This is a genomic window from Streptomyces cinereoruber (assembly GCF_009299385.1).
In the GTDB taxonomy this organism is placed as follows: Bacteria; Actinomycetota; Actinomycetes; order Streptomycetales; family Streptomycetaceae; genus Streptomyces; species Streptomyces bikiniensis.
The window spans coordinates 1,765,690-1,822,127 of record NZ_CP023693.1; the positions used below are offsets into that span (position 1 = coordinate 1,765,690).

A 56,438-nucleotide genomic window follows, 5' to 3' on the forward strand; every position below is an offset into this window, starting at 1 on the left:
TCAGGAAGTAGGAGGTGCCCGCGCTGTCGCGGACGTTGAAGCCGAGCGAGCAGCGCCAGCCGGCGTCGGCGTAGATGGGGTCTCCGCCGGAGATCAGCTTGGTGAAGCGGCCCGGGGTCCGTTCGACCTCGATGGCGGCGGCGTTGGCCCCGGCCCGCTGCTTGATCTTCGCTATCTCCGCCGCGCTGACGGTGGAGTCGGCGGTGACGACGAGCCGGCCGGTGGCGGTGTCGACGTGCCAGGCCGTGCCGGCCACGTCGGCGGCGCGGACGGCGTCGCCGGTCGCCGCGAGGGCGGCGGCGCTGTAGGTGCCCGCGGTTCCGGTGGAGTCGGCGTTCGCGGTGGGGACGGCGAGCGCCGCGGCGGCGGCGAGGCCCGCGGTGACGGCGAGCAGCCGGATCGTTCTCGTGGGGGTGGTGCGCATGGTCCTCACTTCTCGTTCCTCCCGAGGGGAATCGGGGGCCCGCAGTGGGGTGTCGGGCCCGTGAGGCGCGGCCCGGAGGCCGGCGCTGTGGGGGAGTCTCCGGCCGTACGACTTCACGCCGCAAGGGCGCCTTTCGGCCGTACAGCCCTCAACTACCCCGCACTGCCCAGCGGTTGGGGTTCAGTTCCGTACGAGCCGCCGCTCCCCCGCCGGGACGGCGACGTCGAGGGTGTTCCCCGGCGGCGGGAACGGGCAGAGGAAGTGGTCCGCGAAGGCGCACGGCGGCAGCAGCGCCCGGTTGAAGTCCACCGTCACCGTGCCGTCCGCCGCCGGGGCCGGGGGCTTCAGGAAGCGGAAGCGGTGACTGTCGTCGCCGCTGGTGGCGTCCGCGAAGACCGCCCACAGGGAGCCGCCCTCCCCGACCGCCACCTGGAGCGTGCGCTCGTCGCCGTCCAGCGCGAAGACCAGCTCACCGGCGAGGCCGAGGTCCCGCTCCCGGCCGTCGGCGTTCCCGACCCGCACGTCGCGCGTCTCCCCGTACGGGCGGAAGACGCCGGGCACCACCCAGCGCTCGTCGTACGGGGTGACCTCGACGCCCCGGAAGGCGCGGCGCGTCCCCGCGCCGGGGTCGAAGTCCCTTACGGCCCACTCCCCCTCGCGCCGCAGCAGCACGAACCGGCGCTCGCCCGCCGCGACCCGGGACTCCCCGGCCGGGCCCTGGTCGGCGGCGAGCCGGACGGTGCCGGTGAACGGCTTCCCGTCGACGGCGAGTCCGTCCCCGCCGGCCGCCGTCAGGACCACCTCGTCGCCGTCCGCCCGCCACTCCCCCGGAACGGCCGGAATTCGCCCCTCCGGGCGGTCGGAGAGCCAGTGGTGGCCCGCGAGGGAGAGCGGTCCGTACGGGGCGGAGACCGCGGCCTCGCGCGCCTCGCGCCACTCCCGCCAGTCCTGCCGTGGATCCGCGTTCATGCTTTTCAACCCTTTCGTACGGTCTCGGTGGTTCCGGGCGGGTCAGAGGACCTTGGAGAGGAAGGCACGGGTGCGTTCGTGGCGCGGGCTGTCCAGCACCTCGTCGGGCGGCCCCTGCTCGACGATCCGGCCCTCGTCCATGAAGACCACGGTGTCGGCGACCTCGCGGGCGAAGCCGATCTCGTGGGTGACGACGATCATGGTGGTGCCGGTGGCGGCCAGGTCCTTGATGACGTCGAGGACCTCGCCGACCAGTTCGGGGTCGAGCGCGGAGGTCGGCTCGTCGAAGAGGAGCAGGCTCGGTTCGAGGGCGAGCGCGCGGGCGATGGCGACCCGCTGCTGCTGTCCGCCGGAGAGCCGCCCGGGGTACGAGTCCGCCTTGTCGGCGAGCCCGACGCGTTCGAGGAGCTTCCGGGCCGCGGCCTCGGCCGCCTCGCGGGGGCGCTTGAGGGCCGAGACGGGGGCCTCGACGACGTTCTCCAGGACGGTCAGGTGCGGGAAGAGGTGGAAGTTCTGGAAGACGAAGCCGATCCTGGTGCGCTGCTTGAGGATCTCGCGCTCGCGCAACTCGTAGAGCTTGTTCCCGGAGCGCCGGTAGCCGACGAGGACGCCGTCCACGCTGACCGTGCCGCCGTCCACCTTCTCCAGGTGGTTGATGGTCCGCAGCAGGGTGGACTTGCCGGAGCCGGAGGGGCCGAGGACGACGGTGACCTCGCCGGCCCGCACGTCGAGGTCGATGCCGCGCAGGACGTGCAGGGGGCCGAAGTTCTTGTGCACGGCCCGGATCTCGACCTTGGCCGTGGCGGCGGGGGTCGGTTCGGCGGTGGTGGCAGGTTCCTTCGTGAGCGGTGCGGCCGGTGGGCCACTGGTGAGAGCCATGGCGGTTCCTCGGGAGAGAAGCGGGCGGGGTACGGGAGGGGAGCGGCCGGTCAGGCGCCCGACGGAGTGCCGGTCAGGCGCTCAGCGGGGCCGGGAGACGACACTCCAGGTCGCGCAGGAGGGCGAGCGCGGCGCGCGCGGTGACGTCGTTCTGCCCGAAGGCGACCCCGCCGGTACGGGGCCGGGTGAAGGCCCCGCCGGCGCGGGCGGTGGTGTGCGGGCCGAGCGCGAAGCGGCGCGGGTGCGGGCGTCCGTCGCGCTCCAGGACCCGGCCGTCGGCGGGGTCGACGACGAGGAGGCCACTGGCGGTGGCGCGGGCCCCCTCCTCGTACAGGGCGCGCAGCAGCGGGCTGCCGGTCAGTTCCCGGGTGGGGTCGGGCAGTCGGGCCTCGACCAGGGCGCGGGCCTCGGTCCGCTCCCCCGGTACGGCCTCGGAGGAGGCCCGGAAGAGGCCGCGTTCCTCGTCGGTTCCGACGGTGACGCGGGGGCCGAGGAAGCGGACGACGCCGGCGCGGGAGAGCGCGAGGAGTTGCCGGAGCCGGGGTCCGGGCGGGCCGGAGGCGAGGTAGCTGAAGAAGCCGTGCCACCAGCCGCCGGGGTCCAGGCGGTCGCCGAGCCGCAGGAGCTGCGCGTAGACGGAGAGCAGTCCGGCGAAGACGGCGGCGTCGGCGCTGTGGGCGGGGTCGTGGCGGCGGGCGAGGTCGGCGGCGATGTGGGCGCGCAGGCCGTCCTGGAGGGCTTCGGCGGAGGCGAAGCGGGCGCCGTCCAGGGGGTGGTCGAGGGCGTCGAGGTCGAGCCGGTCGGCGGGGTCGGGGACGGCGGCGGCGACGAGCGCGGCGAGTGCGGCCCCGCGCGGCTCGGCCGCCCCGTAGGCCTTCTCGAAGTCGTCCCAGGGGAGCGCGGTCCGCTCGGGGTGGGTGGAGAAGAGGCGGTGGTAGTGGGCCCAGCCGAGTTCCTTGTCGACCAGCGGCCACACGTCGCGCCGGAAGTCGAGCGGGCGGCCGAGGGCGAGCAGGGCGTCGGTCTGCCCGGTGCCGAAGAAGCGGGGCAGCGGGGGCCGTTCGCCGTCGAGGGCGTAGCCGATCTTCGAGCGGTACGGGACGCCCCGGCGCGACCCGACGTGCAGGACGGGCTCGCGGCCGGAGGGCACGTACACGAGGTCGTCGCCCTCGCCCTCGTACCGGCCGCCGCGGCCCTCGGTGAGGAGGACCATCAGGTCGACGAAGGCGAGGCCGAAGCCGCGGACGAGGACGGGCTCGCCGGCGGGGAGCGCGCTCAGGTCGGTGTCGGCGGTGAAGTCGGGCGGCAGGTGGACGAGGCCGTGGCGGGCGGCGAAGTCGGCGAGCGCCCGCTGTTCCCGGTCGGGTTCGGCGTCGAGGTGGCCGACGGTGAGGACGACCAGGTCGGCGGGGAGGGGCGCGGCGGCGCCCTCCAGCCAGACCCGCTGGCGCCCCTCGCGGGGGCCGGCGACCCGCAGCGCGCTGGTGCGGTGCTCGTGGACGGTGACGGAGGCGGGCAGGGCGGCGCGGGCCCGCTCGTACACCCAGCGCAGGTAGGAGCCCTGGAGGGGGCGGGTGGGGAAGGTGCGGCCGTCGATGCCGGCCCATTCGGCGAGGGTGGGTCCGGGCCGGACGGGCCCTTCGAGGCGCACGGTCTCGTCGGTGAACATCGTGACGTCCTCGGCCTGGGAGTTCATCCAGAGCAGCGGGGACTGTCCGGTGCGCCATATCCGGCCGGGGCCGGGCGGGTGCGGGTCGACGAGGTGCACGTCGAGGGGCCGGTCGCCGTACAGCTCGGGCAGGTTGGCGGCGAGCCGTTCGAGGAAGCCGGTCCCCCGCGGCCCGGCGCCCACGACGACGAGGGAGGGGCGGGTGCTCATCGGGCACCGGCCGTTCCGCGGGCGTAGTGCCGCTCGACGTAGTACTGGCCGACGCTCAGCACCGAGGTGACGGCGACGTACCAGAGGGTGGCGACGAGGAGGAGCGGGACGACCTCGTAGGTGCGGTGGTAGACGAGCTGGGTGGAGTAGAGCAGGTCCTGGACGGCGATCACGGAGACGATCGAGGTGCCCTTGAGGGTGCCGATCAGCATGTTCCCGGCGGGCGGGACGATGGCGCGCATGGCCTGCGAGAGGACGATCCGGGAGAGCCGGCGCCACCGGCCGAGGCCGAGGGACTCGGCGGCCTCGATCTGGCCCCGGTCGACGGAGAGGATGCCGCCGCGGACGACCTCGGCGGCGTAGGCGGCCTCGTGCAGGGTGAGGCCGATGACGGCGACGGCGACGGGTCCGAGGAGGTTGACCGTGCTCACGCCGAGGATCCGCGGGTAGAGCATGCCGATGTTGAACCAGAAGAGCAGCTGTACCAGGATCGGCGTGGACCGGAAGAACCAGACGTAGCCCCAACTGACCGCTCGTAGAACGGGGTTGGCGGAGAGCCTGAAAACGGCGAGCAGGGTGCCGAGGGCGAAGCCGAGGACCATGACGAGGGCGGTCAGCCACAGGGTGAGGCCGAGGCCGCGCAGGACGGACGCGGAGGTGAAGTACCGGGCGACGACGTCCCACTGGAAGGCCTCGTTGCGGACGACCGAGACGAGGCCGAGCGCGAGCAGGACGATCATGGCGCCGGCGGCGGCCCGCTGCCCGGTGCGGCGGGCGGGGACGATCCGGAGGGGCGGTCCGGCCGGCGGCGGGGCCGCGGCCTCCTTGGCGAGCGGGGCGAGGGGGGCGAGGGGGGTCGGCATGCGAAGGCTCCGTGGATGCCAGGGGGCGGATCGAACACGGGAGTGCGCACGGGAACGCCTGGGCGTTCGTGCGGGGAACGCGGGGTCGTTCGCATGGGAACGGGCCGGCGTTCACGCGGGGAACGCGCGGGGGCGTTCCCACGGGGTGCGCCTTCACACGCACGGCGAGCGGTGAGCGCGGGACCGGGCCCCTCAGCCCGGTGTCCGCCCTGTGAGGCTACGGTCGTCGGGCGGAGGCCTGTCAAGTCCGTCCGGAATACGGGCCGTTCGTCTCACGGCGGTTGACGGGGAAACGGATGCCTGTTCCACTGGGCCCATGCATTCGCGGCAGCTGGTCACGCGCTCCCACATCGACTTCGGTCGCGTGTGGTCCTCTTCCTGTTGAGCCGACCCCCGCGTCTCCTGCTCTCCCCTCCCCGCCCGTGGTGTCCCTTCTGACACCGTCGGCGGTGGTTCCTTCACCCGTGCGGCACTGAACTCCCCTCCCCTCGCCCTGCCCCTTCTCGGTTCTCTTCGCCCGAAAGAGACACATGCCTCTCACGCCCAGTCGTGAGTCCGCGCCGTCCGTGCGCCGGACCACGGCCGACGACCCCTTGGCGCGCCCGCTCCTCGACGGACTGGCGCACGAGTACACGACCCGGTACGGCTCCGCGCACGAGCTGAGCCGCTGTCCGGCGGAGGAGTTCGCCCCTCCCCACGGCGCCTTCCTGCTCCTCCTGGAGCAGGACGTGCCCGTGGCGGGCGGCGCCTACCGCCGCCACGACGAGCACACCGCCGAATTGAAGAGGATCTGGACCCACTCGGCGCACCGCAGGCGCGGGCTCGCCCGCCGCGTCCTGGCCGTGCTCGAACGGGAGGCCGCCGCCCGCGGCTACTCCCGCGTCTACCTGACGACCGGGCCGCGCCAGCCCGAGGCCAGGGGCCTCTACCTGGCGAGCGGCTACCGCCCGCTCTTCGACGTGTCCGCCGATCCCGAGACGATCGGCCCGCTGCCGTTCGAGAAGTTCCTGGAGAACCCGAAGCCATGAGTACGCCCACGAGTTCCGGCCCCGCCCGCACCACCGCCGTCTTCGCGCTGATCACCGCCGCCGCGCTCGGCCTCACCGCCTGCGCGGGCGGTGATCCCGCGACCGCACCGGCAGGGGCCCCGGGCGCGGCGAAGGGCGCCCTTCCCACCGAGGACGTGGTGGCGGGGGTGAGGAAGAACGAGGCGGCGGCGAAGCTGCTCCCCGCCGACGTGCGGCAGCGGGGCAGCTTCACGGTCGCCGCCTCCGTGGCCACCCCGCCCGGCTCGGCCTATCTGCCCGACGGCAGGACCGTGGTGGGGGTGGACGCCGACTTCACCGCGGCGGTGGCGAAGGCGCTCGGTCTGGAGCCGAAGCGCGAGGTCGTCGGCTTCGAGGCGATCCTGCCGGCGCTCGGCAGCGGCAAGTACGACGTGGGCACCGGGAACTTCGGCGTGACCGAGGAGCGGCGCAGGACGATCGACTTCGTCACGTACGTCAACGACGGGCAGGGCTTCGCGACCCGGGCCGACAGTCCGCTGAAGGAGATCACCGACCTCACCCAGCTGTGCGGCCTGAAGGTGGCGGTGGGCGCCGGCACCACCTTCGAGCGGACCCTGGAGCAGAACCGGGGGCGGTGCGCGGAGGGCGGAAAGAAGCCGTACGAGATCAACGTCTACAACGAGGCCGGAGCCTTCTGGATGGCGCTCCAGCAGGGGCGCAGCGACGTCGTGATGAACACGATCAACGGCGTGCGGTACGCGGTGACGCAGCAGAAGAACGTGAAGTTCCTCAACGAGTACCGGCGGCTCGACGTCGGCTTCGCCTTCAAGAAGGGCACCCCGCTCGCGCCGGCCTTCCAGGCCGCGGTGAACGGCCTGAAGGCCGACGGGACGTACGACCGGATCCTGCGGAAGTGGGGGGTGACGGGCTCGGGCATCGAGCGCTCGCGGATCTCCCCGCCGGAGATCCCCGCACCGAAGAAGTAGCGGTACGGGCCCGGTGGAGGACGTTTTCGTCGTAAGGGCCCCGCCGGGGCCCTTACGACGAGCCGTCAGCAGTCGCAGCCGCAGTTGCAGTCGCAGCAGCCGCCGTCCCCCTCGCCGCAGGAGCAGCAGTTGCTGCAGCAGTCACAGCAGTCGCAGCAGTTCCCGGGGTCGCACTGGCTGCAGAGGCCGTCGCGCCGCTGCCGGGTCCAGGGGTCCTCGTACGTCCCGCAGCACATCTGGCAGGTGCAGGCGAGGCCGACCCAGAGGGTGCAGCCGGCGATCAGCCCGCGCCGGCCGGGCGGTCCGGGCGGGAACGGCCCGCCGGGACCCCCGGGGCCGCCGGGTCCGGGGGCGTAGGGCCCGCCCGGTCCGCCGGGGCCGCCGGGACCGGGTGCGAACGGGTTGCCGGGCCCGGGCCCCTGGGGGGCGTACGGGTTCCCCGGCACCGGCCCGTGCCCCTGCGCCTGCCCGGCGCCGTGCGCCCCGTGCGAGCAGGTCGTGGTGCCGAAGGCGCGGTCCACCGAGGTGCGCAGTTCGTGGGCGAGGAGGACGTGGACCAGCTTGCCGTCGGCGAACCGGGCGTCCTTCAGGGCGAGGCGTATGCCGTGCAGGGCGTCGTCGGCGAGCCGGCGGGCCTCCTCGCGGGAGGTGCCGGTCGCGGTGAGCGGGTTCCAGGCGCCGCTCGCCGCGTCGGCGGCCTGGTCCTCGACGGCGTCGAGGAGGTGGGCGAGCCGGCCGAAGAGGCGTCCGGCCTCGGCGAGCGGCGCGGCGTTCTCCGGGCGGCCCGCGAGGACGGCGGTGTGGGCGAAGGCGGCGGCGGTCGCGGTCTCGGTCGGCTCGGTGACGGCGAGCAGGGGCGTGCCGGTCCCGGCGAGGGCCTCGATGCCGGTCTGGCGGTCGACGGCGTCGACGAGGACGGCGGTGTCGAAGCCGAGGGCGCGCCCGGTCCTGGCCCCGGCCCGGTCCCAGGAGCGGGCGACCCGGCGGGCCGCGGCGGCGACGGGCCGGCGCGCCAACAGGCCGTCCCGGTCGGCGACGTGGTCCCGCACCTTCGCCGAGGCGAGGACGAGCGAGACGGCGGCGGCGAGCCTGGCCCCCTCGCCCCGGGCCACGGGCGCGGTCCGCATGCCGCGCAGCGGGCAGGGCCCGGCGGTGCGGCGGCCGCTCGCCACGGCGCCGGTCTGAGCCTCCGTCAGGACCGAGACGATGAGCCCGTCGTAGTTGGTGACGACCCGGGCGAACTGGCCGTGGTCGGCGCGGAGCGCGAGGCAGAGGCCGCAGAGGTGGGCCATCCACTCGACCTTGAGGTTGTCGGTGAGCCGGTGCGTGCAGGGTCTGACGATTCCGAACAAGGACTCCCCCGTGAGTCGTGGGCCGGGCCGCCCGGGGGCCGCCCGCGAACCGGTGCGCAAGGTCGTACGGAGGCCCGTACGGAGGACCGTCGAGCGGCCTCGCGGCATCGTAGCGAGCGGTCCCGTTCACCCGTACGCGCCCGTCGTCACTCTTCCGGCACGACTTTCATATTTTCATCTGCATGGCCCCTCACCAGGGACCGCATACCGCACGTTTCCTGACGAATCGCCAGGAAACGGCCCTCACGTTCTGCACCAGTACCGTCACGAATCTCCTGCGCGGTGCTTATCCGCTTGGCGCGCGATCCGCATCATGGACGACGATGGGGACATGCGGAACCACAAGTGACCGCGTTGAAAGGAGGCGTCGATGGGATCGGTGCGCAAGGCAAGTGCCTGGCTGGGACTCGTCGAGGACAACGACGAGCGTTACTACGACGACGAGTACGCCGACGGTGCCGAGAGCGGCGACGCCTGGGTGACGGACCCCCGGGTCCGGGTGGCCACGGACACCGCGGAGGAGCGGGGCCGCCGGATCGCCACCGTCTCCCCCGACGGCTTCCGGGACGCGCGGGGCATCGGCGAACTCTTCCGGGCCGGCGTCCCGGTCATCGTGAACCTGACGGCGATGGAGCCGGACGACGCCAAGCGCGTCGTCGACTTCGCCGCCGGTCTCGCCTTCGGTCTGCGCGGTTCGATCGAGCGCGTGGCGACGCGGGTCTTCCTGCTGACCCCCGCCGACACCCAGGTCGTCAGCGAGAACGGCCGGCGCCCGCAGGACGGTTTCTTCAACCAGAGCTGAGCGGGTCCGCCGGCCCGCCCGGGGCACTCCCCACGGATCGGGTCAGTGCGCCGGCCGTCGCCCCGAGCCGGCGGGCTCGATCGCCTCCCGGGTCGCGGGCACCCGCGGCTCGGCCGCCTCGGACGGCCCCGCCTTCCCGGCGCGCTCCGCGCCCGGCACCGGACCGTCCGGGACCGTCCGCGCGCCCCCGGCCTCCACGGCCGCCTCCGGGCGCTCCGCCTCCTCCGGCCCCTCCGGATCCACCGGACACTCCATGACGCGGGGCAGCCGCAGGGCCATCAGCGCGCCGGCGAGCAGCAGCGCGGCGCTCACGCAGAGCGTGACGTGCAGACCGTTCACGAAGGACTGCCGGGCGGCCTGGTGCAGGGCCCCGCCGGCCGCGCCGCCGAGCTGGTCGGCCACCTTGTAGGCCTCGCCGAGCGAGTTCGCGGCGGCCCGGCTCGCCTCCTCGGGCACCCCGGGAATCCCGCCGAGACCGGGGGCGTACGCCGCGTTCATCACGCTGCCGAGCAGGGCGATGCCCATCCCGGCGCCGAGCTGGTACGAGGTCTCCCCGATCGCCGCCGCGCCGCCCGCACTCCGCGGCGGCGCCTCGCTGAGCATCGACTCGTACGCCGAGAAGAGCGTGGTCTGCAGGCCGAAGCCGAGCAGCACGAAGCCCACCGTGAGCAGCAGCGGCCGGTCGTGCTCCCCCATGAGGACGAGCAGCAGCACCGCGCCGGCCGTGAGCACGAAGCCCCAGCCGACCATCCGGCGCGGCCCGATCCGGCGCAGGGTGTACGAGCCGGTGGCGCCGGCCGCCATGGCGGCGAAGGTCAGCGGCAGGAGCCGCAGACCGGTCTCCAGGGGGCTGAGGCCGAGGACCAGCTGGAGGTACTGGACGGCGATCAGCTCCAGGCCGACCAGGGCCAGCATGGCGAGGACGATGCAGCCGACCGAGGTGGTGAAGGCGGGACGGGCGAAGAGGCCCGTGTCGATCAGCGGGTGCGGGCGCCGCTTCTGGCGCCGCACGAAGAGGACGAGGAGCGCCGCGCCGAGCAGCAGCGGCCCGGCGGTGGGCAGGGCGAGCAGCGGGTCGCCGGCCCCGGCGCGCTTGACGCCGAGGACGCAGCCGAGCACGCCGGCCGCGGCCATGAGGGCGCCGAGGACGTCCCAGGGGCCGTCGGCGGCGCCCCGGGACTCCGGCAGCAGGCGGCGGCCGAGCGGCAGGATCAGCGCCATCAGCGGGATGTTGATGAGGAAGACGGAGCCCCACCAGTAGTGCTCGACGAGGAAGCCGCCGAGGACCGGACCGGTGGCGGCGCCGATCGCGGCGACCGCCGTCCAGATCCCGATGGCGGTGGCGCGCTCCCGCCGGTCGGGGAAGACCGCCCGGAGGATGGAGAGCGTGGCGGGCATGATCATGGCGCCGCCGACGCCGAGCAGCGCGCGGGCCGCGATGAGGACGGAGGGCTCGGTGGCGAGGGCGGCGACCGCGGAGGCGGCGCCGAACAGCGCGTAGCCGAGCAGCAGGACCCTGCGCCGTCCGACCCGGTCCCCGAGGGTGCCGAAGAGGATCAGGAGCGAGGCGCAGATCAGGGGGTAGGCGTCGACGATCCAGAGCAGCTCGGTGGAGCCGGGCCGCAGGTCCTCGGTGAGCGAGGGGACGGCGACGTGGAGGATGGTCGCGTCCAGGGCGACCAGGAGGAGGCTGACGCAGAGGACGACGAGGACGACCCAGCGGTTGGCACCACCGCCCGCGGCGGCACGGGGTCGTGCTGGGGCCGTGTTCGTCCGCGACATGTACGTACCTCCCGGTGGAACTCTCGCGCTCGGTGGGCCCCCGACCAGGGGTTGCCTCCCCGGAGCGGCCCGGCATCGACGGGCGAGCGAGCCGCCAGCGTACGCGAGTTCAAGCGTCGAGCGCGTGGTGCACCTCTCACGCCGTCGGGGCTCCGGGTGTGGCGTACGCCACTCGGGGCGGTGCACGGATCGTACGGAATTCCGCGCGGGCGCCCGTTCGGAACAATTCCCGGGCGTTCAAACATTTTTCCGGAACGCCCCTTCGGGAATGGATTCGCAGGTCATCCGATTTCCGGACGGACGCCGGTAATGAGCGACCGGCGAGACGCACTCCACATCACATCGTCATCACGAAGGGAGCGGTTTGACGGGGTCGGCTTCTCACTCCCTGTAACGTCGATTGGGTGCGTACCGACATCTTTGCCCGGCTGGACCGGGAGCCGGAACCGCCGAAGATAGAGGTCCCGGGGATGACCCGCACGCGTCTCGCCCTCTTCGGCGGGACGTCGGCGTTCTATCTCGCCATCGTCGTGGCCGTGCTGCTCTCGACCCGGCTGGTGACCCTCGACTGGAAGATCATGCTGTTCCGGCCCTACCAGCAGTGGCCGGAGCTGCACGCCTTCCTCGACTACTACGTCGTCCTCGGTCAGCGCGGCCCCACGGCCGTCATGGTGGCCGCCTGGCTGGGCTGGCGCTCCTGGCGCCAGCACACCCTGCGCCCCCTGCTGTGTCTCGGCGCCGCCCTCCTGCTGCTCAACGTCTCGGTCGGCTCGGTCAAGCTCGGACTCGGCCGGCTCGGACCCCACTACGCGACGCAGGTCGGCTCGGCCGAGCTCTTCGCCGGCGGCGATATATTCCCCTCCGGCCACACCGCCAACGCGGTCGTGACCTGGGGAATCCTGGCCTACCTGGCGACCACCCCGCGGGCCCGGCGCTATCTGTCGGCGCTCTCCGCCGTGGTCGCGCTCGGCGTCGGCCTCACCACCGTCTACCTGGGCACGCACTGGCTGAGCGACGTGCTGCTCGGCTGGGCGGCCGGCCTCCTGGTCCTGCTCGCGCTGCCCTGGTGCGAGCCGGTCCTGGCCGTGGCGGAGTCGTGGATCCTCGCCGCGCGCGACCGGGTGCGGGAGCGGCTGCGGGACCGGCGGCGGCTCGTGCCCTCGCTGCCGGTGGCGTCCGGCGGGCCCCGGCCGGGGTTCTTCCCGACGCGCCCGCCCGGGCCCGAGGAGCCGGCCCGGGAGCCCGTGGGGGTGGCCGGCGGCCGGCGCACCCCGGCGACCGGGGGCTGAGCCCCCGCACCTCCCCGTACACGAAGGTCCGCGAGCAGAGGAAGGGCCCCGGCCGGGTCGGCCGGGGCCCTTCGCGTGTCCGGGGCCGGGCGTCAGCCGAGCCAGCAGCGGGTGACGGCGCCGTCCTGGACCTCGAAGTTGATGCGCCCGGCGAGGTACTCCATGGTGATGATCGAGCCGGGCGGCAGGGCGCGGACGACGCTCCAGCCCCGGGTCCTGGCGAGCTGCTCGGCGCCTTCCGCGTCGAGGCCCACATAGGACTCGGGGGCGTCGCGGGGCGGTTCGGGAGTGCGCGATGTGGGTGCCATGAGCCTCACGTTAGTACCTTGCCGGTCACGCTTGTGTCACAGGTTCTCGACATATGTCTGCCGCGCCCCGCGCCCCCGCGAGGGCGGTTAACCGCCGCTTCCCCGGTGCTTCTCCGGGGATTTCCGGGGAAGGTCCGGTCCTTCCCGCGCGGCGCCGGGAAGGGTCGATAGGACGCGGGGAATTCCCGCCCGTCGCGCGCGCCCCGCGAATTGTTCCGGCGGCGCCCCCGCGCGGTGCTCACGCTTTCCTTACACAATGCTTACGCCGTCCGCCCGGTCGAGGGCGCGGGAGAGGCGGTCCCTGAGCTCGCGGACCTGTCCGGTGAGTTCCGGCGGCTCGACCACCTCGAAGTCGAAGCCGAGCATGGCCACGTGGATCAGCAGGACGTCGAGGCCGTGCGCCCCCGACCGCAGCAGGCAGGTGCCGTCCCCCTCGGCCTCCAGGACGCCGTGCAGCGGGCCGACGACCCCGGCGGCCTCGGCCAGCGGCACCAGCAGCCGGACCGTCCCCTCCGTCGTGTAGGCACGGCTCGACACGCCCTTCGCCACATAGGCGGCCAGGTCCGCGGCGGGCGGTTCGCGGGGCGGGAAGCGGGGGCCGTGCGGCGGGGTGGGCTCGATCCGGTCGACCCGGAACGTACGCCAGTCGGCCCGGTCCAGGTCCCAGGCGACCAGGTACCAGCGCCGCTCGGTGCAGACCAGGCGGTGCGGCTCCACGCTCCTGCGGGTGGTGGAGCCGCCGTGGTCCCGGTAGGCGAAGCGGAACCGCTCGCCGTCCCGGCAGGCGTGGGCGAGCTCGGTGAGGACCTCCGGGTCGACCCGCTCGTCCGGGGTGCGCAGCAGGGGCACCGTGAAGGCGTTCAGGGCCCCGACGCGCCGTCGCAGCCGGCCCGGCAGGACCTGCTCCAGCTTGGCCAGGGCGCGTACGGAGCTCTCGCCGATGCCCTCGACGCCCTGTCCGGCGGCGGCGCGCAGCCCGACCGCGACCGCCACGGCCTCCTCGTCGTCGAGGAGGAGCGGCGGCAGCTCGGCCCCGGCGCCGAGCCGGTAGCCGCCGCCGGTGCCGGGGGTGGCGTGCACGGGATAGCCGAGCTCCCGCAGCCGGTCGACGTCCCGCCGCACGGTGCGCGGGGTGACGTCGAGCCGGTCGGCGAGGTCGGCGCCGGACCATTCGCGGTGGGCCTGGAGCAGTGAGAGCAGACGCAGCAGCCGTGCGGAGGTCTCCAACATGCGCCCGAGTCTGGCACCCCTCGCGGACAGCTGCGGTCCTCGATGCGGACCGGGCGCCCCGACGACCGGCGGAGGGAGCTCCGGTGAGCGGCGGAGGGCGCTCCGGCCCGGTCAGCGGAAGCGGCGGACCAGGCGGCCCGCCCGCGCCTTCTGGGCGTAGACGGCGTCGACGGCCCGGCCCACGCCCCGGTGGAGCGCCGTCCGCGCCGGGGGGTGCGTGCGGCGGCCCGCGCCCCGGTCGAGGAGGTCCGTCCAGAGCGCCTCGTGCCGGGCCGCGATCCGGGCCGGGTCGAAGCGCTCGGAGGCGGCGAGGGCCGCCCGCGCCGTCTTCGCCCGCAGTTCGTCGTCCTCGATCAGCTCGCGCAGCGCCCCCGCGACCGCCGCCACGTCGTCGACCGGCACGAGCCGCCCGTCGACCCCGTCCTCGATGATCTCGCGCGGCCCGTTCGGGCAGTCGGTGGAGACCACCGGGAGGCCGCAGCGCATCGCCTCCACGATCGTCATGCCGAAGGACTCGCGCTGGGAGGTCACGGCGGCGATCGAGCCCTTGACCCACTCCGGCTCCAGCGGGGTGACCGACCCCATGAGGAAGGCCCGCTCCTCGAGGCCCCGCTCCTCGATCAGCCGGGCGAGCGGGGCCCTGAGGTTCTGGACGGCGTCCCCGGAGCCGTAGATCCGCAGCTTCCAGTCGGGGTGGTCCCCGGCCACCCGCGCGAAGGCCTCGATCAGCACGTCGTACCGCTTGACCCGGGTCAGCCGGCCCGCCGCGACGACCGTCTTCGCCGCCGGGTCGGCCGGCGGCAGCGAGGGCGCGGGCACGCTGTTGGGCACGGCCTCGATCCGTACGCCCGGGAGCCCCAGCTTCCGGTAGGCGCGCGCGTCGGCCTCGGTGACCGTGGTGACGGCGTCGAGGAGCGCGTACTCGTGGGCGATGTCCCGGCGCAGCCGGTAGGTGTGGCCGTCCAGGGTCAGGTGCTCCTGGCCGATCAGGACGGGCCCCCGCCGGGCCTGCCGGGCGAGGTGGACGTTCAGCCCGGGGCGGGTGGCGACCAGGACGTCCGCCTCCACCCCGCGCAGGTGCTCCCCGATCCGGGCGTCGGTGAGCGCGCTGTACTGCTTCCAGCGTCCGTCGCCGCGCGGGAAGACCCGGGCGGGGCGGTGGAAGTCGGGGTGCTCCCCGTCGTACCCGGGGCCGTCCTTCCGCAGGTCGACGAGGTGACGCAGGGTCACCCCCGCGGGCAGGTCGAGCAGGGGGCGGTCGCGGTGGCGGAACACCGACACGATCTCGACCTCGTGACGCTCCGCCAGTTCCTCGGCGAGCGTGTAGGTGGTGCGGATCGTGCCGCCGTAGTGGTAGCCGTTGTGGAGCAGAAAGGAGATACGCATCGCGCTGCCGGTTCCCCCCGGTCAGTTGGTCGGTCGCCCGACTGTACTTGCCGGACGGCGCCGGTGCTCGCGGGCGGTCGTGCGGACGGACACCGGCGGTCCCGGCGCCCGTCCGGGCGGGAGCGGCGGAGCGGGACCGTCAGAGAGGGGCGATGCGCAGCATCATGCCGACGGCGATCCGGTTCGGATCGGCCCCGATCAGGCTCCGGTTCGCCGTGTGGAGCGCCTGCCAGCCGCCCTTGATCCCGAAGCGGCGGGCGATCGAGCTGAGGGTGTCGCCGGGCTGGACGGTGTGGACGCGCCCGCTCAGGCCGTACCGCTTGGAGCAGACGGGCCAGGCGCCCCAGCCCTGGGTGCGCAGCACCTCCTCGGCGACCTTGATCTGCTGCGCGCGGGTCGCCAGGTCGGCGCGCGGGGCGTAGGCGAGGCCGCCGTGCTCGACCCAGGTGGGCTGCCAGAACTGGAGCCCGCCGTAGAAGCCGTTGCCGGTGTTGGCGTGCCAGCGCCCGCTGCTCTCGCACTCGGCGACGCAGCCCCACGGCCACTGGTCCTTCGCGCAGGGATACGCGGGCACGGAGGCGGCGGTCGTACGGGGTGCGGTGGCGGTCTGCGTCCGTGTCTGCACCTGTGCCTGGGCGGGGGTCGGGGCCAGGGTGAGGAGCGCGGCCGCGGAGGCCGCCGCGAGGGAACCGGCCGTCCAAAATCTGATCTTCGACATCGCCGCAGGCTAGGCAGCCTCCCGGCGCCCCCGGCCCGTGCCGCGCGGGACTCCGCCGACACCCCACCCGGTCGGCGGCACCCTCCCGCCCCGGTGTCCGGCGGCAACTTGCCCCGCATCCGCGCGTGACCCCGGCCGAGCCTGGCCCGTTGAACTCGGCATGAGACGACCGGGAACGGCCCGGCGTCCGCCCGTACCGAGTCCAGGGAGCCCCCCGTGCCGCGCATGCTCGACGTCAGCGAGGACGTACGCGCCGAGATCGGCGACGAAGAAGCCGACCGGCTGCTCGACGGCGACAACGCCCCGGGCAACTACGACTGCACCTCCTGCCGCACGCCGGGGGACTCCGAGCAGGAGCGCACCAGCACGGTGCTGTTCGTCGGCGAGGAGACGGCGGTCCTCGCGTTCGCCCACGCCAGCTGCATCCCGTCGCAGGTCGTACGGGTCGCCGAGGAGCAGCTCCAGGGGGCCGTCGCCTCCATCACGGCCTCGGACGCCGCCGACGCGCTCTCCGTCTCCCATCCCGAGCAGGCCGTGCTCGGGGTCACCAGCGGGCTCGTCCTGATCCAGGGCGAGCTGCACCCGGCCCTGGTGGTGGAGCCGACCGCGCCGGTGGCCCGCCCGGGGTCGGACGGCCTCGTCGACGAGTTCCTGCCGCTCCTGGCCGAGCAGGGCTTCCAGCAGGTCATGGACCTCGACACGAGGCCGGCGGTGCTGCCGGGCTGGTCGGTCCTGGTCGCCATGGGCCAGCTGCACTCGGTGCTCCAGCCGGGGCCGGGCGGCGCCGGGCAGGCCGCCTGGTGGCAGGCGCACCAGCCGCTCCAGGTCACCGACGGCTGGCGCGCGGCGGCCAACAAGTCGCACACGGTCCTGGTCTTCGCCGCCCCGGTGGGCTCGATCGGCCAGCAGCCGCGCGAGGACCTGCTGCGCGACGCCCTGGAGAAGGCCGCCGCGAACGGGCGCCTGGTGGCCGCCGCGATGCCGCTGGCCGGCACGTGACGAAGGACGCGCGGCGGGGCTCGGGGTGGGTGCGGGTCGCCGGGGTGCCGGCGGAGCGGGGGACGCCGGGGCCGGGGGCCGCGACCGTGCCGCGCCCTCGGCGGGCGGCCCTTTCGGAGAGCCGCCCGCATCCGACGGGCGGCGGGGTCGTTGGCACCTACGTGCACCCATACGACCCTTCCCCCCAGTCGCATCCGAGTCAGATCCCCTCCATGCGCCTCGCGCCGGACGTCTCGGCGGGCCCCTCGCCCACGCCGATCTACGACGCCCTGTACTCGGAGTACCGCAGGTCGTTCCGCAGTCTGCCGGGCGACCGCAGCGGCGAGGAGGGGCTCGCATTCCGGGCCTTCGGCACGACGCTGGGCGCGGGCGGGCCCGGGCAGGGGCGGCGGCACGCGGCGCCGCCCGCGGCGTGGGCGGCACAGGCCCCGGCGCCGCCGCCTCCGCAGGTCTCCCGGGCGGCGCTGCCGCCGGGGCCCCGCGGAGGGCTCTGAAGGGCCCTCGCGAAGGGCTCCGGGCCCTCGGGGCCCGGGAAGGAACCGAACGGCCGGGGGCCGGGACCCGATGCGGGTCCCGGCCCCCGGCCGCATGCGGTCCTACTTCTTGCGGCCGCGCTTCTCGCGCACCCGGACCGAGATGTGGATCGGGGTGCCCTCGAAGCCGAACTCCTCGCGGAGGCGGCGCTCGATGAAGCGGCGGTAGCCGGCCTCCAGGAAGCCCGAGGCGAAGAGGACGAACCGGGGCGGCTTGGTGCCCGCCTGCGTTCCGAAGAGGATGCGGGGCTGCTTGCCGCCGCGGATCGGGTGCGGGTGGGCGGCGACGATCTCGCCGAGGAAGGCGTTCAGCCGGCCGGTGGGGACGCGGGTCTCCCAGCCGGCGAGGGCGGTCTCGATGGCCGGGACCAGCTTCTCCATGTGGCGGCCGGTCTTGGCGGAGACGTTGACCCGGGGCGCCCAGGAGACCTGCTGCATCTCGGTCTCGATCTCGCGCTCCAGGTAGTAGCGGCGCTCCTCGTCCAGCTCGTCCCACTTGTTGTAGGCGATGACGACGGCGCGGCCCGACTCGACCGCCATCGTGATGATGCGCTGGTCCTGGACCGAGATGGTGTCGGTGGTGTCGATGAGGATGACGGCCACCTCCGCCTTCTCGACGGCGGCCGCGGTCCGCAGGGAGGCGTAGTAGTCCGCGCCCTCCTGGAGGTGGACCTTCTTGCGGATGCCGGCGGTGTCCACGAACTTCCACGTCACGCCGCCGAGCTCGATCAGCTCGTCCACCGGGTCGCGGGTGGTGCCGGCCAGCTCGTTGACGACGACCCGGTCCTCGCCCGCCACCTTGTTGAGCAGGGAGGACTTGCCGACGTTCGGGCGGCCGATGAGGGCGATGCGGCGCGGGCCGCCGACGGCGTTGCCGAAGCGCTGCTCGGGGGCGTCGGGCAGCACCTTGAGGACCTCGTCCAGGAGGTCGCCGGTGCCGCGGCCGTGCAGCGAGGAGACCGGGAACGGCTCGCCCAGGCCCAGGGACCAGAGCATGGCCGCGTCGGCCTCGCCGGACTGGCCGTCGACCTTGTTGGCGGCGAGGACGACCGGCTTCCCGGAGCGGCGGAGCAGCTTGACGACGGCCTCGTCGGTGTCGGTGGCGCCGACGGTGGCGTCCACGACGAAGAGGCAGGCGTCGGCGGCCTCGATGGCGAACTCGGCCTGGGCGGCGACGGAGGCGTCGATGCCGAGGACGTCCTGCTCCCAGCCTCCGGTGTCGACGACCTTGAAGCGGCGGCCGGCCCACTCGGCCTCGTAGGTGACGCGGTCGCGGGTGACGCCCGGCTTGTCCTCGACGACGGCCTCGCGGCGCCCGATGATGCGGTTCACCAGGGTCGACTTGCCGACGTTCGGGCGGCCGACGACGGCGAGGACGGGGAGCGGGCCGTGCCCGGCCTCCTCGATCGCGCCCTCGATCTCCTCCGCGTCGAAGCCCTCTTCCGCGGCGAGCTCCATGAACTCCGCGTACTCGGCGTCGCCAAGTGCCCCGTGGTCGTGCTGGTCGTTCATGAAGTCCGTTCCTCGATCATTCGTGGTCGGTGGTTCCCGGTCGACGGGTTCCACTACTGAAAGTCTCGCTCAGCGCCCGGTGAGGCGCCTGGCGTTTTCCAGGTGGGCGGTGAGCTTCCCCTGGATGCGTACGGTGGCCTCGTCCAGCGCCTTGCGGGTGCGGCGGCCGGAGCCGTCGCCCGCCTGGAAGGCGTCGCCGAAGACGACGTCCACGCGGCCGCGCAGCGGGGGCAGGGCCTTGACGAGCCGTCCCCGGCGGTCGGTGCTGCCCAGGACGGCGACGGGGACGATCGGCGCGCCGCTGCGGACCGCGAAGTACGCGAGGCCCGCGCGCAGCGAGGCGAAGTCGCCCTCGCCCCGGGTGCCCTCGGGGAAGATCCCGAGGACACCGCCCTGTTCCAGGACGCCCAGGGCGCCCGCTATCGCGGTGCGGTCGGTGCTGTCCCGGTCGACCTTGACCTGGCCGATGCCCTCCAGGAAGCCGCCGAGCGGGCCGACGAACGCCTCCTTCTTGATCAGGAAGTGCACGGGGCGCGGGGCGGTGCCCATGAGCATGGGGCCGTCGATGTTGTGCGCGTGGTTGACGGCGAGGATGGCGGGGCCGGAGGCCGGCACCCGCCAGGCGCCGAGGACGCGCGGCTTCCACAGCCCGTACATCAGCCCGATGCCGATGCCCCGGCCGACGGCGGCGCCCTTCGCGGAGGGCACGGTCACCGGACGGCCGCCCGCTTCTCGTCCACCAGGGTGACGACGCACTCGATGACCTGGTCGAGCGTGAGGTCGGTGGTGTCGACCTCGACGGCGTCGTCGGCCTTGGCGAGCGGGGAGGTCTTGCGGCTGGAGTCGGCCGCGTCCCGCTTGACCAGGGCCTCCTGGGTGGCGCGCACGTCGGCGCCCTTGAGCTCGCCGGAGCGGCGGGCGGCGCGGGCCTCGGGCGAGGCGGTGAGGAAGATCTTGAGGTCGGCGTCGGGCAGGACGGTGGTGCCGATGTCCCGGCCCTCGACGACGATGCCGTGCTCGGCGCCCCGGGCGATGGTCCGCTGGAGCTCGGTGATCAGCGCGCGCACCTCGGGGACGGCGCTGACGGCGCTGACCTTCGAGGTGACCTCCTCGGTGCGGATGGGGCCGGAGGCGTCGGCGCCGTCCACGGTGATGGTGGGCCGGGACGGGTCGGTGCCGGAGACGATGACCGGCTTGGCGGCGACGGCGGCGATCGCCCCGGCGTCGGAGACGTCCACGCCGTTGCTGATCATCCACCAGGTGATCGCCCGGTACTGGGCGCCGGTGTCGAGGTAGCTCAGCCCCAGCTTGGCGGCGACCGCCTTCGAGGTGCTCGACTTGCCCGTGCCGGACGGCCCGTCGATGGCGACGATCACGGATTCCACGGTGGGAACACCTTCCTGGGGTGGGGTGGCAGGACCCGGCGGGGGCGCGACGGGCTTCCCCCAAGGTTACCGAGTCCCACGCACCCGTTCGGCCCAGCCCGTGCGCGGGCCGGGCACGGGGGCGGCCGCGTCAGCCCGTACGGAGGGCCCAGCCGCGTTCCTGGAGGGCGGCGCCGAGGACCGGGGCGGCCGAGGGCTCCACCATGAGCTGGACCAGGCCGGCCTGCTGGCCGGTGGCGTGCTCGATGCGGACGTCCTCGATGTTGACGCCCGCGCGGCCCGCGTCGGCGAAGATCCGGGCCAGCTCGCCGGGCCGGTCGCTGATGAGGACGGCGACGGTCTCGTAGGCGGCGGGCGCCGCGCCGTGCTTGCCGGGGACGCGGGAGCGGCCGGCGTTGCCGCGGCGCAGGACGTCCTCGACGCCGGTGGCGCCGTCCCGGCGCTCGTCCTCGTCGGCGGACTGGAGGGAGCGCAGGGCGCGGACGGTCTCGTCGAGGTCGGCGGCGACGCCGGAGAGGACGTCGGCGACGGGGCCGGGGTTGGCGGAGAGGATCTCGACCCACATGCGGGGGTCGGAGGCGGCGATCCGGGTGACGTCGCGGATGCCCTGCCCGCAGAGGCGCACGGCCGACTCGTCGGCCTCCTCCAGGCGCGCGGCGACCATGGAGGACACCAGCTGCGGGGTGTGGGAGACCAGGGCGACGGCCCGGTCGTGGGCGTCGGCGTCCATGACGACGGGGACGGCCCGGCAGAGGGCGACCAGCTCCAGGGCGAGGTTGAGGACCTCGGTGTCGGTGTCCCGGGTCGGGGTGAGGACCCAGGGGCGGCCCTCGAAGAGGTCGGCGGTGGCGGCGAGGGGGCCGGAGCGCTCCTTGCCGGACATGGGATGGCTGCCGATGTACGCGGTGAGGTCGAGGCCCAGGGCTTCGAGCTCCCGCTTGGGTCCGCCCTTGACGCTGGCGACGTCCAGGTAGCCGCGGGCGAGGCCGGCGGTCATGGCCTCGGCGAGGGTCGCGGCGACGTGGGCGGGGGGCACGGCGACGACGGCGAGGTCCACGGGGCCCCCGGGCACCTCGTCGGTGCCGGCGCCGAGCGCGGCGGCGGTGCGGGCGCGGGCCGGGTCGTGGTCGCGCAGGTGGACGGTGACGCCCCGCCCGGCGAGGGCGAGGGCGGCGGAGGTGCCGATCAGGCCGGTTCCGATGACGAGCGCTGTTCTCACTGGGCGATGTCCTTGCGCAGGGCGGCCGCGGCGCCGAGGTAGACGTGCGCGATCCGGGGCTTGGGCAGCTCGGTCTCGACGTGGGCGAGGAGCCGGACGACCCTCGGCATGGCGCCCTCGACGTCGAGTTCCTGGGCGCAGATCAGGGGGACGTCGGCGATTCCGATGTGCCGGGCCGCGGCGGCGGGGAAGTCGCTGTGCAGATCGGGCGTGGCCGTGAACCAGATGCTGATGAGGTCCTCGGTGGTGAGGCCGTTGCGTTCGAGGACGGCGGTGAGCAGCTCCTCGACCCGCTCGCGCATGTGCCCGGCCTCGTCCCGGTCCAGCTGGACGGCGCCTCGGACCGCTCGTACCGCCACGTCGTGCTCCTTCGCCTGCGTCAGTGCTCCGTTCAGCCTAGTCAGCGGCGGGGAGGCCGGGAGCACGGCGCCCGCTCTCCGAGACGGGGCGGGCGTACGGAGCGCGGGCGGGCGTACGGGACGGGGCCGGTGTCACGCGGACCCGCGCGCTCCGCCACCCGGGGTACGGGCGCAGGCGTGTCGCGGGACCCGGCGGCGGGCGCGTGGCCAAGCTGGCGCCATGACCTCCCACAGCACGAGCCGCCGCACCGTCCTGTTCGCCGCCGCGGCCCTGACGACGGCGGGCTGCGGCTCGGACGGCGGCGGGGACGGGGGCGACGGCGGTACGACGGCGGGCACCCCCGAGGCGCCGGACGCCCCGGAGACGCCGGGCGCCCCCGATTCCCCCGAGGGCGACGGCGAGGTGCTGGCCAGGACCTCCGAGATCCCCGTCGGCGGCGGAACGGTCTTCGCGGAGGAGAAGGTGGTGGTGACGCAGCCGACGGCCGGCGAGTTCAAGGCGTTCTCGGCGGTCTGCACGCACCAGGGGTGCCTGGTGAACAAGGTCGCGGACGGCACCGTCGACTGCCCCTGCCACGGTTCGAGGTTCCGCGTCGCGGACGGCTCGGTGGTGACGGGCCCGGCCACCCGCCCGCTCCCCGCCGAGCAGATCATCGTCTCGGGCGAAACGATCAGCCTCGCGTAACCTGCCCGGCATGACTCCGGACGAGCTGGTGCGCGAGCACACGATCTACTCCTGTGTGATGGGCTCGCGCGCCTTCGGTCTGGCGACCGAGGGCAGCGACACGGACGTCCGGGGCGTCTACCTGGCCCCGACGCCGCTCTTCTGGCGCTTCGACAAGCCCCCGGCGCACGTGGAGGGCCCGGCGCCGGAACAGTTCAGCTGGGAGCTGGAACGGTTCTGCGAGCTGGCCCTGCGCAACAACCCGAACGTCCTGGAATGCCTCCACTCCCCCGTGGTCGAGTACGCCGACGACCTCGGCCGCGAGCTGGTCGCGCTGCGCGGCGCCTTCCTCTCCCGGCAGGCGCACCGGACGTTCGTGCGGTACGCGGGCGGGCAGCGCCGCAAGCTGGACGCGGACGTGCGCCAGCACGGGCATCCGCGCTGGAAGCACGCCATGCACCTGCTGCGGCTCCTGGCGAGCTGCCGCGACCTGCTGCGCACGGGCGAGCTGAGCATCGACGTCGGCGAGGACCGCGACCGCCTCCTCGCGGTCAAGCGCGGAGAGGTGCCCTGGCCCGAGGTCGAGTCCTGGATGAACCGCCTCCAGGAGGAGGCCGACCGGGCCCACGACGCCTCCCCGCTCCCCCTCGCACCGGACCACGCGCGCGTGGAGGACTTCCTGACCCGCGCCCGCCGCGCGTCGGTCCTGCGGGAGCTGTAGCCGGGCGCCGCGGCTCAGGCGTCCCAGAGGGCGCCGAAGGCGACGAGGTCGCTCCGGTACTCGATACGGTCCGCCCACTCCGCCGGCCAGGCGTCCGCGCCGAGGTGGGCTCCGGCGAAGGCGCCCGCGAGGGCGGCGATCGAGTCGGAGTCGCCCCGGGTGCAGGCGGCCCGGCGCAGGGCGGTGAGGGGTTCGCCGGGAAAGAGGAGGAAGCAGAGCAGCCCGGTCGCCAGGGCCTCCTCCGCGATCCAGCCGTCGCCGGTGTACGTGCAGGGGTCGAGCTCCGGGTCGGCCGTGCGCTGGACGGCGTCCAGGCGCTCCAGGACCGCCAGGCACTCGTCCCAGCCGCGTTCGGTGAAGTGCCGGGCGGAGGGGTCCTGGGAGCGGGTCCACAGGTCGCCGAGCCACTCCTCGTGGTAGCGGGAGCGGTTCTCGTACGCGTACGAGCGGAGCTGTCCGACGAGTCCGGCCGGGTCCACGCCCCGCGCGAGCAGGTACACCGCGCGGGCGGTCAGGTCGGAGGCGGCGAGCGCGGTGGGGTGGCCGTGCGTGAGGGCCGCCTGGAGCTGCGCGGCGCCGGCCCGCTGCTCGTCGCTCAGACCGGGGACGAGGCCTATGGGGGTGACCCGCATGTTGGCGCCGCAGCCCTTGGAGTGGATCTGGCTGGCGTCCTGCCAGAGCCGGTCGCCGTCGAGGAGTTCGCAGGCGCGCAGACAGGTGGTGCCTGGGGCACGGTTGTTGTCCGGGGAGTGGTACCAGCCGACGAACTCCTCGCGGACCGGCCGGGCGAGGCGCCGCGGGGTGAGGACGCCCCGGTCCATGGCCGTGCGGATGCCCCGGGCGAAGGCGAGGGCCATCTGGGTGTCGTCGGTGACGTACGCCGTCCCGTTCCTGACGGGGAGTTCCATCTCCCGCCAGGGCCCGCACTTGGCGAGGATCGAGGGCACGTCGTTGAACTCGGTGGGGAAGCCGAGCGCGTCGCCGAGCGCGAGTCCGATCAGGGACCCGGTCGCGGCCCCCTCGACGGCGGTGCGTGTGTGGTTCACGAGGAACGTCCTTCCGGTCGCAGGAGGGGCGGGTGGAGGGCCGTGGCCCCGCCCGCCCGGTAGAGGGCGGCCGGTTTCCCCCGTCCGCCGGTGAGGCGCGGCGGTCCCTCCACGGCCCGGACGAAGCCGGGCGTGGCGAGGACCTTGCGCCGGAAGTTGGGGCGGTCGAGTTCGACGCCCCAGACCGTCTCGTAGACCTGCCTCAGCTCGCCGAGGGTGAACTCGGGCGGGCAGAAGGCCGTGGCGAGGCAGGTGTACTCGAGTTTGGCGCCGACCCGTTCGTGGGCGTCGGCGAGGATCCGGTCGTGGTCGAAGGCGAGCGGCCCGTGCGTCCCGTACGGGATCCACCGCGCCTGGGCCGCGTCCCCGCCGCCGCGCGGCTCGGGCGGGTCCGGTACGAGGGCGGTGAAGGCGACGGAGACGACCCGCATCCTGGGGTCGCGGTCCGGCTCGGTGTAGGTGCGGAGCTGTTCGAGGTGGAGCCCGGCGACGGTGGTCCCGGAGAGGCCGGTCTCCTCGGCGAGTTCGCGGCGGGCGGCGGTCTCGGCGGACTCGCGGGGCAGCACGAAGCCGCCGGGCAGCGCCCAGGACCCGGCGTACGGCTCCCGGGCGCGTTCGACGAGGAGGACGTGGAGGCGTTCCTCGCGGATCGTGAGGACGGCGAGGTCGACGGTGACGGCGAACGGCTCGAAGGCGTGCGGGTCGTAGCCCTCGGGGGCCCGGTGGGCGGTCATCGGCGCTCCGGCAGGGGGTCGGTGAGGCGGGGGCCCTCGGCGAGCAGCGCGTCCACGGCGGCGACCGCGGTGGCGAGCCGTTCCTCGTGCGGTCCGGTGAGCACGACCGTGCGGCGACCGGAGTGGGCGAGCTGGGTGAGGAAGCGGGCGGTCATCCAGGGCCGCAGGTGCTCCCCGTCGCGCAGCCCGTCGTCCTCGAAGTCGACGCCCCGGTGGTCGGTGAGCAGCCAGAGGTGCTGCCGGCCGCGGGCGGCGACCTCGCCGGTGTCGGGGCTGGTGGTGCCCATGTACCGCTCGTGCCAGATGGTGGTGGCGAAGGCGTCGGTGTCGCAGAAGAGGACGGGCGAGCCGTCGCGGGCGGCCTCCTCCTCCAGTTCGGCCTGGCGCTGGGCGATGACGGGGAAGTCGGACGAGCGGAAGACGACGTCCGGCCAGGTGGCGCCGGGGCGTTCGGCCCGCAGCTCGGCGAGCTTGAGCTCGCTGTACTCGCGCCCGTACTCCGGTACGTACCGGGTGCGGGCCCAGACGCCGCCGCGCCGCCGGTAGTGGTCGGCGAGGGCGAGGGCCATGGTGGTGGTGCCGGTGGACTCGGCACCGAGGACGACGACCCGGCGGGTGAGCGCGGCCCGCACGGGGGCCTCCAGGAAGTCCCAGCAGCCGGCGGGGTCCGCGCGGACGGCGGTGCCGGAGACGGGGAAGCGGACGCGGTCGGGGTCGACGAGGACGGACGCGGCGCCGAAGCGGCGGCCGAGCTCCTCGCCGTACGGCTCCGAGGTGAAGACGGCGTCGACGCGTTCGGGCACGGCGGCCCGGAAGACGCGCATGTGGGCCTCCCACACGTCGGGGTCGTGGAGGTCGACGGGGTGGTCGTCGACGGCGCCGACGACGAGGGCGTCGGGGTGGACCTCGCGCATCCAGGCGACGCGGTCCTCCAGGGGGACCGACTCGGCGGAGGAGGCGCAGACGAGGACGGTGAGGCGCTCGCAGCGGGCGAGGGCGGTGCGGACGAGGTGGTGGTGGCCGGCGTGCGGCGGGTAGAACTTGCCGAGGACGAGGCCGTGTCCGTAGCGCTCCGGCCGCCCGGTGCCGGGGTCGTCGTGCGTCACGCCGCCGCCTCCACCGGTCGCCGGGCGGTCCCCGCGAGGTCCTTGCTCCAGCCGCGCAGGCCGCTCACGCAGAGCGCCATGAAGCCGACGTACAGCAGGGAGGTCAGGTACAGGCCCTTGTGGGCGTACAGCGGCACGTAGACGACGTCGGCGGCGATCCAGAGCCACCAGGACTCCAGGCGCTTCCTGCACTGGCCGTAGGTGGCCATGAGGGAGAGCGCTGTCGTCAGGGCGTCCCAGAAGGGGACGGTCGAGTCGGTGGCGCGGTCGAGGAGCAGGGTGAGGGCGAGGGTCCCCACCGCCCCCGCCGCGAGCAGCCACGTCCATTCGGTGCGCGTGGTGCGGCGCACCGGAAGGACGTCGGAGCCCGGTCCACCCCCGTGGGTCCAGGTCCACCAGCCGTACGCGGCGAGGGTGATGAAGACGATCTGGAGGCCGGCGTCGGCGTAGAGCCCGGCCTGCGTGAAGAGCAGGACGAAGAAGAGGTTGTTGGCGATGCCGATCGGCCAGTTGGCCACGTGCTGGCGGGCCACCAGCCAGACGCAGAGCGCTCCGCTGCCGAAGCCCAGGACCTCGGTCCAGCTGACCGGGGTGTCCAGGACGGTGAAGAGCGGCTGTTGCAGGGGTTCGAGCAAAGTCGCGAGGCTCACGCCCGCCTCCTTAAGAGTCATGTTGACTATAAAGGGTGGCGGACCGCGCCCACAAGGGCCGGGGGCGGACGCGAAGGGGCCCGTGACCGCCGGAACGGTCACGGGCCCCTTCGTACGGATGCGTACGGGCGCCTCCGATGCGCTACATGCCGACTTCCTTCATCAGCATGCCGACCTCCGTGTTGGTCAGGCGGCGCAGCCAGCCCGACTTCTGGTCACCCAGGCCGATCGGGCCGAAGGCGGTGCGGACCAGCTTCTCGACCGGGAAGCCCGCCTCGGCCAGCATCCGGCGCACGATGTGCTTGCGGCCCTCGTGCAGGGTGACCTCGACCAGGTAGTTCTTGCCGGTCTGCTCGACCACGCGGAAGTGGTCGGCGCGGGCGTAGCCGTCCTCCAGCTGGATGCCGTCCTTGAGGCGGCGGCCGACCTCGCGGGGCAGCGGCCCCGTGATGGCGGCCAGGTACGTCTTCTTCACGCCGTACTTCGGGTGCGTGAGGCGGTGGGCCAGCTCGCCGTGGTTGGTGAGCAGGATGATGCCCTCGGTCTCCGTGTCGAGCCGGCCGACGTGGAAGAGCCGGGTCTCGCGGTTGGTGACGTAGTCGCCGAGGCACTGGCGGCCGTCCGGGTCCTCCATGGTGGAGACGACGCCGGCGGGCTTGTTCAGGGCGAAGAACAGGTACGACTGGGTGGCGACGGTCAGGCCGTCCACCTTGATCTCGTCCTTCTCCGGGTCGACGCGCATGCCCTGCTCGACGACGATCTCGCCGTTGACCTCGACCCTGGCCTGCTCGATCAGCTCCTCGCAGGCGCGGCGCGAGCCCATGCCGGCGCGGGCGAGGACCTTCTGCAGCCGCTCGCCCTCCTGCTCGGCGCCGGGGAAGGTCTTGGGGGTCTTGATCTCGGGCTTGCCGGCGTACCGCTCCCGGTTGCGCTCCTCGGTGCGGGCGTCGTACTCGCGCGAGCGGGCCGGGGCCGTACGGCCGCCGCCGCGCTGCGGGGACTGCCGGGGGCCGCCCTTGGCACCGCCGCGCGCCGCGTCGCCGCGACCGCGCTTGGGGCCGTCCGAACGGCCGGCGAGACCGTCCACGTCGTAGCTGCGCTCCTCCGGGCGCGGCCGGCGCGTGTTGGCACCGCCCTGGCCGCCCTGACCGCCCTGACCGCCCTGGCGGAAGCCGCCGCCCTGACCGCCGGGACGACCGCCGCTCTGCCCCGGACGGCCACCGCCCTGACCGGGGCGGCCGCCGCCCTGGCCCGGACGCCCGCCGCCCTGGCGGTCGTCGCGGCCGTTGCCGGCGCCGCGGTAGTTCCCGCGCCCGCCGCCACCGCCGCCGCTGCCCCGGCCGCCACCGCTGCCGCCGCGGCCGCCGCTGTTGCCACCACGGCTCCCGCCGTTGTTTCCGCTGCTGTTCCTGCCGCTGCTGCTTCGCATCAAAGTTCCGTCTTGTCGTCTACGTCTGCGTCGGGTTCGAACGACGGGACGCCTTCGAGGGAGTCCGGCTCGACCGCCTCCGCCTCGGGGAGGAAGGGCGCGAGCTCGGGGAGTTCGTCCAGGCCGCGCAGGCCCATCCGCTCCAGGAAGTAGTTCGTCGTCCTGTACAGGATCGCACCTGTTTCGGGTTCCGCGCCCGCCTCCTCCACCAGACCCCGCTGGAGGAGGGTCCGCATCACGCCGTCGCAGTTGACCCCGCGGACCGCCGAGACGCGGGAACGGCTGACCGGCTGGCGGTACGCGACGACCGCGAGGGTCTCCAGGGCCGCCTGGGTGAGCCGGGCCTGCCGGCCCTCCAGGACGAAGGCCTCGACGGCCGGGGCGTACGCGGGGCGGGTGTAGTAGCGCCAGCCGCCGGCGACGTGGCGCAGCTCGAAGCCGCGGCCCTGGGCGGTGTACTCGTCGGCCAGCTCGCGCAGGGCGCCGGCGACCTCCCGGGGGGTGCGGCCGAGGACCTCGGCGAGGTGGGCCTCGGTGGCGGGCTCGTCGACCACCATGAGGACGGCTTCGAGGGAGGGCTTGAGGCCGGAGTCCGGGGTGCCCCCGGGGTCGATGTCGGGGACGCTCATGCGCGGGCCTCCGTTTTCTGTTCCTGTCCGGGTTCCTGGTCGAACTCGTCGGTGACCCTGGTCTCCCCGTCCCCGCCGGTCCAGGAGACCGTGAGGTCGCCCAGGGCGGTCTCCTGGTCGAGGGCGACGGCCCGCTCCCGGTAGAGCTCCAGGAGGGCGAGGAAGCGGGCGACGACGGTGAGGGTGTCGCCGGCGTCCTCGATCAGCTCCCGGAAGGGCGCCGTGCCGCGCTCGCGCAGCAGGGCGGCGACCACGGCGGCCTGCTCGCGGACGCTGACGAGGGGGGCGTGGATGTGCTCGACGTACACCTGCGGCTCGGCCCTGGGCCGCATGGCCTTGACGGCCAGCTTCGCGAGGCCCTCGGCGCCGATGGAGAGGATCACCTCGGGAAGCAGCTCGGCGTGGTGCGGTTCGAGTCCGACGGTACGGGGGTGGCGGCGGCCCTCGCTCTCCCACCGCTCCTCGAAGATCGCCGCGACGCGCTTGTACGCGCGGTACTGGAGGAGCCGGGCGAAGAGCAGGTCGCGGGCCTCCAGGAGGGCGAGGTCGGCCTCGTCCTCCACCTCGGCGGCGGGCAGCAGCCGGGCGGTCTTGAGGTCGAGCAGGGTGGCGGCGACGACCAGGAACTCGGTGGTCTGGTCGAGGTCCCCGTCGGGCCCGAGGGCCCGCAGGTGCGCCATGAACTCGTCGGTGACCCGCGAGAGCGCGACCTCGGTGACGTCGAGCTTGTGCTTGGTGATCAGCTGGAGCAGCAGGTCGAAGGGCCCCTCGAAGTTCGAGAGCCGCACGGTGAACCGCCCGTCGGAACCGGCGGGACCGGCGGCCGGAGGCTCTTCGGCGGGCTCCGGTACGGCCGCCGGGTGCTCCCCGCCGGTCGGGGACCCGCCTGCGGCCCCGGGCTCCCCCACGACAGGGGGCGCCGCGTCCGGGCCACCGGGGAGTACGGCTACGGCTTTCGCGGGCCCGGGTTCCCCGGCGGGGTCCGGGTGCTCCTCGTCCGGGCCCGGCTCCACGGAGGCGGAGGGCTCGGCGAGGAACGCCGGGAGTTCCCGGTCGGCCGCGGGCCCTCCCGCGGGCGCGGGCTCGACGACAGGCTCCGGGGGCTCCGGGTCGGGCGCGGGGGCCCGTACGGCCGCCCCGAAGGTCCCGGAGGGCGCCTCTGAGGCCCCGGGAGACGCCTCAGGGTTTCCGGGGGCCTCCGCCCCCGTCCCCGCCCCCCGCAGGGGCCCCGCGCCCCCGCCCCGGCCCAGGGTGCGGCGGCGCGGCGGGCGGGACGTTTCGTCGGGGGCGGAGTCGGGGGCGTGGTGCATGGAGGTCCAGGGGGAGCGGGGAGCGCGGCAGCCCGCAGGCTACCGTCAGCGGCCGCGCAGACGGCGGACGAGGATGCTCGCGTCGCCGCGGGACTCCAGGTCCGCCAGGACGACCGCGACGGCCTCCCGGACGATCCGGCCCCGGTCGACGGCGAGGCCGTGCTCGCCGCGCAGCACGAGCCGGGCGTGCTCCAGGTCCATCAGCTCCTCGGCGGAGACGTAGACCGTGATCTTCTCGTCGTGGCGCTCGCGGCCGCTGGGCCGCCGGCTCGCGGTGCGGCCTCCGCCGCGCCGCCGGGGGGCGGCGGCCGGGGCCGCCTTCTCGGTCTCGGGGGACGTCCGGGCGCGCGGTTCCGCGGCCTCGGAGTCCGCCGCCGCGTGCTCCGCGGAGCCCTCGGCCGCCGCCGGGTCGCTCTCGCCCGCCGGGGCCGGGACGGCCCGGCGGGGTGAGGACGCCTGCAGCGCCGTCCCCCCGGTCGTACGGAAGAGTTCGTCGGCGCCGGGCAGACTCACTCGGCGTGACACCGGGCGAGCACCTCCCTGGCGAGCTGGCGGTAGGCGGCGGCGCCCACGGAGTTGGAGGCGTACGTGGTGATGGGCTCGCCGGCGACCGTGGTCTCCGGGAAGCGCACGGTCCGCCCGATGACCGTGTGGTACACGTGGTCGTCGAAGGCCTCGACGACGCGCGCGAGCACCTCGCGGCTGTGCACGGTCCGGGAGTCGTACATCGTGGCGAGGATGCCGTCGAGCTCCAGCTCGGGGTTGAGCCGCTCCTGGACCTTCTCGATGGTCTCGGTCAGCAGCGCGACGCCGCGCAGCGCGAAGAACTCGCACTCCAGCGGCACGATGACCTTGTGAGCGGCCGTCAGGGCGTTCACGGTCAGCAGGCCGAGCGAGGGCTGACAGTCGATCACGATGTAGTCGTAGTCGTTCATCAGCGGCTTCAGGGCGCGCTGGAGCGTGGACTCGCGCGCGACCTCGCTGACGAGCTGGACCTCGGCGGCCGAGAGGTCGATGTTGCTCGGCAGCAGGTCCATGTTGGGCACGGCGGTCTTCAGGAGGACCTCGTCGGCCGACATGCCCCGCTCCATGAGCAGGTTGTAGACGGTGAGGTCGAGCTCCATCGGGTTCACGCCGAGGCCGACCGACAGGGCTCCCTGCGGGTCGAAGTCGACGAGCAGGACCCGTCGTCCGTACTCGGCGAGCGCGGCGCCCAGGTTGATGGTCGACGTGGTCTTGCCGACGCCGCCCTTCTGGTTGCACATCGCGATGATCTTCGCGGGTCCGTGGTCGGTCAGCGGACCCGGGATCGGGAAGTACGGCAGGGGCCGTCCGGTCGGGCCGATCCGCTCGCGGCGCTGGCGGGCAGCGTCGGGCGCGAGGGTGGCCGCGTACTCCGGATCGGGCTCGTACTCGGCGTCGGGGTCGTAGAAGTGCCCCTCGGGCACCTCGTCGTAGGCGGCGAAGTGGGTGGACTCTCGGCCCATCTCGTTGCCGGCCGTGGCGTTCACGTGTAGGCCGTCCATCGTCTTCATCGTGTGGGCTGTCGTCACGGGCTGGTGCGTCGCGAAGGTCCGCACCGCGACGGAGCCGATCGGAGCTCCCGGCGCACCACTCCCGGGAGTAAATGTCGACTCATTCACAAGTCGTCTTACCTCCTTGGGTGTGGCCGGGAACATTTATCGATAGGTCAGCGTGGCACCATGCCGACGGTTGGCGACTCTATGGCGTGTCACCGGTCCGCAGCAACACAATCCGCCGGACCCGGCCCGATGTGTCGGCAACCGAACAGGCCTCTGTCAAGGGCGCGCGGCCACGCATCCGTGCGTTTCCGGGGGGTGCGAAACGGTTGAAGGGTTACGTTCGCCGCGAGTTGCCCGAACGTTTCGGCGTGGCCGGAGACACAGCCGGCCGGACCTTGTCGAACAAGGTCCGGCCGGGTGCGTGGTATTGACGCGCGCGTTGACGCGGTGCCGCGGGGGTCAGCCCAGGAGGCTGCCCAGCTCGACGTGCTCCAGGCCGTGGGCCTCGGCGACCTCCTTGTAAACCACCTTGCCGTCATGGGTGTTGAGACCCAGGGCGAGGGCGGCGTCGCGGCGCAGGGCCTCGGCCCAGCCGTTGTTCGCCAGCGACACGATGTAGGGCAGCGTGGCGTTGGTGAGGGCGTAGGTGGAGGTGTTCGGGACCGCGCCGGGCATGTTGGCGACGCAGTAGAAGACCGAGTCGTGGACCCGGAAGGTCGGCTCGGCGTGGGTGGTCGGGTGCGAGTCCTCGAAGCAGCCGCCCTGGTCGATCGCGATGTCGACAAGGACACTTCCGGGCTTCATCTTGGCGACGAGCTCGTTGGTGACCAGCTTCGGGGCCTTGGCGCCCGGGATGAGGACGGCGCCGATGACGAGGTCGGCCTCGACGACGGCCTTCTCCAGCTCGTAGGCGTTGGAGACGATCGTCTGCACCTTGGTGCCGAAGATCTTGTCGGCCTCGCGGAGCTTGTTGATGTCCTTGTCGAGCAGGGTCACGTGGAAGCCCATGCCGACGGCGATCTGGGTGGCGTTCCAGCCGGAGACGCCGCCGCCGATGACGACGGCCTTGCCGGCGTGGGTGCCGGGGACGCCGCCGGGCAGGACGCCGCGGCCGCCGGCCGAGCGCATCAGGTGGTAGGCGCCGACCTGCGGGGCCAGGCGGCCCGCGACCTCGGACATCGGGGCGAGCAGCGGGAGGGCGCGGTTCGCGGTCTCGACGGTCTCGTACGCGATGGCGGTGGTGCCGGAGGCGAGCAGTGCGTCGGTGCACTCGCGGGAGGCGGCGAGGTGCAGGTAGGTGAAGAGGGTCTGGTCCTTGCGGAGGCGGTGGTACTCCTCGGCGATGGGCTCCTTGACCTTGAGCAGCAGGTCGGCGGTGGCCCAGACCTCGTCGGCGGTGGGGAGGATCTCGGCGCCGGCGGCGACGTACTCCGCGTCCGTGATCGAGGAGCCGACACCGGCGTTCTGCTCGACGAAGACCTGGTGGCCGTGGCGGACGAGCTCGTGGACACCGGCGGGGGTGATGGCCACGCGGAACTCGTTGTTCTTGACCTCGCGGGGGATGCCGACCTTCATCGTCGATCACGGTCCTTGAATCAGGGAGGGATAACTGGCGCACTGCGATACATACCCGGATGCATGACGACGCACCGGGGCAGACCACGTTCGAACGCGGCGGAACCAGTCTAATGAAGGAGTTCCCGCTGTCTAGCCTTTCAAAGTACTAATCTTTCCCGGACCCACTGCGGATTTCGTAGGCGGAAGGTTCCGTTTCCAGCAGTCTCTCCGCCCCGGCCCGGTGCAGCCGGGCCGCCGCCGGGTCGCCGAGCCGGTCGAGGGTGTCGGCGAGGCGCAGCCGGAGCGCCGCCTGGAGCCGGACGTCCTGCGCCCGGCGGGCCCACTCCACGGCCTCCTCGCAGGTCCGCAGCGATTCCTCGGGCCGTCCGGCGTACTCCTGGACCCGGGCCGCCTCGCTCAACGCCCGTGCGTAGCCGGGGAGATCGGAGAGCCTGCGGTAGCCGGCGGCCGCGGCCCGCCAGTTCCGCAGGGCCTCCCCGTACCGCCCGGCGTAGGTCTGCACGGCGCCGAGGCGGGCGTACAGCCGGGCCTGGTCGGCGCGCTCGTCGCGGGCGAGGCGCTGGGCGAGCGCCCGCCCGTACCAGTCGCCGGCCCGCTGCCAGTCCCCCAGCTCCTGATAGGAGCCGCCTACGGATTCCATCGCCCGGACGGTCGCGTACGGGTCATTTGCTGCGCGTCCGGCATCCAGAGCCGACCGATATCGCAGCAGAGCCTCCTTCGTCCTGCCGGTGCGGGCGTCGAGGTCGGCCAGGTTCAGCAGGGCGGCGGCCCGCTCGCGGTGCAGTCCGCGCCGCTCGGCCACGTCCAGGACGAGCCGGTGCAGCCCGTACAGCTCGGGGGCGGCGGCCTCGGCGCCCCGGTGCGCGGCGAGCGCCCGGACCAGGGAGGCGATCAGGCGGCGGGCCAGGGTGTCGAACTCCCCGTCGGCGACGGCGAGACGGGCGGAGGCGAGCAGGACGGGCCGCCGGGAGTCCAGCCAGGCGGCCCCGGCGGCGGCGTTCGGGAAGCGCAGGGCGCGCGGCAGCCCCGCCAGCTTCCTGCGGGCGGGCGAGCCCTCCGGTTCGGTGACCGCGCGGCAGGACTGGAGGAGCCGCACGGTCCGCTCCAGCATCCGGGCCCGGGCGAGCTGCACCTCGGCGGGCCGGTCGCGCTCCTCCAGTTGCGCGCGCAGGAGGGGCACGAGGTGGGCGCGGACCTCGTACTGTCCGTCCTCGCCGGCCGAGACGAGTCCCAGGGCCTCGAAGTCGGCGAGCGTGGTGGCGGCCGCCGAGACCGAGCAGCCGGCCAGGGCGGAGGCGGTGTGGGCGTCGGCCCGGCCCAGCGGGGCGAGGGCGAGGAAGCGCAGTATCCGGGCGGCGGTGGCGGGCAGCGCCTCGTGGGCGAGCAGGAAGGCCCGGGTGAGGGGGTCGCCGCCCGGCCCGTGCAGCCGCTTGGCGAGGTCGGCGACGGAGGCCTTGGGGTGGGTGGAGAGCCAGCCGCCGGCGAGGACGACCGCGGCGGGCAGTCCCCCGCACTCCTCGACCAGGGTCTCGGCGGCCTGCGGGTCGACGGTGACGCGGACGGAGCCGGTGAAGGAGGTCAGCAGTTCGATGGCCGACTTGGGGTCGAGGCCGCCGAGGGTGCAGGGCCGTACGTCGGGGATGCCGGTGAGCGGCCCCCCGGCGACCCCGATGACCAGGGTGCCGGGCTCGTCGGGGATCAGCGGGTCCGCCTGCTCGGCGTCGACGGCGTCGTCGAGGATCAGGACGGCCCGGCGTCCGGCGAAGGCGCCGCGGACCAGTTCGGCCAGCTCGTCCTCGGCGGCGCCGGGGGGTTCGGCGACCCCGAGGGCGGCGAGGAGTTCCTGGGCGGCCCGGCCGGTGGGGACGGGCTCGCCGCCGGGCTCGGTGAGCCGGACGCGGAAGGTCCCGTCGGGGTACCGGTCGGCGACCGCGGCGGCCAGTTCCTCGGCGAGTGCGGTACGGCCCGAGCCGGGCTTACCGGCGACGAGCAGGACCCGGGAGCGGGGCGCCTTGCGGCCGGTGAGGGTGTCGAGACCGGTCCGTTCGATGTCGGCGCGCAGGGCCTTCAACTCGCGCTGGCGGCCGAAGAACCGCCGGCTGCCGGTTGCCGCCACCGCCTGATCCGTCACGGGCCACGCTCCCGTCCACCTGCGCACGAGCCGATCCCGCGGGAGGGGCTCCGCGCGGGCGTTTCCGAGCGTAGTTCAGCGCGGGACACGTACCCGGCGGAGCAGGGCGGACACATCCCCCGATCGGATCAGCAGATGGTCACACCGGGCCCTGTGCCCGCCTCCGAGACGCCCGCACAGGGGCGACGACCGGGCGGGGCGGGACGGGGTGACGACCCGGGAGTCGGCCGGGCCGGGGCCGGAACCGGCCGGGACGGGCCGGAGCCGAGGCGGGCCGGAGCCGGGCCCGGGGCGGGCCGAGGCCGGGCCTGACGGCACCCCGCCCGCCCGACCACCACCCCGCCCGGCCAGGGCCTACGCCTCGAACGGGCGGGCCGGCCAGGGTGCCTCCGCCGGGCGGAGGGCGTCGAGGCCGTCGCCGGCGCGGGCGGCGGCCAGCGCCAGGACCCCGTTCACCAGGCAGCTGTTGTGCAGGTCGCCCGCGAGGACCCCCCGTACGAGGTCCGCGAGCGGCACCCGCGCCGTCTCCATGTCGGCCTCCTCCTCGGCCACCTCGAAGCGCTCGCCCTCCGCCTCCGCGAGGTCCCGCGCGAGGAAGATCCGCACGGCCTCGTCGCTGCCGCCCGGGGAGGTGTAGAAGTCGGTCAGGACCCGCCAGTCCTCCGCCTTGACGTGCGCCTCCTCGTACAGCTCGCGCCGGGCGGCGTGCAGCGGGTTCTCCCCCGGTACGTCGAGCAGCCCGGCCGGGACCTCCCAGAGCTTCTGCCGCACCGGGTGCCGGTACTGCTTGACCAGCAGCACCCGGTCCTCCGCGTCCAGGGCCACGACGGCCACCGAGCCGGGGTGGACCTGGTAGTCGCGGCGCGCGACCGTGCCGTCCGGCATGACCACGTCGTCCGTGCGGACGCCCGTCTTCTTGCCCTGGAAGGGGGTCTCCGTCGCGGTGACCCTCCACTCCTGCGGGGTGTCCTGCAACTCCATCGGTCGTCCTCCCGTAGACACACGAAAACCGGGGTGCGGGACCCGAACGGGCCCGCACCCCGGCAACGTTAACGCCTGCGCCCTACTTGCCCGTCTTGCGCTCCACCGCGGCCTTCACCAGACCTGCGAAGAGCGGGTGCGGGCGGGTCGGGCGGGAGCGGAGCTCGGGGTGCGCCTGGGTGGCGACCAGGTAGGGGTGGACCTCGCGCGGGTACTCGACGTACTCGACGAGCTTGTTGTCCGGGGAGGTGCCGGAGAAGACCAGGCCGGCCTTCTTCTCCAGCTCCGCGCGGTACGCGTTGTTCACCTCGTAGCGGTGTCGGTGGCGCTCCTCGACGTACGGCTCGTCGCCGTAGACCTCGCGGACGATCGAGCCCTCGGCGAGCTTCGCCGGGTACAGGCCCAGGCGCATCGTCCCGCCCAGGTCGCCCGCGCCCTCGACGTACGCCAGCTGCTCCTCCATCGTGGAGACGACGGGGTGCGCGGTGGCCGGGTCGAACTCGGTGGAGTTGGCCTCGGGGATGTCGGCCAGGTTCCGGGCGGCCTCGATGACGATGCACTGCAGGCCGAGGCAGATGCCGAGCAGCGGGACCTTGTGCTCGCGGGCGTACTGGATCGCGCCGACCTTGCCGCTCACGCCGCGGTCGCCGAAGCCGCCGGGGACGAGGATCGCGTCGACGTCGCCGAGCTGCTTCTCGGCGCCGGCCGGGGTCTTGCAGTCGTCGGAGGTGACCCACTTGACCTTGACCCGGGCCTTGTTGGCGAAGCCGCCGGCCCGCATGGCCTCGGTGACCGACAGATAGGCGTCGGGCAGGTCGATGTACTTGCCGACGAGCGCGACGGTGACCTCGTGCTCCGGGTTGTGGACGCGGTCCAGGAGGTCCTCCCAGACGGTCCAGTCCACGTCGCGGAAGGGCAGGTCGAGCTTGCGGACGACGTAGGCGTCCAGGCCCTCGGTGTGCAGCACCTTCGGGATGTCGTAGATCGACTTGGCGTCGATGGCGGCGACCACGGCGGCCTCGTCGACGTCGCACATCAGCGAGATCTTGCGCTTGATGGCGGTGGGGACGTCGCGGTCGGCGCGCAGCACGATCGCGTCGGGCTGGATGCCGATGTTGCGCAGGGCGGCGACCGAGTGCTGGGTCGGCTTGGTCTTCAGCTCGCCGGACGGGCCGATGTAGGGGAGCAGCGAGATGTGCACGACGAAGACGTTGTCGCGGCCGACCTCGTGGCGGACCTGGCGGACGGTCTCCAGGAACGGCAGGGACTCGATGTCGCCGACGGTGCCGCCGACCTCGGTGATGACCACGTCGACGTCGTCGGTCGCCATGCGGCGGATCCGGGACTTGATCTCGTTGGTGATGTGCGGGATGACCTGCACGGTGTCGCCCAGGTACTCGCCGCGCCGCTCCTTGGCGATGACCTGCGAGTAGACCTGGCCGGTGGTGACGTTGGCCGAGCCGTCGAGGTCGACGTCGAGGAAGCGCTCGTAGTGGCCGATGTCCAGGTCGGTCTCGGCGCCGTCGTTGGTGACGAACACCTCGCCGTGCTGGAACGGGTTCATGGTGCCGGGGTCGACGTTCAGGTACGGGTCGAGCTTCTGCATCGTGACCCGCAGGCCCCGCGCCTTGAGGAGCGCACCCAGGCTGGAGGCGGTCAGGCCCTTGCCGAGGGAGGAGGCGACACCCCCGGTGACGAAGATGTGCTTGGTCGTCGTGGTGTTGGGCGGCATCGCCAAGAGGGGGCTCCCGTGGTCGCGTTCTGGAGGTGCGTACCGGCGTCCCCTCCGGAAGAATCGGGGGGTGCCGTCGCTGCGGTTGCGGGGTCCTCGGCTGTCGCCGTTTCCCACCGGTCCACGGGGTACCAGGGTATCAGCGACCCGGGGAGACCGCTTCCGGCCACACGCGGCAGCCGGGTGTTCACGGACGGCGACGCGAACGACGGCGTGGCCGGTGACATAGCCGGGGGCCGACCGGTCCCGGACGGGGAAAGGGGGTGTTCACCCGATTGGAGCAGCGACGTCACTGGTGTGATCAACGGATGGTGCGGGGCGCAACGTATCCTGCTCGGACATGGCCCGCCGAGCCGGCCGGCCGACGACGCCACCGCCTGTCCCCCCGGGGCCGAACGCCCGGGGACCCATCCCGGACCGAGGCTTGTCGCAGACCCCCCGACCGCTGACACACTCGGACCCCGGCCGGCACATGCGGCCGGGCATCTGGAGCAAGCGCCCCGAGGGGCGGACATGGCCGTTCGACTGGAGTGAAGCACGTGGCCGGGCGCATCGAGGATTACGCACTCATCGGAGACATGCAGACCGCCGCCCTGGTCTGCCGGGACGGCAGCGTGGACTGGCTCTGCCTGCCCCGCTTCGACTCGCACGCGATCTTCGCGGGACTCCTCGGCACCGAGGAACACGGGTTCTGGCGGGTGGCCCCCGCGGGCCCCGAGGACGCCGAGCCGGCCCCCGCCGACCGGCGTCGCTACCGGGGGGACTCGCTCATCCTGGAGTCCGAGTGGGACACCCCGCGCGGCACGGTCCGGGTGACCGACTTCATGCCCCCGCGCGACGGCGCGCCGCAGCTGATCCGGATCGTCGAGGGCGTCTCCGGCCGGGTCCCGGTGCGGTCCGCGCTGCGGATGCGGTTCAGCTACGGCCGGATCGTGCCCTGGGTCCACAAGGTCGGGGACCGCACGGTCGCGGTCGCCGGGCCCGACTCGGTGTGGCTGGACGCGGAGGCCGAGACCCACGGCGAGGACCTCACCACGTACTCCGAGTTCACCGTCGGCCCCGGGGAGCGGGTCGCCCTCACGATCTCCTGGCAGCCCTCCCACAAGGAGCCGCCGGCGCTGCCGGACCCCGAGGGGGCCCTGGAGGCGACCGCCGACTTCTGGCGCGAGTGGGTCGACCACTGCACGTACCACGGCCCCTACCGGGAGGCCGTGGTCCGCTCCCTGATCACCCTGAAGGCGCTGACGTACGCGCCGACCGGCGGGATCGTCGCCGCCCCGACCACCTCGCTGCCCGAGGAGATCGGCGGCGTGCGGAACTGGGACTACCGCTACACCTGGCTGCGGGACGCGGCGATCACCCTCTCCTCGATGCTGCGCACCGGCTACCGCGAGGAGGCCCGCGCCTGGCGGGACTGGCTGCTCCGCGCCGTCGCGGGCGACCCGGAGAACCTCCAGATCATGTACGGCATCGCGGGCGAGCGCGAGCTGGGCGAGGCCGAGCTCGACTGGCTGCCGGGGTACGAGGGCTCCACCCCGGTGCGGGTCGGCAACGGCGCCGCGAACCAGCTCCAGCTGGACGTGTACGGCGAGGTCACCGAGGCCCTGCACCTGGCGCACATGACGGGCCTGTCCCGGAACGACTACGCCTCCCTGCTCCAGCTGAAGCTGATCGAGTACCTGGAGAAGAACTGGGACCAGCCCGACGAGGGCATCTGGGAGGTCCGGGGCCCGCGCCGGCACTTCGTGCACTCCAAGGTGATGGCCTGGGTGGCGGTGGACCGCACGATCAAGCTGATCGAGTCCGGGGACGCCAACGGCCCGCTGGAGCGCTGGCGTGAGCTGCGCGACGAGATCCACCGGGACGTGTGCGAGAAGGGGTACGACAAGGAGCGGAACACCTTCACGCAGTCGTACGGCTCCAGGGAGCTGGACGCCTCGCTGCTGCTGATCCCCCAGATGGGCTTCCTGCCGCCGGACGACAAGCGGGTCATCGGCACGATCGAGGCGATCCAGCGGGAGCTGTCCACGGAGGACGGCTTCGTGCTGCGCTACCCGACGGCCGGCGAGGAGGCCGGCGTGGACGGCCTGGAGGGCGACGAGGGCGCGTTCCTGGCGTGCTCCTTCTGGCTGGCCGACGACCTGGCGATGATCGGCCGGGTCGACGAGGCCCGCACCCTCTTCGAGAAGCTGCTCGCGCTCCGCAACGACCTGGGCCTCCTCGCCGAGGAGTGGGACCCGAGGCTCCAGCGCCAGGTGGGCAACTTCCCGCAGGCCTTCAGCCACGTCCCGCTGATCGACACGGCGCTGCGGCTGACGGCGAGCGGCGCGTACGGCGGCTGAGGGGGCCCACGCCTCCGGCGTCGGTGCTTCCGTCTCTGCGCATCGGGTCGCCCCGGTCGTCACCGACGTGGACGACCGGGGCGGGCCGGGGCCGGGGTCACTCCCGTGTGCCCGCGAGCTCCACCGCCCTGCGGCGCAGGGCGAGGCCGGCCGGAACGACCGCCGAGATCACGGCGAGCACCGCGCAGGTGCCCAGGACCGCCCCGAGCGTCGTCCACGGGACCTCGATCGGCGTCCACACCGAGAGCAGGCCCAGCGCGCCCCACATGCCCGCCAGGTCGAGCCCGGCGACCAGCGCTCCCAGCAGTCCGCCGACCACGACCACCGTCAGCGCCTCGGCGCCCACCAGCCGCAGCACCTGCCACCGGGTGGCGCCGGCCAGTCGCAGCGCGGCCAGCTCGCGGACCCGGTCGGAGGTCGCCATGACCATCGTGTTGGCCAGCGAGATGCCGGTGTAGAGGAGGGCGATCCCGAGGACCAGGAAGAACCCCGTACGGGTCCTCCGGTCGCTCTCGGGACGCGCCGCCCGCACCCAGGCCTCCCCGGTGAGCACCTCCCCGCCCGACGCCCGCACCGCCCGGTTCAGACCGGCGGCCGCGGCGCTCGCGTCGGCCCCGTGCGCGAGGCGTACGTCGACCCGGTCGACGGGCGCCGCGGGGGCGTTGCGCGGGGTGACGTAGACGCCGTTGTCGCCGGTGCCGACGGTCATGACCGCGGCGATCCTCAGGGACTTCCTCGTGCCGTCGCCGAGCCACACGTCCACCCGCTCGCCCACGGTGCGCTTCTCCCACTCCTCGTTGACGATGATCGAGTCGTCGTCCAGGTCCTCCGCCTTCCCCGCGGCGAGCGGGAGGCGGGTCGTCGCCGCGAGCGGTCCCGGCTCGGCGGCCCTGGCAGCGGACCTGACGAGCGCCACCCCTTCCTCCAGGACGTACACGGCGCTCGACGAGCTCGCCGAGACCTCGACGCCGGGCACGGCCCGGAGCCGCCGCAGCGTCGCCTCGTCGAAGCCGGCGTCGCCCGCCGGAGCGACCACGAAGTCGGCGGCCGTCCGCTCGCGCACCTCGGTGGCCTTCGCCCCGTCGAGGGTGGCGGTGGCGCCGAGCAGCGAGCCCGCCAGCGCGACCGTGACGAGCACGGGCGCCGCGACGGCGGCGGTGCGGCGGACCCCGGTGGCGGCGTTCTCCCGCACCAGCGTCCCGCCGGCGCCCGGCAGGCGGGCCGGCAGCCAGGCGATCAGCCGGACCAGCGGCCGCACCACCACCGGCGCGAGCAGCGCGACCGCGGTGATCAGCAGCATCGGCCGGGTCACATAGGTCTTGCGCCCCAGCAGGTCTCCCGGGTCCGTCATCAGGGCCAGGGCCAGGGTCACCGCGGCGGTGACCAGCAGGGCCGCGCCGCACAGCAGGCGGCCCCGTGTCATCGGCCGGGCGTCGACGGACGCCTCGCGCAGCGCCTCGGCGGGGCCTGTGCGCCCGGCCCGCCAGGACGCGGCGAGGACGCCGCACAGGGCCACGAGCAGGCCCGTCCAGAATGCCGTGTGGTAGGGCCAGGTGTGGTCGCCGAGGGTGAACCAGCGGGGCGCGAGGTTCTCGTCGACCGCCCACTCGACGAGTACGGGAGCCGCCTGGGAGCCGAGCGCGCAGCCGGCGGCCGAGGCGAGTGCGCCGACCGCGAGCGCCTCGTGGACGACCATGCGGCGGATCTGGCCCGGGGTCGCCCCGGCGGTGCGCAGCAGCCCGAACTCGCGCCGCCGCCGGGCCACCGCGAACGCGAAGGTCGAGGCCACCACGAACACCGACACGAACCCGGTGACGCCGCCGGCCGTGCCGAACATGGCGTTCATCGCGGTGAGGGCCTCGACGTCCCGGTCGGGGTCGGCGTCGGCGTACCGGCGCGCGTTCCCGGTGAGGACCTGGACGCCCTCACTGCCGCGCACCGCTTCGCGCACGGCCGCCGCGTCGGCGTCGACCACGAGCTGGAGGCTGCGCGGCGCCAGTTCGGCGGCGCGGGCGTCGGTGTGGAACACGGCGTTCTCGAAGCCGAGCCCGGCCACGGTGCCGACGACCCTCACCGTGCCGCCGTCGGTCCGCACCCGGGTGCCCGGACGGGCCCAGTCCCCGCTGACGACGACCTCGTCCACGGCCTCGGGCGCGCGTCCCGCGTCGAGTTCGTACGGTGCGAAGGCCGCCGTGGACCAGGGGTGGCCCACCAGGTCGGCGGGCCCGCCCTCGGCCCGTACGGCGAACGACCTGTCCTCGACGACGGTCCCGAGATCCCGCAGCTTCGCCACCACGTCGTCGGGCACGGCACGCGGCTGCGCGAGCTTCTGGTCGCGGACGCCGATCGGGGTGGACACCCGGACGGTGTCCGGGCCCTTGACGACGACCGGCGCGGCGGCGAACCGCTCGGGCCCCCGGTCGGGTGCGTCCATCGAGGACGCCAGGGCCAGCCCCATCACGGCGATCAGCGCCACGCCCAGGGAGAGGGCGACGAAGCTGCCGGCGAACGTGACCCAGCGGGTGCGCAGGGTGCTCAGCGCGGTGGTCAGCACGGCGCCGCCTCCAGCTTGGTCATGCGCGCCGCGACGTCCTCGGCGGAGGCGCCGACCAGTTCGCCGTCGACACGGCCGTCGACGAGGAAGACGACGCGGTCGGCGTAGGAGGCGGCGACGGGGTCGTGGGTGACCATGACGATCGTCCGGCCGTCCCGGTCGACCGTGCCGCGCAGCAGGGTCAGCACCTCGCGGCCGGTCCGCGAGTCGAGCGCGCCGGTCGGCTCGTCGCCGAAGAGCACGTCGGGGCGGGTGATCAGGGCGCGGGCCAGGGCGACCCGCTGCTGCTGGCCGCCGGACATCTCCGCCGGACGGTGCCGCGCGCGGTCGCCGATTCCGACCTGTTCGAGCACCTCCCGCACCCGGGCCCGCTTCGGGCGGCGGCCGGCCAGCCGCAGCGGCAGGGCGACGTTCTGTTCGGCGGTCAGCGAGGGCAGCAGGTTGAACGCCTGGAACACGAAGCCGATGCGCTCGCGGCGCAGCAGGGTCAGCCCGGTCTCGCTCAGCCCGGTCAGCTCGGTGCCGCCCACGGTGACCGAGCCCGACGTGGGCCGGTCCAGGCCCGCGGCGCACTGCAACAGGGTCGACTTGCCGGATCCGGAGGGGCCCATCACGGCGGTGAAGGTCCCCTTCGGGAAGGCGAGCGACACCTCGTCGAGGGCGGTGACGGACGTACCGCCCGCGCCGTACCGCCGGGTCACGGAACGCAATCGGATCGCGTCGTTGCTCATGTGCTCCCCCATCAGGGCCTGCTCCTCGGTTCGTCGGTCCCCCAACGAAACCGCGGAGGCCCCGCGTGGCGCAGTACGGCCCGGAGGAGACTCGGGGTAGTGCCAGGCCCACCCCCGAGGGGGGCCCTGGGCCGATGGCACCGGACCGGCGGGGCCGCTTACGGTCGTGCGCATGCACCCTCGCAATGTGTGGCAGGCCATGTCCCGGCCGGGCCTCCTCCTGTCGGCCTGGCCCTGGCGCGCCGCCGCGTATCTGTTCACCGGCGCGGCGGCCGGTGCCGTGACCCTGGTGGGGATCGTGACGGCGGTGGCGGTCTGCGGTGTGCTCGTCGTCGTCCTGGTGGGGCTGCCCCTGCTCGTCCTGGTCGCCCTCGGCGGGATCCCCGTGGCCTGGGTGGAGCGGCGCAGGCTGCGCCTGATCGACCGCGACCCGGTGTCCGGCCGGCACCGGGTGCCGACCGCGCCGGGACTGCGGGCCTGGCTGACCACCCGGCTGCGCGAACAGGGGACCTGGCGGGAGCTCGGGTACGCGCTGCTGTTCGCCGTGCTGCTGTGGCCGGTCGACGCCCTGGTCGTCACGGTCGCCCTGCTCCTCCCGCTGTCCGTGGTCGCCACCCCGCTGCTGATGGCCACGGTCGGCGACGGCGACGAGGCGAAGGTGCTCAAGCAGTGGACGGTCACCACGTGGCCGACCGCGTTCGGCGTCGCCGTGCTGGGGCTGCTCCTGTTGGGCCTGGGCGCGTACGTGCTCTGTGCCGCGGCGGGCGCCCGTGCGGGGCTGGCCCGGCTGCTGATCGCCTCCCGCGAGGGCGAGCTCGATGCCGAGGTGGTCGAGCTGGCCCGCTCCCGCGCCCGGCTGGTGGACGCCTTCGAGGCCGAGCGGCGCCGTATCGAGCGCGATCTGCACGACGGCGCCCAACAGCGCCTCGTGGCCCTGTCGATGGCCCTCGGCCTCGCCCGCCTCGACGCCCCGCCCGGCCCGCTCGCCGACCAGCTCGCCCGGGCCCACGAGGAGGCGGGCAGGGCGCTCGAGGAGCTGCGCGAGCTCATTCGGGGCGTCTACCCCAAGGTCCTCACGGACTACGGCCTCCACGCCGCGGTCAGCGACGCCGCCGACCGCTGCGCGGTCCCCGTCGACGTCGACCTCGAACTACCGGGCCGACCGGCCGAGGCGGTCGAGTCCGCGGCATACTTCGTGGTCTGCGAGGCACTGGCCAACATCGCCAGGCACAGCGGGGCCGGCCGCGCACGGGTGAGCGGCGGTCATCACGACGGACGCCTCTTCCTCGAAGTGCGCGACGACGGCCGCGGCGGCGCGGACCCGTCGGCAGGCAGCGGCCTCACCGGCCTCGCGGACCGGGTGTCGGTCCTGGCTGGCAGACTTGCCCTGACCAGTCCGCCGGGTGGACCGACCCTGTTGCGTGTGGAGTTTCCTTGCGAGTTGACCGAGGCGGCCGGCCGCTCCGCGTAGTGCTGGCCGAGGACAGCGTGCTGCTGCGGGAAGGACTCGTCGGTCTGCTCGGCCGCTGCGGCCACGAGGTGGTGTCGGCCGTCGGGGACGCGCGGGCGCTGGTATCCGCCGTCGAGGAGCACGCCCCCGACATCGTGGTGACGGACGTGCGCATGCCGCCCGGTTTCCAGGACGAGGGGCTGCACGCGGCGGTGCGGCTGCGCGAGGAGCGCTCCGCGCTCCCGGTCCTGGTCCTCAGCCAGTACGTGCAGCGGGCGTACGCCGCCGAACTCCTGGACTCCGGCGACGGGACGGGCGTCGGCTACCTGCTCAAGGACCGGGTCGGCCAGGTCGAGGAGTTCGTGGAGGCGCTGCGCGAGGTGGCGGACGGCGGGACGGTGGTCGATCCCGAGGTGGTGCGCCAGTTGCTGCGCCGCCGCCGCGATCCGCTGGAGCGGCTCACCCCGCGCGAGCGGGAGGTGCTGGCGCTGATCGCCGAGGGCAGGTCCAACGGCGCGATCGCCAAGGAGCTGGTGGTCTCCGAAGCGGCGATCGGCAAGCACATCGGCAGCATCCTCACCAAGCTGGACCTGCCTCCGGCGGACGAGACCCATCGCAGGGTCCTGGCCGTCCTCACCTACCTGCGGGCCTGACCCGCCGGGCGCGACCGGCGCACGGGAACCGGCGGGGGCGCGCGGCGGCCGGGAAGCACGGACCCGGGGCCGGACCTACGATGAAAGGGTCCTGTCCCCCGCAAGGAAGGGGGGCACCCCATGGCTCCCCGAACGCTCGTCCCCGACAGCGCCCTGGCCGGTCTCCGGGAGGACCTGGCGGGTGAGGTCCTCGTGCCGGACGACCCCGGCTACGACGCGGCGAGGACCGTCTTCAACGGCATGATCGACCGGCGTCCGGCCGTCGTCGCCCAGTGCGCCACGCCCGAGGACGTCGTCAACGCGGTGCTCTTCGGCCGGGAGGCGGGCCTGCCGGTCGCGGTGCGCGGCGGCGGCCACTCCGTCGCCGGCACGGCCCTCAACGACGGCGGCCTGGTGGTGGACCTGCGCCGGATGCACGCGGTGGTCGCGGACCCCGAGCACATGACGGTACGGGTCGGGGGCGGGGCGACCATGGCGCACCTGGACCGCGCCTGCCAACCGTTCCACGTGGCGGTGACCGGCGGCCGGGCCTCCACGACCGGGGTCGGCGGGTTCGCGCTCGGCGGCGGCTCGGGCTGGCTGGAGCGGAGGTTCGGCCTCGCCTGCGACAACCTGCTCTCCGCCGAGCTGGTCACGGCCGAGGGCCGGCACGTGCACGCGGACGCCGAGGAGAACCCGGAGCTGTTCTGGGCGCTGCACGGCGGCGGCGGGAACTTCGGGGTGGTGACCTCGCTGACGCTGCGGGTGCACGAACTGCCGGAGTTCTGCTTCGCGCTCCTGATGTTCACCCCGGACGCGGGTCCCGACGCGGTCCGCGCCTACCGGGACGTGTTCGACGCCCCGGCCCCCGACGCGGCGGGCGGCGCGGTGCTCTGCCTGACGGCCCCGCCGGAGGACTTCGTACCGCCGGAGCTGGTGGGGACGCCGGTCTACGTCGTGCTCACCACGTACGCCGGGCCGGAGGAGGAACTGCGGGAGGTCGTGGCGCCGCTGCTCGCGCTCGGCCCGGCGGCGACGGTGGTGACGGAGATCCCGTACGCCGACTTCCAGTGCATGCTGGACGATCCGCCCGGGCAGCGGAACTACTGGTCGGCCGAGTACCTGGACGCCTTCCCCGACGAGGCCGTGGAGCGCTTCTGCGCGCGGGCGGCGGACATGCCGGTGCCGACCGGGACCCAGCACCTGGTGTTCCCGATGGGCGGGCGGGTGGCGGACGGACCCTCCGCGTACCCGCTGCCGTGGCGTACGGCTCCGTGGGCCGTGCACCCCTTCGGGGTGTGGGAGGACCCGGCCGACGACGAGCGGGCGATCCGCTGGGTGCGGGACGTCCGGGCCGACATGCGGCCGTGGGCGATCGGCGCCGTGTACCTGAACTTCATCGGCTCCGAGGGCGCGGACCGGGTGGCGGCGGGCCTCGGCGCGGAGAACGCCCGGCGGCTGGCCGGGGTGAAGGCGGCGTACGACCCGGAGAACGTGTTCCGCTTCAACCACAACATCGTCCCGGCGGCCTGAGACCGCCCCCGTACCGCCCCTCACGGGGTGACGCAGGACACACTCGACACATGATCGCGCAATCCCCCTCCGGGGACGACGAGTTGTCGGGCCGGTGTACGAAGTGTCCGGTGCCGTGACCGTGGGGTGATGTCGCCGGAAGTCGGACGCGGGTAGCGTCCGGGGCCATGGACAACCAGGGCGGGATCACCGTGCAGCGGGCCCTCGAACTTCCCGGCCTGCGCGGCGGGCTCCCGGAGGTCGTCGCCGGCGCGGACCGGCTGCACCGGACGGTGCGCTGGGTGCACGCGGGCGAGGTGCCGAACATCGCGTCGCTGCTCAAGGGCGGCGAGCTGCTGCTCACCACGGGCCTCGGGCTCGGGACCCGGCCGGCCGAGCAGCGGGCCTTCGTGCGGCGGCTCGCCGACCGGGGCATCGCGGCGCTCGTGGTGGAGCTGGGGCCCCGCTTCGCCCGCCTCCCGGCGACCATAGTGGAGGCCGCGCGGGCGGCCGGCCTGCCGCTGGTGCAGCTGCACCGCGAGGTGCCGTTCGTGACGGTGACGGAGGAGATCCACACCGAGATCGTCAACGGCCACTACGCCCTCCAGCGGCGGGCGGAGGAGGTCCACCGGCAGTGCACGGAGGCCCTGCTCGGCGGCGGCGGGGTCCCGCAGGTGCTGCGGATCCTCTCCGACTTCGCCGCCAACCCGGTCTTCCTGGAGACCCCCGACGGACAGCTCCTGTACGCGGCGGGCACCGAGTCCGCGCCCGCCGACCCGCTCCAGGTGTGGGACGGGCTGCGCGGCGGCCGGGCGGCCCGCGAGTCGGGCCCGCCCACCGGCACGGTCCTGGTGGACGTGCCCGGCGGCGGACCCGGTACGGGCTCGGTGCGGGCCCGCCTCGTCCTCCTGGCGGTCTCCGGCGCCCTCTCCCCCGTCCACCGGATGGCGGCCGAGCGGGCGGCCGGGCTCCTCGCGGTCGTCCTCATGCAGGCGCGGCAGGAGGAGGAGCTGGCCGCGCGCGGCCGGGGCGACTTCCTGACCGACCTGGCGGAGGGCAGGATCACGGCCGAGGACGCCCCGGCGCAGGCCCGGGTCCTCGGCTTCAAGCCCGGGGACGGCCCGCTCCTGCCGGTGGTGATGCGGCTCGCCCCGGAGCTGTCGCCCTCGGGGAACTGGGCGCTGCTGGCCCGGGCGGTCCTGGAGGAGCTGTCCTCCGTCGGCGTGCCCGTGCTGCTCGGCGTCCGCCCGGTCGAGGGCCGGGTCCCGCTGCTGCTCGGCCTGCGTTCGGAGACCGAGCGCACGGCGGTCGCGGACCGTGTCGCGGCGGCCCTGCGCGCGGGCGTGGAGCGGGCCGGCCTGGAGCGGGCGGGCACGCACCCGCCGGTGATCGTGGTGGGCGTGGCGGGCGGCTGGGCGGCGGCCTCGGCGGGCCTGCGGCACGCGGCGGAGACGGCGACGGCGGCGCAGGGCCTGTCGGACCTGCCCTGGTACGACGCGCGGCGCCTCGACATCGACCTGCTGCTCTGGCGGCTGCACTTCCACGGGGACACGGTCCTCGGGGCCTTCGTGGACCGTGCGATCGGCCCCCTCCAGGAGCACGACCGCACCTCCCGGCCGCCGCTGCTGCCGACCCTGGAGACGTATCTGGCGCACGCGGGCCGCAAGGCGGAGACGGCCCGCGAGCTGCACCTCAACCGGCAGACCCTCTACAACCGGCTCGCCCGCATCTCGGAGCTCCTGGGCACGGACCTGGACGACCCGCAGACGGTCCTGGCCCTCTCCCTGGCCCTCAGGGCCCGCCGCCACACGCCGTAACCCCTGCTCAGCGCCCCACCAGCTCGTCGTACACGCTGAGCACGTGCGCCACCGTGTCGTCCTCGGTCGGCCAGGTGCCCGCCTGGACCCGGCCGGCGGCCGCCAGGTCCATCCGCCGGTCGGCGTCCTCCAGGAGGCCCCGGACCGCCGCCGCGAGGGCCGCGGAGTCCCCGTACGGCACCAGTTCGGCGGCGTCGCCGACGAGTTCCGGCACTCCGCCGACGGCCGTGGCGACGAGCGGCACGCCGAGCCGGAGCGCCTCCTGGGCGAGCGGGGAGCGGGCCTCCCAGCGGGACGGGAGGACGGCGACGTCCGCCGCCGCGAGCAGCTCGGCGACGTCCTCGCGGCTCCCGATCAGCCGGACCGGCAGGTCCTCGTCGGTGATCCGTCGCTGGAGGAGGGCCCGTTCGCGCCCCTCCCCGGCGACGACGAGGAGCGGCTGCGGGTCGAGGTCCCGCCACCGCCGGGCCGCGTCGAGCAGGGTCCGGTACCCCCGGCCGCGTTCGAGCGCTCCGACGGCCATCAGCAACGGGCGGTCGACGGCGCCGAGTTCGGCGCGCGCCTTGCCGTCGTGGAGGCAGACCGGGCCGTGGGCGGCGGGCAGGGTGACCGGGGCGAGCCGGGCGTCGCGGGCGCCGCGCCGCCGGGCCCGGTCGACCAGTTCGGAGGTGGTGGCGAGGACGACGCTCGCGGCCCGTACGGTCCGCCGTTCGAGGAGCCGGAGCACCCCGCCCCGCGCGCCCTCCGCGTGGCCGCGGGTGTGCCAGGTCGTGACGAGCGGGACCGGTGCCCCGCCGGAGAGCGCGAGCGCGGCCCGTACGGAGGCCTGGAGGCCGTGCGCGTGGACGACGTCCGCGCCGACGCAGGTGTTGCGCAGGGCGGTGACGGCCGCGGGGTCGCCGAGGCGCGGCAGCGGCACGAAGTGCGCGCCGGTGCCGGGGTAGTCGTGGACGCGGTCGAGTTCGGGAGGGGCGCACACGGTCACCCGCACGCCCCTCGCCACAAGGCCCGAGGCGAGTGATCGGACGTGCGCGCTGCTGCCCGCGCCGCCACCGCCCAGCACGTGGACCGTACGGAGCTGTGTCACGCGCCCAAGAATGCCAGCCCGGGCCCGGGACCGTACGCACGTTCCGGCACCGAAATGGAGTCGTTCCCTTGCGCGGAGGGCGCCCGACGCCCCGGCTCACCCCACGGGTTCACCCACACGGGTGAGCGCGTGAAGAGGTCGCGCGCTCCCCCCACACGGCGGCGGCGACGAGCGCGGCCGCGTGCGCGGCGAGCCCGAGCCGCCCGTTCCCTGCCGCGATCGCCCCGCCGACGGCGGCGCCCAGCGCGTGCGCGCCCGTGTCGCCGAGCATGGTCGACTCCCCGAGGTCGTCCGCGAGGACCGCGGCGGCGGCCCCCATCGGGGCGGCGGCGGGCGAGCCGCGCAGCAGCCCGGGGGCGGCGAGCGCGAGCACGGCCAGACCGGCCCGCCCCGGCCGTACGTCCACGAGGTTCACCAGATGGGCGCTGCCCGCGACGACGACCCCGGCGAGGACCTTGTCCACCGGCCGCTCCTTGAGCAGCGCCCCGGCCACGAGCGAGGCGGCCCCGATCCCGAGGAGCTTGACGGCCCCGCTGGTCACCTCGCCGCCACGCAGCGCCGCCGAGTGCGCCCGGAAACCGCGCCGGTGATCCCCCCGCACGTCGTCGTACGCCCCGCACGCCCCGGCCGCGAGCACGGCGAGGGCGACGGGCGCGCTGCCGCTCCCGGCCGCCGCCCCGAGGACGACGGCGGGCCCGGCGTACAGGTCCACCTCCCGCCCGGCGTGGTTCGTCCGCGTCCACCGCGCGTCGCGCGGGAGCCTCCGCAGCCCCTCGTACACCGCCCGGGTCGCCCCGGCGGCCACGGCGAAGGAGAGGGCGCGCCTCACCCGTCCGCCCGTGCGGCGGCGAGGAGTTCCTCCGCGTGGGCGCGGGCCGTCTCGGAGTCCTCCTGGCCGGCGAGCATCCGGGACAGCTCGCGGACCCGCTCCTCGCCCTCCAGGACGGTGACGCCCGAGCGGGTCACGGAGCCGTCGTTGGTCTTCTCCACGAGGAGCTGGCGGTCGGCGAAGGCCGCGACCTGCGGGAGGTGGGTGACGACGACGACCTGCGCGGTCCTGGCCAGCTTGGCGAGGCGGCGGCCGATCTCGACGGCCGCCTTGCCGCCGACGCCCGCGTCGACCTCGTCGAAGAGGTACGTGGGCACCGGGTCCACCCCGGCGAAGACGACCTCGACGGCCAGCATCACCCGGGACAGCTCACCGCCGGACGCGCCCTTGGCGATCGGCCGCGGCGGGGCGCCGGGGTGCGGGGCGAGCAGCAGCTCGACCTCGTCGGCCCCGGACGGCCCGTAGGCGACCCGCCGGCCGCCGACCTCGACGCCCTCGGGGTCCTCGGTCTGCGCGAGGGAGAAGGACACGCGCGCGTGCGGCATGGCGAGCGAGGCGAGTTCGGCCGTGACGGCGGCCGCGAACCGGTCCGCCGCCTCCGTCCGCGCGTCGGTGAGCCGCTGCGCGAGCGCCGACAGCTCGTCGCGCAGCCGGTCCCGCTCGGCGGTCAGCTCCTCGATGCGGTCGTCGTCGTTGTCCAGCTCCCCGAGCCGGGCCGCGCTCTGCTCCGCCCAGGCGAGGACGGCCGCCGTGCCCTCCCCGTCCCCGTACTTCCGGATCAGCTGGGTGAGGGCCGCGCGCCGCTCCTCGACGGCGGCGAGCCGCAGCGGGTCGGCGTCCAGGTCGTCGGCGTACCCGGCCAGCTCGGTGGCCACGTCGGCGAGCAGGATGGAGATCTCCCCCATCCGGTCCGCGAGCGCGGCGAGCGCCGGATCGTGCGACCGCACGGCCTCCAGGGCCCGGCCCGCGCCCGCGACGAGCGTGGTGGCGTCCACGGACTCGGGGTCCTCTGGCGAGCCCGCGAGCGCGGCGTGCGCGAGCGCGGCGGCGGAGGCGAGGGCCTCGGCGTGCCCGAGCCGCTCGGCCTCGGCGGCCAGTTCGGCGTCCTCGCCGGGCAGCGGGGCGACGGCCTCGACCTCTTCGAGCCCGAAGCGCAGCAGATCGGCCTCCTGGGCGCGTTCCCTGGCCCGGGTGGTGATCTCGTCCAGCTCGGCGGTGACGGCCCGCAGCCGCCGGTACGCCTCGCCGTAGGCCGCGAGCGGCACCGAGACGGCCTCGCCCGCGTACCGGTCGAGCGCGCCGCGCTGCCGGGCGGGCTTGAGCAGGCCCTGCTGGTCGGTCTGGCCGTGGACGGCGACGAGTTCGTCGGCGAGCTCGGCGAGCAGCCCGACGGGCACGGAGCGCCCGCCGAGGTGGGCCCGGGAGCGCCCCTCGGCCGAGACGGTGCGGCTGACGAGCAGGACCCCCTCGTCCAGCTCGGCCCCGGCCTCCTCGGCGCGCACGGCGGCGGGCGCGCCCGGAGGCACGCTGATCCGCCCCTCGACCACGGCCGACGCCGCGCCGATCCGTACGAGCGCCGGGTCGGCCCGCCCGCCGAGCAGCAGCCCCAGACTGGTCACGACCATGGTCTTGCCCGCACCGGTCTCACCGGTCACCGCGGTGAAGCCGGGCGACAACTCGACCACAGCGTCGTCGATGACCCCGAGCGACCGTATCCGCATCTCCTCCAGCACGCCCCAGACCATACGAGGTTTCCCTGGTCCGATGCGACATCGCCCCGGCCGTAACCCTCCGGCGCGCCGATCGTTCCCGCACCTGGGGCGGCGCGGCGGGCCGGTCAGCGCGGGGCGCCCCGCCACCCCGAGACGGGCAGGGCGAACTTGGCGACGAGCCGGTCCGTGAAGGAGGCGTGGTGCAGCCGGGCGAGCCGGACCGGGACGGCGCCCCGCCGGACCTCGACCCGCGCGCCCGCCGGGAGCTCCACGGTCCGCCGCCCGTCGCACCACAGCACCCCGTGCGGGGTGTGCGGCTCGACCTCGACCGCGAGCACCGACTCGGGGGTGGTCACCAGCGGCTTGGCGAAGAGGGCGTGGGCACCGATCGGGACCATGAGCAGCGCCTCGACCTCGGGCCAGATGACCGGCCCGCCGGCCGAGAAGGCGTACGCGGTGGAGCCCGTGGGTGTCGCGCAGATCACCCCGTCGCAGCCGAAGCCGGTCACCGGGCGCCCGTCGATCGCGAGCACGACCTCCAGCATCCGTTCCGGGGACACCTTCTGCACGGCCGCCTCGTTGAGCGCCCAGTCCCGGTGCAGGACGTCGCCGTTCTGGTGCACGGTGACGTCGAGGGTCATCCGCTCCTCGACCTCGTACGCCCGGGTGACGACCCGCTCCACGACCTTGTCGAGGTCGTCGCGCTCGGCCTCCGCGAGGAACCCGACCCGCCCCAGGTTGACGCCGAGCATCGGCACCCCGGACGCGCGGGAGAACTCGGCGCCGCGCAGCAGGGTGCCGTCACCGCCGAGGACGACGAGGAGTTCGCAGTCGTCGATCGCCTCGGAGCAGGCCTCGGGGACCTTCTGCACGGAGGACGGCAGCGGCAGGTCCGCCGCCTCGGCCTCCAGGACGCGGACGCCGAGGCCGGAGCGCAGCAGCCCCTGGACGACCAGTTCGGCGCTGCGCACGGCGGCCGGCCGGCCGGTGTGCGCGAGCAGGAAGACGGTACGTGGTGCGGTCTCTGGTGGTGCTGTCGTCGAGTTCAACGAGGTCCCTCCGCCACGGCGCGGTCGACATCCGCCGGATCCAGCGCGGGCGCCCCGGCCCGCAGCCACAGAAAGTACTCGACGTTGCCGGAGGGCCCGGGCAGCGGGCTGGCGGTGACGCCGAGGACGCCGAGCCCCAGTTCGCCCGCCTGCCGGGCCACGTTCTTCACGGCGTCGGCCCGGAGTTCGGCGGAACGGACGACTCCGCCCGAGCCGAGCCGCTCCTTGCCCACCTCGAACTGCGGCTTGACCATGAGGACGAGGTCGGCGCCGGGCGCCGTGCAGGACGCCAGGGCGGGCAGGACGAGGCCGAGCGGGATGAAGGACAGGTCCCCGACGACGAGGTCGACGGGCACGCCGTCGAGGGCGTCCGGCGTCAACTCGCGTACGTTCGTACGGTCCTTCACGGTGACCCGCTCGTCGCTCTGCAGCGACCAGGCGAGCTGCCCGTAGCCGACGTCGACGGCCACGACGTGGGCGGCGCCGGCGCGCAGCAGGACGTCCGTGAAGCCGCCGGTGGAGGCCCCGGCGTCCAGGGCGCGCCGCCCCTCGACCACGAGCCCCCGCGGCACGAAGGCCTCGAAGGCCCCGGCGAGCTTGTGGCCGCCGCGCGAGACGTAGTCGGGGTCGGAGTCGTCCTGCACGACGACGATGGCCGCGGCGGTCTCGACCTGGGTGGCGGGCTTGGTGGCGACGGTCTTGCCGACGGTCACCCGGCCCGCGGCGATCAGCTGGCTCGCGTGCTCCCGCGAGCGCGCGAGCTTGCGCCGGACCAGCTCGGCGTCGAGACGGCGGCGTGCCACTCCTGCCACGTTCTGTTCAGCTCCTGTTGTCGTACGGACGGGGGGCGGGGTGCGCGTCGAGCGAGGTCAGCTCGTCGCGCAGGCCACGGTGTACATCCTCGTACACCTCCAGGTGCCCGTCCGCCGGGAGGGCGTCGACCTCGGCGAGACGCGCGAGGCGGGCGTCGACGGCGGGGTGGCCGGTGAGCTCCCGGGCGACGCCGAGCGGGGCCGCGGCGGCGGGCTCGTCGGCCACTCCGCCGGGTGCTTCGCCGGGTACGCCGGGCGGCCCCCCGGATACGCCGGGTGCTTCGTCGGCCCGGCCGTCCGCCACCAACTCCGTCACCGGTTCCGCCACTGGTTCCGTCACTGGTTCCACCGGCTCCGGCATCGCGTCGCTCATGCCCCGACGCTACCGCGAAGCCCTGGGGTACCGTCGACGGCGATGGCGACGATCACGGAGTGCCGCGGCGCACTGGACAGACTTTCCGACAACCTCGCGCGGGCCGACGGCGACGTGCGCGGCGCGGCCGCGCTCGACCGCACCCTGAGCTGCCACGTCACCGACCTGGACACGACCTTCACGGGCCGGCTCGCGGACGGCCGGATCCGGGTGGACGCCACGGTGCAGGGCCCGCCGCCGGCCAAGGCGCAGATCCGGCTCGCGATGACCGGGGACGACCTGGTGGCGATGGTGGACGGGCGGCTGAACTTCGCGAAGGCCTGGGCCTCGGGCCGGGTCAGGCTGGAGGCCGGCTTCCGCGACCTGCTGCGGCTGCGCTCACTTCTGTAGCGCGGGCCCCGCCGTCGCGGCGGCGGCGGTGGCGCGTGCCCTCCGTCCGGCGGGCACGACCAGCGGCGTCCCCGTCTCCGGGTCCTCGATGACCTGGCAGCGGAGCCCGAAGACCCGCTCGACCAGCTCGGCGGTCACGACCTCGGCCGGCGGTCCCTCGGCGACCACCTCGCCGGCGCGGACGGCGATGAGGTGGGTCGCGTACCGGGCGGCGTGGTTGAGGTCGTGCAGGACGGCGACGAGCGTGCGCCCCTGCGTCTCGTGCAGCTCGGCGCACAGGTCGAGGACGTCGATCTGGTGCTGGATGTCGAGGTACGTCGTCGGCTCGTCGAGCAGGAGCAGCGGGGTCTGCTGGGCGAGCGCCATGGCGATCCAGACGCGCTGGCGCTGACCGCCGGAGAGTTCGTCCACGTACCGGTCGGCCAGCTCGGCGACGCCGGTGGCCTCCATCGACTCCCGGGTGATCCGCTCGTCCTCGGGGGACCACTGGCGCAGCAGCCCCTGGTGCGGGTAGCGGCCGCGGGCGACGAGGTCGGAGACGGTGATGCCGTCGGGGGCCAGGGAGGTCTGGGGCAGCAGCCCGAGGGTCTTGGCAACCTTTTTGGCGGGCAGGGAGTGGATCGACTGCCCGTCGAGCAGGACGCGCCCCTCGGCGGGCTTCAGCATCCGGGAGAGGGCGCGCAGCAGGGTGGACTTGCCGCAGGCGTTCGGCCCGACGATGACGGTGAAGGAGTTGTCGGGTATCTCGACGGACAGGTCGCGGGCGATGACCCGCTGCTCGTACGCCAGGGTGACCGCTTCCGCGCTCAGGCGCTGCCTCTGCCGACCGTCCATACCCGCGACTCCCGTTGTGTCCTCGTCCGTGACCGTGGCGGACGCTGACGACCACGACCCAAGCGGAGTTAGGTTAGCCTACCCAACTTCTTCGATCGTCCCGCGGGCGCCCGCCACCGCCCCGGTGCTACAACCCCAGCCGCGCGAGCGCCTTCTCCCCGTCCAGGGCGCCCGCCCCGGCCTCCGCCGCCGTCCACGC

Annotated in this window: 53 protein-coding genes (2 of these 53 only partly in view); 14 read left to right on the top strand and 39 right to left on the bottom strand. The window is 74.4% G+C overall.

Annotation, left to right across the window (positions count from 1 at the left end; translation table 11 throughout):
• From CP977_RS07760 to CP977_RS07780, 5 genes are all read right to left on the bottom strand, one after another.
• Positions 1–424, bottom strand: partial view of a S1 family peptidase gene (locus CP977_RS07760; RefSeq protein ID WP_183953305.1) — the 5' portion only. 470 nt of this gene lie to the left of the window's left edge; 424 of the gene's 894 nt are visible here — the first part of the coding sequence; it begins with the start codon at positions 422–424; the stop codon falls past the left edge of the window.
• 180 nt (positions 425–604) lie between these two features.
• A complete protein-coding gene (locus tag CP977_RS07765) occupies positions 605–1,393 on the bottom strand; it encodes a DUF1684 domain-containing protein (RefSeq protein ID WP_152369824.1) in 789 nt (262 codons plus the stop codon).
• Between the two features lie 42 nt (positions 1,394–1,435).
• Positions 1,436–2,272 carry an amino acid ABC transporter ATP-binding protein gene (locus CP977_RS07770; protein ID WP_229991583.1) on the bottom strand — a complete coding sequence of 279 codons (837 nt, stop codon included), beginning with the start codon at positions 2,270–2,272 and terminating at the stop codon, positions 1,436–1,438.
• Positions 2,273–2,345: 73 nt separating this feature from the next.
• Positions 2,346–4,151 (bottom strand): FAD/NAD(P)-binding protein, encoded by a 1,806-nt coding sequence (locus tag CP977_RS07775; protein WP_152369825.1) that lies wholly within the window; start codon positions 4,149–4,151, stop codon positions 2,346–2,348.
• Positions 4,148–5,014 (bottom strand): amino acid ABC transporter permease, encoded by an 867-nt coding sequence (locus CP977_RS07780; protein ID WP_152369826.1) that lies wholly within the window; start codon positions 5,012–5,014, stop codon positions 4,148–4,150. The genes CP977_RS07775 and CP977_RS07780 overlap by 4 nt, the downstream gene beginning before the upstream one ends.
• Before the next feature lie 530 nt (positions 5,015–5,544).
• On the opposite strand from CP977_RS07780, the gene CP977_RS07785 reads away from it, so the two are divergent.
• Together CP977_RS07785 and CP977_RS07790 are read left to right on the top strand one after the other, a co-directional pair.
• Complete coding sequence (locus CP977_RS07785) at positions 5,545–6,042, top strand: GNAT family N-acetyltransferase (protein ID WP_062759002.1); 498 nt, start codon at positions 5,545–5,547, stop codon at positions 6,040–6,042.
• Positions 6,039–7,007, top strand: coding sequence for an ABC transporter substrate-binding protein (locus CP977_RS07790; RefSeq protein ID WP_152369827.1), 969 nt, complete (start codon positions 6,039–6,041; stop codon positions 7,005–7,007). Before CP977_RS07785 ends, CP977_RS07790 begins: the two co-directional genes overlap by 4 nt.
• A gap of 65 nt (positions 7,008–7,072) precedes the next feature.
• On the opposite strand, the gene CP977_RS07795 is transcribed toward CP977_RS07790, so the two are convergent.
• Positions 7,073–8,359 carry a DUF5685 family protein gene (locus CP977_RS07795; protein WP_183953304.1) on the bottom strand — a complete coding sequence of 429 codons (1,287 nt, stop codon included), beginning with the start codon at positions 8,357–8,359 and terminating at the stop codon, positions 7,073–7,075.
• Between the two features lie 370 nt (positions 8,360–8,729).
• Between CP977_RS07795 and CP977_RS07800 the strand changes: the two genes are divergently transcribed.
• Positions 8,730–9,161, top strand: coding sequence for a cell division protein SepF (locus CP977_RS07800; RefSeq protein WP_062759006.1), 432 nt, complete (start codon positions 8,730–8,732; stop codon positions 9,159–9,161).
• A gap of 42 nt (positions 9,162–9,203) precedes the next feature.
• Here CP977_RS07800 and CP977_RS07805 read toward each other — a convergent pair whose 3' ends face one another.
• The gene (locus tag CP977_RS07805) at positions 9,204–10,943 is read right to left on the bottom strand and encodes an MFS transporter (protein ID WP_152369828.1); all 1,740 of its coding nucleotides are present in this window, start codon (positions 10,941–10,943) and stop codon (positions 9,204–9,206) included.
• Positions 10,944–11,413: 470 nt separating this feature from the next.
• Here CP977_RS07805 and CP977_RS07810 point away from each other — a divergent pair, with 470 nt between their 5' ends.
• Positions 11,414–12,232 carry a phosphatase PAP2 family protein gene (locus CP977_RS07810; RefSeq protein ID WP_236071726.1) on the top strand — a complete coding sequence of 273 codons (819 nt, stop codon included), beginning with the start codon at positions 11,414–11,416 and terminating at the stop codon, positions 12,230–12,232.
• A gap of 92 nt (positions 12,233–12,324) precedes the next feature.
• Here CP977_RS07810 and CP977_RS07815 read toward each other — a convergent pair whose 3' ends face one another.
• From CP977_RS07815 to CP977_RS07830, 4 genes are all read right to left on the bottom strand, one after another.
• Positions 12,325–12,540 (bottom strand): I78 family peptidase inhibitor, encoded by a 216-nt coding sequence (locus CP977_RS07815; RefSeq protein ID WP_062759013.1) that lies wholly within the window; start codon positions 12,538–12,540, stop codon positions 12,325–12,327.
• A 249-nt stretch (positions 12,541–12,789) separates the two neighbouring features.
• On the bottom strand, positions 12,790–13,770 hold the full coding sequence (locus tag CP977_RS07820) for a helix-turn-helix transcriptional regulator (RefSeq protein WP_062759015.1): 981 nt from the start codon (positions 13,768–13,770) through the stop codon (positions 12,790–12,792).
• 111 nt (positions 13,771–13,881) lie between these two features.
• Positions 13,882–15,156 carry a glycosyltransferase family 4 protein gene (locus tag CP977_RS07825; RefSeq protein WP_152369829.1) on the bottom strand — a complete coding sequence of 425 codons (1,275 nt, stop codon included), beginning with the start codon at positions 15,154–15,156 and terminating at the stop codon, positions 13,882–13,884.
• 139 nt (positions 15,157–15,295) lie between these two features.
• Positions 15,296–15,874 (bottom strand): LysM peptidoglycan-binding domain-containing protein, encoded by a 579-nt coding sequence (locus tag CP977_RS07830; RefSeq protein WP_152369830.1) that lies wholly within the window; start codon positions 15,872–15,874, stop codon positions 15,296–15,298.
• A 216-nt stretch (positions 15,875–16,090) separates the two neighbouring features.
• Between CP977_RS07830 and CP977_RS07835 the strand changes: the two genes are divergently transcribed.
• Together CP977_RS07835 and CP977_RS07840 are read left to right on the top strand one after the other, a co-directional pair.
• Complete coding sequence (locus CP977_RS07835; protein ID WP_062759023.1) at positions 16,091–16,873, top strand: hypothetical protein; 783 nt, start codon at positions 16,091–16,093, stop codon at positions 16,871–16,873.
• A 212-nt stretch (positions 16,874–17,085) separates the two neighbouring features.
• The gene (locus CP977_RS07840; RefSeq protein ID WP_152369831.1) at positions 17,086–17,367 is read left to right on the top strand and encodes a hypothetical protein; all 282 of its coding nucleotides are present in this window, start codon (positions 17,086–17,088) and stop codon (positions 17,365–17,367) included.
• Between the two features lie 102 nt (positions 17,368–17,469).
• On the opposite strand, the gene der is transcribed toward CP977_RS07840, so the two are convergent.
• The 5 genes from der to aroH form a co-directional block, all read right to left on the bottom strand.
• Positions 17,470–18,918 (bottom strand): ribosome biogenesis GTPase Der, encoded by a 1,449-nt coding sequence (gene der, locus CP977_RS07845; protein WP_062759025.1) that lies wholly within the window; start codon positions 18,916–18,918, stop codon positions 17,470–17,472.
• Between the two features lie 69 nt (positions 18,919–18,987).
• On the bottom strand, positions 18,988–19,632 hold the full coding sequence (locus tag CP977_RS07850; protein ID WP_183953303.1) for a lysophospholipid acyltransferase family protein: 645 nt from the start codon (positions 19,630–19,632) through the stop codon (positions 18,988–18,990).
• Positions 19,629–20,303, bottom strand: a complete 675-nt coding sequence (gene cmk / locus CP977_RS07855; protein ID WP_062759027.1) for a (d)CMP kinase — start codon at positions 20,301–20,303, stop codon at positions 19,629–19,631. The genes CP977_RS07850 and cmk overlap by 4 nt, the downstream gene beginning before the upstream one ends.
• Positions 20,304–20,433: 130 nt before the next feature.
• The gene (locus tag CP977_RS07860) at positions 20,434–21,522 is read right to left on the bottom strand and encodes a prephenate dehydrogenase (protein WP_152369832.1); all 1,089 of its coding nucleotides are present in this window, start codon (positions 21,520–21,522) and stop codon (positions 20,434–20,436) included.
• Complete coding sequence (gene aroH, locus CP977_RS07865) at positions 21,519–21,881, bottom strand: chorismate mutase (RefSeq protein WP_062759031.1); 363 nt, start codon at positions 21,879–21,881, stop codon at positions 21,519–21,521. Before aroH ends, CP977_RS07860 begins: the two co-directional genes overlap by 4 nt.
• Before the next feature lie 220 nt (positions 21,882–22,101).
• Here aroH and CP977_RS07870 point away from each other — a divergent pair, with 220 nt between their 5' ends.
• Entirely contained in the window at positions 22,102–22,566 is a 465-nt protein-coding gene (locus CP977_RS07870; RefSeq protein WP_109187091.1) for a Rieske (2Fe-2S) protein, read from the top strand.
• Positions 22,567–22,576: 10 nt separating this feature from the next.
• On the top strand, positions 22,577–23,266 hold the full coding sequence (locus tag CP977_RS07875; RefSeq protein WP_152369833.1) for a nucleotidyltransferase domain-containing protein: 690 nt from the start codon (positions 22,577–22,579) through the stop codon (positions 23,264–23,266).
• 14 nt (positions 23,267–23,280) lie between these two features.
• Here CP977_RS07875 and CP977_RS07880 read toward each other — a convergent pair whose 3' ends face one another.
• The 13 genes from CP977_RS07880 to CP977_RS07940 all read right to left on the bottom strand — a co-directional run bounded on the left by CP977_RS07880 (position 23,281) and on the right by CP977_RS07940 (position 38,115).
• Positions 23,281–24,312 carry an ADP-ribosylglycohydrolase family protein gene (locus tag CP977_RS07880; RefSeq protein ID WP_062759037.1) on the bottom strand — a complete coding sequence of 344 codons (1,032 nt, stop codon included), beginning with the start codon at positions 24,310–24,312 and terminating at the stop codon, positions 23,281–23,283.
• On the bottom strand, positions 24,309–25,046 hold the full coding sequence (locus CP977_RS07885; RefSeq protein ID WP_062759039.1) for an NUDIX hydrolase: 738 nt from the start codon (positions 25,044–25,046) through the stop codon (positions 24,309–24,311). The genes CP977_RS07880 and CP977_RS07885 overlap by 4 nt, the downstream gene beginning before the upstream one ends.
• On the bottom strand, positions 25,043–26,152 hold the full coding sequence (locus CP977_RS07890) for an AAA family ATPase (RefSeq protein WP_062759044.1): 1,110 nt from the start codon (positions 26,150–26,152) through the stop codon (positions 25,043–25,045). Before CP977_RS07890 ends, CP977_RS07885 begins: the two co-directional genes overlap by 4 nt.
• The gene (gene pnuC / locus CP977_RS07895) at positions 26,149–26,802 is read right to left on the bottom strand and encodes a nicotinamide riboside transporter PnuC (protein WP_152369834.1); all 654 of its coding nucleotides are present in this window, start codon (positions 26,800–26,802) and stop codon (positions 26,149–26,151) included. Before pnuC ends, CP977_RS07890 begins: the two co-directional genes overlap by 4 nt.
• A gap of 142 nt (positions 26,803–26,944) precedes the next feature.
• Positions 26,945–28,231, bottom strand: coding sequence for a pseudouridine synthase (locus CP977_RS07900; protein WP_062759049.1), 1,287 nt, complete (start codon positions 28,229–28,231; stop codon positions 26,945–26,947).
• On the bottom strand, positions 28,231–28,860 hold the full coding sequence (gene scpB, locus CP977_RS07905) for an SMC-Scp complex subunit ScpB (protein ID WP_152369835.1): 630 nt from the start codon (positions 28,858–28,860) through the stop codon (positions 28,231–28,233). Before scpB ends, CP977_RS07900 begins: the two co-directional genes overlap by 1 nt.
• Complete coding sequence (locus CP977_RS07910; protein WP_152369836.1) at positions 28,857–30,170, bottom strand: segregation and condensation protein A; 1,314 nt, start codon at positions 30,168–30,170, stop codon at positions 28,857–28,859. The genes scpB and CP977_RS07910 overlap by 4 nt, the downstream gene beginning before the upstream one ends.
• 45 nt (positions 30,171–30,215) lie before the next feature.
• Entirely contained in the window at positions 30,216–30,683 is a 468-nt protein-coding gene (locus tag CP977_RS07915; RefSeq protein ID WP_062759055.1) for a hypothetical protein, read from the bottom strand.
• Positions 30,680–31,705 (bottom strand): ParA family protein, encoded by a 1,026-nt coding sequence (locus tag CP977_RS07920; protein WP_030212665.1) that lies wholly within the window; start codon positions 31,703–31,705, stop codon positions 30,680–30,682. Before CP977_RS07920 ends, CP977_RS07915 begins: the two co-directional genes overlap by 4 nt.
• Before the next feature lie 447 nt (positions 31,706–32,152).
• Entirely contained in the window at positions 32,153–33,268 is a 1,116-nt protein-coding gene (gene ald, locus CP977_RS07925; protein ID WP_062759059.1) for an alanine dehydrogenase, read from the bottom strand.
• Positions 33,269–33,416: 148 nt separating this feature from the next.
• Positions 33,417–35,402: a tetratricopeptide repeat protein gene (locus tag CP977_RS07930; protein WP_062759061.1), complete on the bottom strand. Its 1,986-nt coding sequence runs from the start codon at positions 35,400–35,402 to the stop codon at positions 33,417–33,419.
• Positions 35,403–35,756: 354 nt separating this feature from the next.
• Complete coding sequence (locus CP977_RS07935) at positions 35,757–36,383, bottom strand: NUDIX domain-containing protein (protein ID WP_109187097.1); 627 nt, start codon at positions 36,381–36,383, stop codon at positions 35,757–35,759.
• A gap of 82 nt (positions 36,384–36,465) precedes the next feature.
• Positions 36,466–38,115 (bottom strand): CTP synthase, encoded by a 1,650-nt coding sequence (locus CP977_RS07940; protein ID WP_062759065.1) that lies wholly within the window; start codon positions 38,113–38,115, stop codon positions 36,466–36,468.
• Between the two features lie 539 nt (positions 38,116–38,654).
• On the opposite strand from CP977_RS07940, the gene CP977_RS07945 reads away from it, so the two are divergent.
• Positions 38,655–40,457, top strand: a complete 1,803-nt coding sequence (locus tag CP977_RS07945) for a glycoside hydrolase family 15 protein (protein WP_152369837.1) — start codon at positions 38,655–38,657, stop codon at positions 40,455–40,457.
• Positions 40,458–40,554: 97 nt separating this feature from the next.
• Here the strand turns inward: CP977_RS07945 and CP977_RS07950 are convergent, their stop codons facing one another.
• Complete coding sequence (locus CP977_RS07950; protein ID WP_152369838.1) at positions 40,555–43,011, bottom strand: ABC transporter permease; 2,457 nt, start codon at positions 43,009–43,011, stop codon at positions 40,555–40,557.
• A complete protein-coding gene (locus CP977_RS07955; RefSeq protein ID WP_229991582.1) occupies positions 43,005–43,754 on the bottom strand; it encodes an ABC transporter ATP-binding protein in 750 nt (249 codons plus the stop codon). Before CP977_RS07955 ends, CP977_RS07950 begins: the two co-directional genes overlap by 7 nt.
• A gap of 187 nt (positions 43,755–43,941) precedes the next feature.
• On the opposite strand from CP977_RS07955, the gene CP977_RS07960 reads away from it, so the two are divergent.
• The 4 genes from CP977_RS07960 (at position 43,942) to CP977_RS07975 (ending at position 49,153) form a co-directional block, all read left to right on the top strand.
• Positions 43,942–45,213, top strand: coding sequence for a sensor histidine kinase (locus tag CP977_RS07960; protein WP_062759074.1), 1,272 nt, complete (start codon positions 43,942–43,944; stop codon positions 45,211–45,213).
• Complete coding sequence (locus tag CP977_RS07965; protein WP_152369839.1) at positions 45,213–45,845, top strand: response regulator transcription factor; 633 nt, start codon at positions 45,213–45,215, stop codon at positions 45,843–45,845. The genes CP977_RS07960 and CP977_RS07965 overlap by 1 nt, the downstream gene beginning before the upstream one ends.
• A 120-nt stretch (positions 45,846–45,965) precedes the next feature.
• On the top strand, positions 45,966–47,357 hold the full coding sequence (locus CP977_RS07970) for an FAD-binding oxidoreductase (RefSeq protein WP_152369840.1): 1,392 nt from the start codon (positions 45,966–45,968) through the stop codon (positions 47,355–47,357).
• A gap of 167 nt (positions 47,358–47,524) precedes the next feature.
• Positions 47,525–49,153 carry a PucR family transcriptional regulator gene (locus CP977_RS07975; protein ID WP_062759080.1) on the top strand — a complete coding sequence of 543 codons (1,629 nt, stop codon included), beginning with the start codon at positions 47,525–47,527 and terminating at the stop codon, positions 49,151–49,153.
• 7 nt (positions 49,154–49,160) lie between these two features.
• Here the strand turns inward: CP977_RS07975 and CP977_RS07980 are convergent, their stop codons facing one another.
• The 6 genes from CP977_RS07980 to CP977_RS34760 form a co-directional block, all read right to left on the bottom strand.
• Entirely contained in the window at positions 49,161–50,240 is a 1,080-nt protein-coding gene (locus CP977_RS07980) for a glycosyltransferase family 4 protein (RefSeq protein WP_152369841.1), read from the bottom strand.
• Between the two features lie 109 nt (positions 50,241–50,349).
• A complete protein-coding gene (locus CP977_RS07985; RefSeq protein WP_109187102.1) occupies positions 50,350–51,069 on the bottom strand; it encodes a hypothetical protein in 720 nt (239 codons plus the stop codon).
• A complete protein-coding gene (gene recN / locus CP977_RS07990; RefSeq protein WP_062759087.1) occupies positions 51,066–52,814 on the bottom strand; it encodes a DNA repair protein RecN in 1,749 nt (582 codons plus the stop codon). Before recN ends, CP977_RS07985 begins: the two co-directional genes overlap by 4 nt.
• A 92-nt stretch (positions 52,815–52,906) precedes the next feature.
• Positions 52,907–53,830, bottom strand: coding sequence for an NAD kinase (locus tag CP977_RS07995; protein ID WP_062759089.1), 924 nt, complete (start codon positions 53,828–53,830; stop codon positions 52,907–52,909).
• Positions 53,827–54,642, bottom strand: a complete 816-nt coding sequence (locus CP977_RS08000) for a TlyA family RNA methyltransferase (protein WP_062759091.1) — start codon at positions 54,640–54,642, stop codon at positions 53,827–53,829. Before CP977_RS08000 ends, CP977_RS07995 begins: the two co-directional genes overlap by 4 nt.
• A gap of 7 nt (positions 54,643–54,649) precedes the next feature.
• Positions 54,650–55,015 (bottom strand): hypothetical protein, encoded by a 366-nt coding sequence (locus tag CP977_RS34760; RefSeq protein WP_208421599.1) that lies wholly within the window; start codon positions 55,013–55,015, stop codon positions 54,650–54,652.
• A 42-nt stretch (positions 55,016–55,057) separates the two neighbouring features.
• On the opposite strand from CP977_RS34760, the gene CP977_RS08010 reads away from it, so the two are divergent.
• Positions 55,058–55,405: an SCP2 sterol-binding domain-containing protein gene (locus tag CP977_RS08010; RefSeq protein ID WP_062759095.1), complete on the top strand. Its 348-nt coding sequence runs from the start codon at positions 55,058–55,060 to the stop codon at positions 55,403–55,405.
• Here CP977_RS08010 and CP977_RS08015 read toward each other — a convergent pair.
• Complete coding sequence (locus tag CP977_RS08015) at positions 55,394–56,239, bottom strand: ABC transporter ATP-binding protein (RefSeq protein WP_062759097.1); 846 nt, start codon at positions 56,237–56,239, stop codon at positions 55,394–55,396. The two genes, CP977_RS08010 and CP977_RS08015, sit on opposite strands and share 12 nt — an antisense overlap.
• A 127-nt stretch (positions 56,240–56,366) precedes the next feature.
• A protein-coding gene (locus CP977_RS08020) for an HAD hydrolase-like protein (RefSeq protein WP_152369842.1) crosses the window boundary here: on the bottom strand, positions 56,367–56,438 show its final stretch. 1,002 nt of this gene lie beyond the right edge of the window; the window shows 72 of its 1,074 coding nt (coding positions 1,003–1,074); its start codon lies beyond the right edge, outside the window; its stop codon occupies positions 56,367–56,369.

Bases quoted from the DNA above. Each gene is read 5' to 3' on its own strand.
- CP977_RS07940 (WP_062759065.1), bottom strand. From the start codon at position 38,115: ATGCCGCCCAACACCACGACGACCAAGCACATCTTCGTCACCGGGGGT.
- CP977_RS07900 (WP_062759049.1), bottom strand. From the start codon at position 28,231: ATGCGAAGCAGCAGCGGCAGGAACAGCAGCGGAAACAACGGCGGGAGC.
- CP977_RS07770 (WP_229991583.1), bottom strand. From the start codon at position 2,272: ATGGCTCTCACCAGTGGCCCACCGGCCGCACCGCTCACGAAGGAACCT.
- CP977_RS07815 (WP_062759013.1), bottom strand. From the start codon at position 12,540: ATGGCACCCACATCGCGCACTCCCGAACCGCCCCGCGACGCCCCCGAG.
- CP977_RS07810 (WP_236071726.1), top strand. From the start codon at position 11,414: ATGACCCGCACGCGTCTCGCCCTCTTCGGCGGGACGTCGGCGTTCTAT.
- CP977_RS07975 (WP_062759080.1), top strand. From the start codon at position 47,525: ATGGACAACCAGGGCGGGATCACCGTGCAGCGGGCCCTCGAACTTCCC.
- CP977_RS07840 (WP_152369831.1), top strand. From the start codon at position 17,086: ATGCGCCTCGCGCCGGACGTCTCGGCGGGCCCCTCGCCCACGCCGATC.
- ald (WP_062759059.1), bottom strand. From the start codon at position 33,268: ATGAAGGTCGGCATCCCCCGCGAGGTCAAGAACAACGAGTTCCGCGTG.
- scpB (WP_152369835.1), bottom strand. From the start codon at position 28,860: ATGAGCGTCCCCGACATCGACCCCGGGGGCACCCCGGACTCCGGCCTC.
- CP977_RS08015 (WP_062759097.1), bottom strand. From the start codon at position 56,239: ATGGACGGTCGGCAGAGGCAGCGCCTGAGCGCGGAAGCGGTCACCCTG.
- CP977_RS07825 (WP_152369829.1), bottom strand. From the start codon at position 15,156: ATGCGTATCTCCTTTCTGCTCCACAACGGCTACCACTACGGCGGCACG.
- CP977_RS07805 (WP_152369828.1), bottom strand. From the start codon at position 10,943: ATGTCGCGGACGAACACGGCCCCAGCACGACCCCGTGCCGCCGCGGGC.
- CP977_RS08010 (WP_062759095.1), top strand. From the start codon at position 55,058: ATGGCGACGATCACGGAGTGCCGCGGCGCACTGGACAGACTTTCCGAC.
- CP977_RS07960 (WP_062759074.1), top strand. From the start codon at position 43,942: ATGTCCCGGCCGGGCCTCCTCCTGTCGGCCTGGCCCTGGCGCGCCGCC.
- CP977_RS07780 (WP_152369826.1), bottom strand. From the start codon at position 5,014: ATGCCGACCCCCCTCGCCCCCCTCGCCCCGCTCGCCAAGGAGGCCGCG.
- CP977_RS07875 (WP_152369833.1), top strand. From the start codon at position 22,577: ATGACTCCGGACGAGCTGGTGCGCGAGCACACGATCTACTCCTGTGTG.
- CP977_RS07885 (WP_062759039.1), bottom strand. From the start codon at position 25,046: ATGACCGCCCACCGGGCCCCCGAGGGCTACGACCCGCACGCCTTCGAG.
- CP977_RS07820 (WP_062759015.1), bottom strand. From the start codon at position 13,770: ATGTTGGAGACCTCCGCACGGCTGCTGCGTCTGCTCTCACTGCTCCAG.
- CP977_RS07765 (WP_152369824.1), bottom strand. From the start codon at position 1,393: ATGAACGCGGATCCACGGCAGGACTGGCGGGAGTGGCGCGAGGCGCGC.
- der (WP_062759025.1), bottom strand. From the start codon at position 18,918: ATGAACGACCAGCACGACCACGGGGCACTTGGCGACGCCGAGTACGCG.
- CP977_RS34760 (WP_208421599.1), bottom strand. From the start codon at position 55,015: ATGAGCGACGCGATGCCGGAGCCGGTGGAACCAGTGACGGAACCAGTG.
- CP977_RS07970 (WP_152369840.1), top strand. From the start codon at position 45,966: ATGGCTCCCCGAACGCTCGTCCCCGACAGCGCCCTGGCCGGTCTCCGG.
- CP977_RS07910 (WP_152369836.1), bottom strand. From the start codon at position 30,170: ATGCACCACGCCCCCGACTCCGCCCCCGACGAAACGTCCCGCCCGCCG.
- CP977_RS07790 (WP_152369827.1), top strand. From the start codon at position 6,039: ATGAGTACGCCCACGAGTTCCGGCCCCGCCCGCACCACCGCCGTCTTC.
- CP977_RS07870 (WP_109187091.1), top strand. From the start codon at position 22,102: ATGACCTCCCACAGCACGAGCCGCCGCACCGTCCTGTTCGCCGCCGCG.
- CP977_RS07920 (WP_030212665.1), bottom strand. From the start codon at position 31,705: ATGAAGACGATGGACGGCCTACACGTGAACGCCACGGCCGGCAACGAG.
- CP977_RS07830 (WP_152369830.1), bottom strand. From the start codon at position 15,874: ATGTCGAAGATCAGATTTTGGACGGCCGGTTCCCTCGCGGCGGCCTCC.
- CP977_RS07775 (WP_152369825.1), bottom strand. From the start codon at position 4,151: ATGAGCACCCGCCCCTCCCTCGTCGTCGTGGGCGCCGGGCCGCGGGGG.
- CP977_RS07955 (WP_229991582.1), bottom strand. From the start codon at position 43,754: ATGGGGGAGCACATGAGCAACGACGCGATCCGATTGCGTTCCGTGACC.
- CP977_RS07785 (WP_062759002.1), top strand. From the start codon at position 5,545: ATGCCTCTCACGCCCAGTCGTGAGTCCGCGCCGTCCGTGCGCCGGACC.
- CP977_RS07935 (WP_109187097.1), bottom strand. From the start codon at position 36,383: ATGGAGTTGCAGGACACCCCGCAGGAGTGGAGGGTCACCGCGACGGAG.
- recN (WP_062759087.1), bottom strand. From the start codon at position 52,814: ATGGTCTGGGGCGTGCTGGAGGAGATGCGGATACGGTCGCTCGGGGTC.
- CP977_RS07800 (WP_062759006.1), top strand. From the start codon at position 8,730: ATGGGATCGGTGCGCAAGGCAAGTGCCTGGCTGGGACTCGTCGAGGAC.